We start from the raw sequence: 57,671 nt of genomic DNA, 5'->3' as shown, positions 1-57,671 counted from the left end.
GCCATCAACAGATAATAAGTTGTTTGTAAATGCTTACGGATCGATGGGAGGCAGGCTAGAATTAAATACTCATATCAATCAGAAGGTTAATGATAAATGGCATACTGGTTTGTATGTACATGGAAATTACCGAGGAAGTAAGTTTGATAGAAATAAAGACGGGTTTTTAGATAATCCGTTAGCAAAACAAATTAATGTTTTGAATCGTTGGCAATATACCAATGCAGAAAAAGGTTGGGTAAGTTTTTTAAATGTTCATTATGTGAATGATAACAAACAAGTAGGTCAGTTAGATTTTAACCCTGATATTCATAGAGGATCTAATTCAGTTTGGGGAAGTGAAATTAAAACGAACAGATTTGAGACTTCGGCAAAAGTAGGCTATGTTTTTCCTGATTTACCTTTTCAAAGCATGGGGTTTCAAGCAGCATATAGTAATCATAAGCAAGATTCATATTTCGGATTAAGAGCGTACGATATTCGTCATCAAAGTTTTTATAGTAATCTTTTATTTAATTCTATTATTGGAGATACGCGTCATAAATTCAAGACAGGAATAAACTTTACCCACGATAGTTACGATGAATTTGTAAGGACTGCAACAAGCGATAATTTTAACAGAAATGAAAATTCTATCGGTGCTTTCTTTGAATATGCATACGATAATTCTGATGATATTAGTATTACAGCAGGTTTACGAGTTGATGCACATAATTTATTAGGAACATTTGTTACTCCGCGTTTGCATTTGCGTTATAATCCATGGGATAAAGGAGTGTTTAGGGCTTCGATTGGAAGAGGAAAAAGAAGTGCAAATATTTTTGCAGAGAATCAAAAATTATTCGCTTCATCTAGAGCACATATTATAAATGGAGCAGGTGGGGATATTTATGGTTTAAATCCTGAGGTAGCTTGGAATTATGGTGTGTCTTTTTTACAAGGATTTAATTTATTTGGTAAAAAAGGGGATATCACTTTCGATTTTTATAAAACCGATTTTGAAAATCAAATTGTGGTAGATTGGGAAAATCCTCAAGAAGTTTCTTTCTATAATTTAAATGGAAAAAGTGTAGCCAATAGTTTTCAGGTTGAATTAAATCAAAATATAATTCCGTATTTCAATACTCGATTTTCGTACAAGTATTATGATGTAACTACAGACTTTGCTTCTGGAAATTTATCAAAATCATTGTTAGCTAAACATCGTTTTTTTGCAAACATTTCTTACGAAACACCTAAAACATTAAAACAATCTAATTGGAAATTTGATGTTACTTATAATTGGATAGGAGAGCAACGTTTACCAGGTTCGGTTGCTTATACAAAACCTTACGATTTGATAAACACACAAATAACCAGAGTGTTTTCTAATAAATTTGAAGTATATTTTGGAGGAGAAAATATAACAAACCATAAACAAAGTAATCCAATACTTGGAAGTGAAGATCCTTTTGGCGCAAATTTTGATACAACTATTGTATATGCTCCAATTTTTGGAAGTAACTTTTATGCTGGTTTACGATTTAAACTAGATTAACTTTTAACTTAAACAAAAAATGAAAAAAATATTTTTAATCTTAACAGTGGTGTTTTTTACTACATCAGGATTTTCACAAAAGAAGAATGCTAAAGTTACTTTTGAAGTAGACGGAGTTTGTATGATGTGTAAAAATAGAATTGAGAAAGCAGCTTTAAATACAAAAGGAGTAAAGTTTGCAAATTGGAATGTTAAAACACATCAATTAATGGTCATTATGGATGAACGTAAAACTGATTTGCAAACCGTGAAGCAGAATGTTGCGAATGTTGGTCATGATACTAAAGAAATTAAAGCAACTGATGAGGTGTATGATAATTTACACGGTTGCTGTAAATATCGTGATGAAGAAATTAAAAAAGATCATCAGAAAGAAAAGAAATAACAACAAAAAATCCGAGTTTTTAAACTCGGATTTTTTTATTACATCATTTGTAAGTTGTTAATTTCTTGTTGTGTTAATTCACGCCATCTACCGCGAGGTAAATTCTTTTTTGTTAATCCTGCAAAAATTACACGATCTAATTTGATAACGTGATAACCAAAATGCTCAAATATCTTACGAACAATACGGTTTCTACCAGAGTGAATTTCAATACCAACCTCATTTTTCTTCTCACCTTCTACATACGAAACAGCATCGATAAATACTCTTTTACCTTCAATAACCACATCTCCACGTAATTTTTCTAAATCTGATAAAGTTAATTTTTTATCTAAAGTAGCGTGGTATAATTTACGAACGTTATGTTTTGGATGGGTTAATTTTTTAGCCATTTCACCATCGTTGGTAAAAAGTAATAAACCAGTTGTGTTTCTGTCTAAACGTCCCACAGGATAAATACGTTCCTTAGTAGCATTCTCTACAATTTCCATTACAGTTTTACGACCACGATCGTCTTCCATTGTAGTAATGTAGTTCTTTGGCTTGTTTAAAAGAATGTAACGCTTCTGTTCCATTGAAATTAACGTTCCGTCAAAACGAACTTCATCGGTAGGTTGCACTTTGTAACCCATTTCAGTAACCAATTTACCGTTTACCGAAACACTTCCGTGTTCAATATAGGTGTCAGCTTCTCTACGAGAACAAATTCCTGAATTGGAAATGAATTTATTTAAACGAATACCAGTGTCTTCAGTTTTTTTCTGAACAGGTTTGCTGGTTTTAGGTTTTCTGAAATCTTTTTTGAATTGATTTTTTCCTTGAGGATTGCTGTTGCGTCCAGCTTGTCGTCCTCTCGACGAGTTTTTTGAATTCATTTTTTAATTTTTAAAAAGTGCGCAAATCTACGCTAATTATTTGAGTTTTAATCTAAAACTTCAATTACTTTATCTAAGATAAGCGATTTATCAATAAATAATAAGCTAAAAACTCCAATTAACAGTAACACTTTTAAAATGTTATGAGCTAATCTATATTGATTCTTATGAGTGGAATTCCAAGTGTAAAATCCTATAAACAGTAAAGTTATAGCCGCTAAATAGAAATAATATTTCATGTATTCAATAGCGGGGTAGGTATTTAAAATTCCAATAGGAATAAGTGTTAATAGCATTAAAAATACTATAATTTTTTTGGTGTTTAGTTCTCCGTAAATTACTGGGAAAGTGTTGTAATTGTTGGCGATTGCTCCTTTAATGTTTTCTAAATCTTTAATTAGTTCTCGTATCATAATAACCAAGAATAGAAAAATAGCATGCACAAATATTACAGTTGAAAAGTTTTTATAGTGAACAAAAACAACAAAAAAAGGCAGTATGGTAAGTACAGTTGCTGTTATTAATCCTATTAAAGCATGTTTTTTTAGCTTGTGTGAATAAAACCAAATGCCAAAGATGTAAATAGAAAAAAACAAAGCTGCACGCCAAGAAACCAACCATCCGAAGAAAAAACCGATAAAATTTAAGGTAAAATAAAGCCTAAGTTTGGTTTCTTGTTTTACATACGAATCGATCCCTGTTTTTATGGGACGATTTATTTTGTCTGCATTTTTATCGTAAAAATTGTTAATGATGTAGCCAGCAGCAACAACACAGACTGTAGCAATAACTAAGTAAAGTAAATGCCAATCAAAAACAACTGGTTTTATTGACTTTGTGTCAGAAAAAATAAAAATAGCAGCTAAATATTGAGCTGCTATTAATATTAAAATGTTGTAACCTCTTACGACCGATAAAAGGCTAAATATTTTTAACAAAAGGGTGTTGTTTTTAAATGTACTCATAGTAGCATTTTAAAAGCGATACACCAATTCTAATTTATAATCTTTTAAACTGTTTTTTGCTTTTTCAAAATCTTCTGTAAATCCTAAGATATAACCTCCACCACCAGAACCACAAAGCTTTAAGTAGTAATCGTTAGTTTGAATTCCTTTTTCCCAAACTTTATGAAAAGCGGTAGGAATCATAGGTTTAAAGTTAGCTAAAACTACTTTTGATAGTTTTTTTACATTACCAAATAACGATTTTACGTTTCCTTGTAAAAAATCTTCAATACAAGCATCGGTATGGGTAGCAAATTCTTCACTAATCATCTTACGGAACCCTTCGTTTTTCATCTTATTCATAAAGATGTTAACCATCGGTTCTGTTTCACCAACTTGTTCAGAATCTAATAAGAAAACAGCTCCCTTTCCTTCTTTTTGAGATGGAATTCCTGCTGGTTCAATATGTTCTTTTGAATTGATTAATATTGGTAAACTTAAATATGAGTTTAACGGATCTAATCCTGAACTTTTTCCGTGGAAAAAAGATTCCATCAACGAAAAAATTTGCTTTAATGTTAGCAGTTTATCTCGTGTTAAGTTTTCTAAAACGGTAATTTTATTGTTTGCGTACTTGTCGTATATAGAAGCAACTAAAGCACCAGAACTTCCAACTCCATATCCTTGAGGAATAGAAGAATCGAAATACATTCCGTTATCTATGTCTTCTTTTAAGGTAGTTAAATCAAAAGAAACTAAATCAGAATTTAAATTAGCTAAATAAGTGTAAAATCTAGTTAAACTTTGGTTTGATTTTTCTGCTTCACCAGTTAAGTTTTTAGCTGATTTTAAAGCTCCTTTGTATGAATTAAAAGGAATAGCTAGTCCTTTAGAATCTTTAATGATTCCATATTCTCCGAAGAGTAAGATTTTAGCGTAAAATAAGGGTCCTTTCATAGATGTTTAATTACTTAGGCAAACATACGAGTAAAAGTACTAGTTTACAAACTAGTATACGTTTTTGTAAAAAGTTTTCCAGATGCCAACTTTTTCGTTTTCTCTATACTTTCCTTTAGATTCTATTTTGCCGTTTTTGTAAAAGGTTTTCCAAATGCCTTCTCTTTTTCCGTCAACATATTTTCCTTCCTCTTTAAGCTCGCCTGTTTCGTAAAAAACTTTTCTTACACCATGTAACTTTCCGTTTTTGTAATTGGCCTTATGAAAAGGTTTTCCGTTAGCATGATAATAAAGCACTAAACCGTCAAACTCTTCTTCGTTAGGTTTGTTGTTAGTACTAAATCCTTCCATTTGAATTTGACCATTTTTGTAATAATCTACAATCCAAAAACCATTATCCATTTTTTTAGGAGTTGGTCTGTAAAATTCATGATTTTCTTTAGTGGTTTCCTGCCAGTTTTTGTCAAACCAAACAGTGTCTTGTGCAAAAATTGAAGTGGTTATGAATAGAGCGATAAACGATATTAGTATAACTGATTTTTTCATAATAGTAGGGAATTTAGGTTACATAGGTTTTGCGCCAAAACCCACACTATCACAAATATACTGATTTTTTTGGCAGTATGTAGCTAAAATATTCTTAATAAACACTTCAATTTCAGTCTTTTCTGATTTTGGGTAAAGCACATGTACGTTTGCGCCAGCATCTAGAGTAAAACAAATATTACTGTTGTTTTCTTCTCTATATTCCCAAATTTTATTGATGATTTCTAATGTGTTTGGTTTCATTAAAATAAAGTATGGATTGCTAGTTAGCATCATTGCATGCAAGGTTAATGCTTCGCTTTCAACTAAATTGATAAATGATTTAATATCGCCACTTTGAAGAATCTTTGACAATTTTTCAAGATTGTCATTAGCTTGAATAAATCGATTTTCAGCATAAGGGTGGTTGTGCATTAAATTATGACCAACGGTGCTAGAAACTTGTTTTTCGCCTTTATCTACTAATAAAATAGTGTCTTGATAATCTTCAAAAATTGAGTGAATTTGATACGGGAATTTTACTCCATACAAATCAGAACTATCTTCTATTTTTGGATGCTCACCCCAAACAACCAATGGTCCTTCAATACTTCTACTCGCGCTCCCAGAACCTAAACGAGCTAAAAACGAAGCTTTTTTGTTGATGTATTCTTCGGTTAAATTCGGATTTAGTTCTTTTTCTAAATTCATCAAACACATTGCAATAGCACTCATTCCGCTTGCTGAAGAAGCTATTCCACTACTGTGAGGGAAAGAATTTTCCGAAGAAATTACCATAGAATATTCTAAAATATAAGGACAGTATTCTTGAATTCTTTCAAAAAACTTGGCAATTTTTGGTTTAAAATCGTCTTTCTTTTTTCCTTCAAAGAACAATTCAAAATCTGCTTGATTATTAGTAGAAGCTCTTTTAAACTCTATTTTAGTAGTAGTGTGGCAATTGTTTAGTGTAAAACTTATTGAAGCATTTTTTGGAATTTGCGGTTCACTTTTCCCCCAATATTTAACTAAAGCAATGTTGCTTGGTGTTTGCCAAGTAACGGTTAAGTTTTCTACTTTTTTATCGTGAGATTGAAATATAAAATCTGATGTGTTCAATGTGAAAAATTTTGGGGTAAAGATAAAATTTCACTTACACTTGTGCTAATTTTTGTAAAACAGCTTCTTTATAACTTCTACTTATTGAAATTGCTTTTTTTTGAACCTCAATATATTCATTGGTGTAGGAGTCTATTTTATTGATTGCTATTATGTAAGAACGATGCACTCTTAAAAATTGCTCTTTAGGAAGTGATTCGTCTAAATTACTAATAGTTTCACGAGTAATTATGGTATCAAGATTGGTGTAAATTTTAACATAATCACTTAAACTCTCTATGTATAAAATATCATTAAAATTGATTTTTACCATTTTTCTATCAGCTCGAACAAACATAAAATCTTTAGTATTTTCAGATTCTTCAGAAGTTTTATTTGATGGTTTTGGGACTGAAATTTTTTGGACAGCTTGTAAAAAACGATCAAAAGCTATAGGTTTTAATAAGTAATCTGTTACGTGTAAATCAAAACCGTCAACTGCATAATCTCTATAAGCAGTTGTGAAAATGATTTTAGATTGTTTATTAATGATTTTAGCTAAGCTCAAACCATTAATCTCAGGCATATTTATGTCTAAAAAAAATAAATCTATTTTTTCATTTTGTGTGATTTGTAACGATTCTACTGCATTTTTACAGCTTGAAATTAATGCTAAATTTGGAGTTTTGTTAATATAAGACTCAAGAATTTCTCTAGCGATTGGTTCATCATCAACAATTACACAAGTGATTTTTTTAGCCATCTTTTAACGGGATTTTTAAGTTGACAATAAATAGATTTTCTTCAGATGAAATTGAAAGTTCAGATTGATTATTGTAAAGCATTTCTAATCTTTTTTTGATGTTCTCTAAACCAATTCCTTTAGCACTTTCTTTGTTTTTTTTAGAAGTGTTTTTAATATTAAAAAATAAATAATCTTCAGTGGTTTTTAAGTTGATGTCTATGTTTAGAATACCGTTAATTTGCGTTCCGTGTTTAAAAGCATTTTCAACAAAAGGTAATAATAACATCGGTGGAGTTTGTGTTGTGTTGTCAAAAAGTGTTTTATTGAAGTTAACTTGTAAACTTTCTTGAAATCGCATTTTTTCTAAAGAAATATAATCATCTATATGCTGAATTTCATTTTTTAATAACACTGAAGGTTTATCAACTTGGTATAAAATATAATCTAATAAATTAGAGAGTTTTAAAATCATTTCAGGAGCTTCTTCAGATTTTTTTAAAGCGAATCCATATAAAGTATTCAGGGTATTAAACAAAAAATGAGGATGAATCTGCATTTTTAAAAATTTCAATTCTTGCTCTTTTAATTGTAACTGAGTTTGTAAGAATTTGTTTTCTAGGTTCTTTTTTTCTTCAACAGACTTGTAGTTATACTTTAAAATTTTAAATCCGCTAGTCAGGGCGATTATAAAAAATACACACACCAAAATCACCGAAGAACTTTTTGTTAAAGCAGGCATAGTTTTAAATTCTAAATTAAAGAAGAAAACAAACCCAAAAACAACAGTAATGAGCACGCCAAAAAGAGTGAAGATAACAGTGTAAATAGTGTACAATAAGAATAGCCAGTACTTTTTTGTAATAAGGTAATTAGGAATTAGTTTGTAGTTAAAAACGTACGAAGCAATTATTGAAATAGCAGACAAAATAGTTGTAAACCAAAATAAAAATTGAGGATTGTTGCTTCCTGAGCTAAAAAATAAATAGAAAAATAACCAAACTACTCCCCAAAATAAAAGATGAAGTGGGGTTTTGTATAGAAATGAAGTGATTATTTTTCGCATATTGCAAAAGAAACATTTTATATTCTTTTGAAGTATAAAAGTAGACGAAATAAAGTTTTAGTTGGCTTTTCAACCAAATTTTGTTTTAAAGAACAAAATTTGTTAAAACTAAAAGAAAATTGGTTGTTCATCGAAATCTAAAAAATAACGATGATGTTGCATATACTTTTACCGAGTATAATTTTAAAAACGAAATCTATGAATTTTATTATTGAAGGAGGTTGGCAGTTTATGGTCCCTCTGGTAGCATTATTGTTGCTTGTGATTTTTTTATTTGTTAAGGGGTTGAAAGTGAATACTGAGAAAAACTCTAGTCTTATTAAATCTATCGGGTTATTTTCTTTTGTCTTTGGAGTTCTCGGTTTTGTATTAGGAATGCTAGGTGCGTTAGAGGCTATAGCAATGGCAAATGGTGTTTCACACCAAGTTTTGGCGGGCGGATTTAAAGTTGGTTTGTTAGCGCCAACCTTTGGGTTGTTTATTTTTTTAGTAGCTAGACTATTCGATATTGTTTTGTTGTGGAAAAGAGAAAGCTAATATAGATTTTTGATTAGTTAGTTGAGAATACCCATTTCTATCTTAGAAATGGGTATTTTTGTTTCATGAGAAAAATTAAACTGATTTGGGATTTTAAAGGTCCAGACGGGTTGGAAACTGCAAAACATCACTGTATTCATTTAAAAGAGTTTGCGCAGATAGATAAATTACCATATGATGAAGTAAATTTTGTATCTTTAAACGAAATGCACACAATAGCTTTTATAGTGGTTGATGAAGAGAATATGAAGATTTTTAGAGATGCATTAAAACCTCATAGAGGTGAATTAGCGTAAGTAAAACCAAAAAAATAGAACTATGTTTTTAATCAATGCCTTAGCAAAACCAAAAAAATCTTCTGAACATTACGATGAAGTTCTAGGAGCTTATGTGAGTTTGTATATCGATTATAAAGATATTGAAGGAGCTATGCGATTAGCTAAATTTTATATCAAAGAAGAAGACTGGAAAGTAGTTGAAATTGAAGATGAATATTTCACGTTAGATTCTGTTAATGACGTTGAAGATGATGAGCAAAAAGAACTATATGAAGAAGCTGTAGAATACGGATATTCCATCATTTTTAATTGTTACGAAGAAGAGGGAGAAGACGAAGACTAAACAAAAACACAAGCCATTACTTATGTAGTGGCTTTTTTAGTGTTCTGCAATTGCTTTTGCACAAATAAAACCACCTGTCCACGCATTTTGGAAATTAAATCCACCAGTAACAGCGTCAATATTTAATACTTCACCAACAAAAAATAAACTTTGATGTTTTTTACTTTCAAAACGCTTAAAGTTAATTTCTTTTAAATCAATACCGCCAGCGGTAACAAATTCCTCTTTAAAAGTGGTACGACCGTTGGCATTAAACAATCCTTTTGTTAATTGATTGGCTAAATTTTGAAGTTGATTATTACTCAAATCTGCCCAATTTTGATTGTTTTTTATTTCTGAAGCAGTAACCAATCGTTCCCATAATCTGCGAGGGATATCAGTGAAAGGAGATTTTAAACTTACTTGCTTTTTCGCTTGCGATTTTTTTAACTGTTGCAATTCTGAAAAAACCGATTTTGTATCTTGTCCTAACCAGTTAACAAGTACGTTATACTGATAGTTTTTATCGGCTAAAATTCGAGCACCAAAAGCGGATAATTTTAAAATAGCGGGTCCGCTTAATCCCCAGTGAGTTATTAATAAAGGTCCTGAACTTTCTAAATTTGTTCCAACGAGAGTTACTTCTGCATTTGGGACAGATATTCCGCCTAAATCGATAATTCTTTTATCTTTAATGTTAAAGGTAAATAGTGAAGGGACAGGTTCAATAATAGTATGATTAAGAGTTTGGCATAATTCCCAAATCTTTTTACTGCTTCCAGCGGCAATTACAACATAGTCGGCTTCAAAATCTTGATTTTTAGTGTTGATAATCCATTTTTCATTTTGTTGATAAACAGAATTTACTCCGTGGTTTTTTAACACTTTAATTCCGAGGTTATCAACAGCGTTTTCAAAACAATCAATAATAGCTTGCGAGGTGTTAGCTTCTGGAAATACTCGATTATCTTCTTCAATTTTTAAAGGAACTCCACGGTTTTCAAACCATTCAAAAGTATCACCCGTCATAAATTGATGAAAAGGTCCCAATAATTCTTTTTCTCCTCTTGGATAAAATTTGGTAAGTTCTTTAGGTTCAAAACAAGCATGGGTAACATTACAGCGTCCTCCACCAGAAATTTTTACTTTTTGTAAAACTTCTTTTCCTTTTTCAAGAATAGTAATGTCCAATTCAGGATTGAACTCTTTGGCATTAATTGCTGTAAAAAAACCAGCAGCTCCACCGCCTATAATAACAACCTTTTTCATTATAAAATCATTTCTTTGTACGGAAGGATAGTGTTGTATCCTTTTTGTTGAAAATAACGTTTGCTATCTTCATTTCCGGTTGCTAAAACAAAATCACCACCCCAAGCACCGAGGCTTTTTACTTCTCCAAAATAATCAGAAAATGTAGTTTCTTTTATTGGTTTTAATTTTATAATTGAACTGATGATTTTTTCATGTTCAACAATAATTTTATTCAAATCTTTTGAAGTTTCTGTATGTAAAAACTCCTGAGTTAATTCGTTAATTTCAGGAATTAAAGCTAAAGCTTTTTTTTTGTGTTTTTTATAATGTGCAATTCCTTCTCTACTATTTTGCTTTTGGTTTAAATGCACAAAAAATAATTCTTCAGCAAAAGTAGGATTGAAATTTACTTCTTCAATAAAAGGTTGTTTTTCTTTTAATTGATATAGGATAGGGGAGTTGTATTTAGCACAAGCAATATCGTAACCACTTCCAGAAAATGCATTCCATAGTAACGTAAACGGATTTACATTTGCCCAAGTAGCAATGTTGTTAATTAAAGTTGAAGAACTTCCTAATCCCCAGTTTTGTGGAAAGGTTAGGTTTGTTTTAACAATGTAACCATGCTCAGAAGTCAAAAAATCAGGATTTAGTTTTTGCGCTTCTTGTAAAATATCGTGTAAAGTTTCAGCAATAAACTCTGCACTTCCATCTTTGTCGGAATTAAAAGTAGCTGAGGTTAATCGTAGTTTTGGTAAATCAAAAACAGCTTCAAACCAACATTCACCAGTATGTGTAAAACTACCCCAAATAAGTTGAGATTCTTTGATAGGTTCAACAGTTAAATCTTGCCCGAATTTTGTTGGTACAGCTAATGCTTTTGCGCTATCTAAAACAACATATTCTCCTGTGAGTAATAATTTTCCGTTAGAATAATACTGCATTATACCAATCCGAATTGTTTAAAGTGATGTGTAAAATGTTTTACTTGGAATTTTTTCCAGTATTCATAATCTAACTCTCCGAAAAATGGATGTACTACTTTTCTATTAGGGTTTTCAGTGAAAATATGTTCAAATAATCGAACTTGTTCAATTAAATCATCAACAGCTTTTTCTAATGAGTTAAATTTAAGTGGAGTTGGATCTTCTGATAAAAACGGAGCTTTAAAACCAACTTGTAACTCACTATCGGTGTTTAAAAAAGGTTTTCTACGTGCGGTTTTTTCATCAGAAACAAAAACATCTACATTCCAATTTCCGTTGGCTATTTGTGTTACAGCACTTAGATGTTCTACCATTTGTTGCCCGTTCATTTTTCCGAACAAGGGTTTTGAATTGGTAGATAAGTTGTTTAATTTACCTCGTACTTCTTCTTCATTTAAAAAATCAATCCATTGTACTTTGGGTTTGCGTAGCTCGTTTAGTTTTTCAACCACAGCACTGTGTGAAGCAGTTCTGTCTTCAAAATAAGCAGCAATAACTTCTTTTTCTTCGTTGGTAGCTTTGTGCTGATTTAAAATGTTCATCAAGTGCATTTTCATATGCCCATGTTGAATACCTTTTGTTGTTAAAGCACGAAGTGCAGCAAAATTTTGAGCTAAACCAGCTGCCGCCATTATTTGCATTAAAGTTCTTGCTGAAGGACGCCCCATCATGTCTAACGATAATTTTGCCATAGGGTGTAAAGCTGTTAATCCGCCTACAGTTCCTAGAGCTAAAGGTATTTCAATCCAAAATCTAAAAACACCATCTTTTACTTCGCAATGTGTTAAGCTACTATAGTGTCCGTTTTTTGAAGCGTATGCGTGCGCTCCAGCTTCAATCGCTCTAAAATCATTACCAGTAGCTAGTACAACAGCATCTATTCCGTTCATAATTCCTTTGTTATGAGTAACAGCGCGGTACGGTTCTATTTCAGCAATTTTAACTGCTTGCTCAAATTTTCTAGCAAACTTTTCCGGATTTTCACTTCCTAATTCTTCTACTTTACAGCTTACTTCTGCTCTAACTAAACACTCTGGAACATAGTTAGAAAGTATGCTCATTACGATTTCAATATCATCTTTTCTGAATGCCTTAGCTATGGCTTCTAAACAAGAATTGATAAAATTAGCGCCCATACTATCTTTAGTTTCAAAAGTAACATGAAGTTGGTAGTAGTTTGCTAGTTTATCGGTTTTGTCAACTAGTTGAATGTCTAAAATTCCACCACCGCGTTTTTCCATGTTTTTAGTAATGGATGCCGTAGCAGCATATAATTCTGTTTTATTTTGATTGAAGTACGTTTCTAGCTCTTTTTTATCACCAGCGTACATAAAATGTACTTGACCAATTTTAGTGGTAGAAATTACTTCTGTTTTAAATCCGCCTCTGTTACTCCAGTATTTAGCTACCTTAGAGGCAGCAGCAACTACTGAGCTTTCTTCAACCACCATAGGTATGGCATAACTACGCCCGTTGATTACAAAATTAGGCGCTACACCATAAGGCATGTAAAAGTTAGAAATAGTATTTTCAATAAAATCATCGTGCAATTGTTGTAATTCTTTATCTACGTTCCAGTATTGCTTGATGGTTTGTGTAATTTCTGGTTGATTATTGAAATAAGTTTTTGCCAACCAGTCTATTTTTTCCTCTTTGGTAAGTTTAGAAAAACCAGAGATCGTTTTAGACATTCTCAATTATTTTTTGGTGGTTCAAAGATACGTGAATCCTGTTAAAATAGGATTCATATTTGGTTTTTATGACTTTTTTGAGGTGATTTTTGACGATTTTTCCGTAAACTTGGCAAACTTTTTAGATAAACAACAACATAATATGAAGAAATTATTATTATTTTTTATTGGAATGTCTTCGCTTGTTCAAGCACAAAAAAAAGATATTTCTTTAGAAGATATATGGCGAAATGGCACATTTAGAGTCGATTATATGAATTCTCTAAATTCTATGAATGGAGATTTTTATTCGCTATTAAACTATGAAAACGGAAGTACTTCAGTTGATAAATATAGCTACGAGACTTTAGAGAAAGTTGCCACTATTGTAGATAGCAAAGATTTAGCGGGATTGAAAACATTTCAATCATACAGTTTTAACAATGACGAAACCAAATTGATTTTAGGAACTAACTTTAAACCAATTTTTCGTCATTCTTTTTTAGGTACATTTTACGTGTACGACATCGCTACAAAATCGTTAGACTTAATTGGTACAGATATTCAAGAGCCAACTTTTTCGCCAGATAGTAAGAAAGTAGCTTATGCTAAAGCGAATAATTTATTTATCAAAGATTTTTCTAATAATACAGTTATTCAAATAACGAGTAATGGTAAGAAGAACGAAATAATTAACGGTATTACAGATTGGGTTTACGAAGAAGAATTCGCTTTTGTAAAGGCGTTTGAATGGAATGCTGATGGTACTAACTTAGCATTTTTACGTTTTGATGAAAGCAAGGTAAAAACTTTTTCAATGGATGTTTACGGAAAAGGAAAATATCCATCTCAACATGTTTTCAAGTATCCAAAAGCAGGTGAAGAAAACGCAAAAGTTTCGTTACATATTTTCTCATTAAACTCTGGGAAAACTGCTGAAATTAGAGTAGGAGATTACGAGTATATTCCGAGAATTAACTGGACAAAAGAAGCTAATTTATTAGCTGTTCGTACATTAAATCGTCATCAAAGCGATTTAAAAATGTACTTTGTGGATGCTAACTCATACAGAAGTCATTTAGTATTGAATGAAACAGACGCTGCTTATGTAGATGTTAATGATGATTTAACGTTTTTAGATGATAATAGTTTTATCTGGACAAGTGAAAAAGACGGATTCAATCATATTTATCACTACAATAAAGATGGAGAGTTACTAAACCAAGTTACAAAAGGAAATTGGGAGGTTACTTCATACTACGGATATGATAAAGACAAGAAAACAGTTTTTTACCAATCGGTAGAAAACGGATCTATCAACCGTGGTGTTTATAGTATTTCTTTAGATGGTAAGAATAAGAAATTGTTGAGTGAAACTTCTGGGACTAACAGAGCTTCTTTCAGTAAAAATATGCACTATTTTATCAATACATTCTCCGATGCAAATACACCACCTGTGTATACTTTAAGAAATGATGAAGGAAAAGTATTAAAAACGATAAAAGACAATGCAGCTTTAAAAGAAGTTGTTGCTGAATACAATTTGAGTAAAAAAGAATTTTCAATGATTAACATCAATGGAAATAACTTGAATATGTACACGATAAAACCTGCAAATTTTGATGCTGCTAAAAAATACCCAGTGTTAATGTATCAATATTCAGGTCCAGGTTCTCAAAGCGTAAAAAACAGTTGGAATAGCTCTAATGATTATTGGCATCAAATGCTAGCGCAAGAAGGGTATATTATTGTATGTGTTGATGGAAGAGGAACAGGTTATAAAGGACGCGACTTTAAAAAAGTTACGTATATGAACTTGGTAAAGTACGAAACAGAAGATCAAATTGCAGTTGCTAAAGAATTAGCAAATTTACCATATGTAGATGCGAACAGAATTGGTATTTGGGGATGGTCTTTTGGAGGTCATATGAGTACTAACTGTTTATTAAAAGGAAACGATGTATTTGCATCTGCTATTGCAGTAGCACCAGTAACTACGTGGCGTTTTTACGATACTATTTATACTGAACGTTATATGCGTACACCAGAAGAAAACCCTTCAGGATACGATGATAACTCTCCATTAAACTATCCAGAATTATTAAAAGGAAAGTATTTGTTAATTCACGGAACAGGTGATGATAATGTACATGTACAGAACGCATATCGAATGGCTGAAGCTTTAATTCAAGCAAATAAGCAATTTGAGTGGGGCATGTATCCTGATAAGAATCACGGTATTTATGGAGGTAACACTCGTTTACACTTATTTACTAAGATGACTAATTTTATTAAAAACAACTTATAAGCATATGGCAAATTCAATTCCAATTAAACAAAAAGAGATGTTTGGGCATCCTAAAGGATTATTTTATCTGTTCTTTGCTGAATTATGGGAGCGCTTTAGTTTCTATGGGATGAGAGCCTTACTTACCTTGTACATGGTGCAGGAAATTTTTAAGGCAATTTCAGAGCGTGATGCTGCAACTGCAGTTGTTTATGCTTCTTATGGATCATTAGTATACGCTTCAACAGTTATAGGCGGTCAAATTTCTGATAAAATTTTAGGAATGCGTAGTTCTATATTTTTAGGAGGAATTCTAATGGCTATAGGACACTTTGTATTGGCTATTGAAAATGACATAGCCTTTTTTTTAGCGCTCGCTTTTATTGTTGTCGGAAATGGATTCTTTAAACCAAATATTTCAACTTTTGTTGGTTCATTATATGAAGATGGTGATGTGAGAAAAGACTCAGGATTTACCATTTTTTATATGGGGATTAATATTGGAGGGTTTGTTGCTCCACTTTTATGTGGTTGGTTAGCAGCTGAATATGGTTGGCATTATGGTTTCGGTTTAGCAGGAATAGGAATGTTAACAGGATTAATTTTCTTTTGGAGCGGAATTAAAAAGAATGTTTTTGGAGATAGGGGATTACCACCTAATGCAGAAGTTTATGAAAAGAAAATCATAGGAGTTCCTCAAAAAACACTAATTCCAATAATATCTTTTTTATGTGCTCCAGTTATAGCATATTTACTTTCAGCTTGGAAAGAAAATTATGTAAGTGGTATTTTTAAAGTAATTGGATTTGCAGTATTAGGATATATTGGATATATAATGTATAAGTCTACTTTAGAACAACGCAAAAAGCTTTTTATGGCGGTTCTTATTACATTTTTTATGACTCTGTTTTGGGGTTTTCATGAATTATCAGGAAGTGTTATTACTTTATTTGCATCTAGAAATGTAGCTTTAGATGGAATTATGAATGCAAGCCAAACAAATGCATTAAACTCTATGTTTATCATTATTTTGGCAATTCCAATTTCTTTACTTTGGGGATATTTAGCAAAAAAAAATTTAAACCCAAGAACACCTTATAAATTTGGATTAGGGTTATTATTTGCAGGTTTAAGTTTTTATATCCTATCTTTAAGTGGAGCGAGTGCAGATGAAAACGGAATGGTTCCTTTTACTTATTTATTCGTTATGTATTTCATTATATCTGTTGGAGAGTTGTTTATGTCTCCTGTAGGATTATCAAAAATTACAGATTTATCTCCAAAAAACATTGTTGCTTTTATGATGGGAGTTTGGTTCTTGTCATCGGCTTATGCTTTTCAAATAGTAGGATTTATTTCTGAACAATTAGCAGTAGAAAGTACTGATACTAATGTAGGAGGAATGCAAACATTAACTATATACACAGATGGTTTTGGGTTAATTGCGCAGTATGCTTTAGGAGCAGGAATAATTGTATTGTTGTTTTCTCCACTTATGAAGAAACTAATGGGTAACGTACACTAAAAATTAAAGAAAAATTAATTTAATTATATATGAATACAGATATAGAAAATCTATTTAAAGACAAAGTTTTAGGGCATCCAGCAGGATTATTTGTGTTGTTCTTTACTGAAATGTGGGAGCGTTTTTCGTACTACGGAATGCGTGCATTATTAGTTTTATTTTTAATTAGCTCGATTACTGATGGAGGTTTTGGTTGGGAGAAAGCTGAAGCTCTTTCTTTATACGGTACTTACACCATGGGAGTATATTTGACTCCTGTTATAGGTGGTCTTATTGCTGATAAGTTACTAGGGTACAGATGGGCGGTTATTTTAGGAGCACTTATTATGACTTTAGGTCATGCTGCTATGGCATTTGAAACGCCTTTAATGTTGTATGTTGGATTAGGATGTTTAATGGTAGGTAATGGGCTTTTTAAACCAAACATGACATCAATAATCTCTAATATGTATAAAGATCATGAAGAGAAAAAAGATGGTGCTTACTCTATTTTTTATATGGGAGTTAATGCAGGTGCATTTTTAGGAATTATGCTTTGTGGTTATATTGGTGAAAATTATTCATGGTCTTTAGGTTTTGGGTTAGCTGGTATTTTTATGTTTTTAGGAATGTTACAATTTTATTTTACACAAAATATTTTTGGAAGTATTGGATTATCTCCTAAGAAAAAATTAGCTTTAGATTCAGAAACTATAGGTAAAGATGGAGATCAAGACTTTGTAGAGGTAAATGAAGAGGAAGCTTCTAGTAAAGTAGTTTTTGATAGATTAATAGCAGTAGGTGTTTTTTGTGTTTTTACTGTTTTCTTCTGGGCAGCTTTTGAGCAAGCGGGAGGATCTATGACAATTTTTGCTGAAGAATATACTCAAAGAAATTTAGTTGGAGGATATGGTACTTTGTTTAAGTACGTAGATGCTTTATTAACAATTATACCTTTAGGGATAATCACATATGTTTTATATATTTTATTTAAGAAGACATTTGCTAAATACGCTGTAGGAAATATAATTTTGGCAGTTAGTTTTTTAGTTATTTGGGGTATTGTTGGTTGGAAAATTAATAGAGATTTTTCTAACGATCAAGTAGAAGTTCCAGCAACTTGGTTTGGTATTTTAAATTCATTGTTTATTATTACTTTAGCTCCATTGTTTTCTAAGTGGTGGGAAAGTAAATACAATATGTCTGGACCTTTAAAGTTTGGTTTTGGTCTACTATTATTGGGGTTAGGTTTTGGGTTCTTATCTATGGGATCTCAAAGTATTGTTGCAGGTGAGCCTATTATGAAGGTTAGTATGTTTTGGTTAATAGCTGCTTATTTATTCCACACTATGGGTGAATTATGTATATCGCCAGTAAGTTTGTCTTATATTAGTAAATTAGTTCCTGCGAAATGGATTGGATTTATGTTTGGTGTTTATTACTTATTTATTGCTATGGGTAATAAACTAGCAGGTACAGTAGGAAGTTATATTGAAGAGATAGAAAAGGCTTATTCAATTTCAGGTTTTTTCTTAATTTTTACTGTAATACCAATAGTTGCAGGGTTATTAATTGCTGGTTTAAACCCGTTAATGAAAAAATTAATGCATGGGGTTAAATAACCCTAAATAAACGTTAAAACAACTTTTAACAACCTGTCAATATTAAAAATTGACAGGTTTTTTTGTAATTTTGGAATACTTATTGAGACTTTAGGGGTATGAGAAAAATAATATTAGTAGCAGTTTTAGCCGTTGTTTCATTTGGAATACAAGCGCAAGAAAATAAAATAAATTGGTTGTCTTTTGAAAAGGCTATGGAAATGAATGAGAAAAATCCGAAGCCAATTTTAGTAGATATTTATACTGATTGGTGTGGTTGGTGTAAAAAAATGGATAAGACGACTTATAAAAATCAAGTAATTGTAGATTATATCAACGAGCATTATTATCCTGTAAAGTTAAACGGAGAAGCAAAAGAAGATATTTCTTTTCAAGGTAGAACTTTTAAATATCAAGCCCAAGGAAGAAGAGGGTATCATGAATTAGCTGCTGCTATTATGAGGGGAAAAATGAGTTATCCTTCAACAGCTTTTTTTAATACAGAAAGGCAATTGCTACAGAATGTTCCAGGATATTTAACTGAAGAAAGATTTGAAAAAATATTAGCTTATTTTAACCAAGACAATTATAAAAATACACCTTGGCCAGAGTTTGAGAAAAACTTTAAAAGCGCTATGTAAAACTAATCATTTAATGATGAAAACACCATTTTGACCTGTATACCAAAATGGTGTTTTTTGTTTATACGAGGTTTCTTGCCACTTGTTAATGTACGATTTGTAATTGCTACCATCAGCAATAATTTGTTGAGGTTGTATGGTAGCAATTAAACGGTTTAGATTTATTTTAGGATTGTGCTGTAAGATAATTATTGAATTTTGCAGTTTGTTGAGTTGATAAATTCCTAAGCTATCAATGATTAATAGTTGCTTGTTTTTAAATGTTGTGTAATTAAAAGTTGAATCGATTACGACTGTATTTACATTTTCCCCTATACGATAGGATTGAAATAGTTTTTCGTTTATTATAGTATCTTTTGAATTGTAAATTTGTAACTCTTTTCCTTTACGTATTCCGATTATTGAATTTCTACTTTTATGAAAAACTAGGAATTCTTTTTTGTTTTCTCTTTCAAACTTCTCAAATAAATAGACTCCTTGAAGTAAAACAACTGTACCTAAAAAATAAAAGATTCTTTTAGTGGATTTGTGTATCCATACTTGAAAAAACAATACGATAACTACATACCAAAAGAACATTGCAAGTAAGGACATAGAAATTTCTTGAAGTAAAAAGCTTTCTTGGTGAGAAATCCAACCAACAAAGCTATTCATTAAAGAAATAATGAATTGGTAACCATCAGCTAGAAATTGAGGAAGAATGTTAAGCAACGCTAAAAAGATGATAATAATTCCGAAGAGTAAAATTCCGCCCAAAAAAGGAATGATAACTAGATTGGAAAGAATAAATAAACTGGGAAATTGATGAAAATAATACAAGCTGATAGGTAATATTCCTGCTTGAGCAGCTACCGAAACGGTTAATAACCTCCACAATTTGTCTAGTAAGAAGTTTTTAGTGTTCCAAAGGTTATAAAGTAAAGGTTGTGTCCAAACAATTCCGAAAACTGCTAAATAACTTAATTGAAAGCCAACATCAAATAGAAATAAAGGGTTTATCAATAGTAAAAAGAATAGAGAGCTGACTAAAGAAAACTCAATCACTTTTTTTCGTTTAAATGATTGTCCGATAGCAATAAAAGTAAACATGGTTACTGCACGCACGACTGATGCTGATAAACCTGCGATAAAAGCAAAAGACCAGAGTAATAGTATAATACTTAAGGTTTTTATTAATATACCTTTTGGAAGTTTTTCTAAAGGTTTTAACAAATAAGATAGTAGCAAAAGTATGATCCCAATATGCAATCCTGAAATTGCTAAAATATGTATAGCGCCTGCATTGGTATAATCATCTAATAACTCTTTCGATATTTCTTGTCTTTGTCCTAATAACAAAGCATTAATAACTGCATATTCGTCTTTAGAAAAGTTGTGTTTTTGTAAAGACTGTTGAATGTTGTTTCTCACTGAAGCTGACAAACCGATTAAAGAAAAAGAAGCATTATCTACTTGTTTTAATTCTGAGTTGTTTAAAAATAGTTGATGGTAAATATGTTGTTTAGCTAAGTACTCCTTGTAATTAAATTGATGTGGATTTAATGGCGGAATCAACTCTTTAAACTCAGGTTTTAGTATAAATTGTTGATTGACTTTTAAAGGAAAACTACCACTGTCTTTTTTAATGTTTACTAAAACATTCCCTGTAGTTTTTATGTTGTTTACTTGAGTAACCTTTGCAATGTATTTAGTGTAATAATTACCAGGTTTTAAAATTTGATGAATGGTAATTACTATAGTTTCGTTTGGTTGATAGTTTTTAAAGTAATAATTGCTGTAATTTTTAGGGTTTTGGATGAATACAGCTGCTATTCCAATTAAAATAAAAACGAAAGCAACAATGATTGAAAACCAAACTTTTAAACTTTTAAGTTTTAAAATGAAAAGGACAAAAATGGTTACTACTAGAATAAGAAAGAATATAGGAAAACTATACTTCCAAATACTCTGGTAAAATTGAAGCATAATTCCTAAGATTAGAAATACTAAAAATAAAATAGGAGTATAGCTAACTAGTTTTTTCATAACTAGTTAAAGTTACAAAAAAATGAATTGATTTTTGTTAAGCTATATTATTTTATAATCTTTATTGCTCTCTAAATATTGGATGTTAGAGAGTGTTTTGTATGCATTATCAAGTTTGTCTAAATTGTCAATGTTAATTATTACTATAGTGCTTTTAGAATTATAGTCTTTAAAAGTTTTTATGGTGTTTAATGCTGGTTGAGTTTTTAATTGAGAAAAAATTTCTTGAAGCTTTTTAATCGTTTTTTGACGGTTTGAATCTACAATAATTAATTTTGTAGTTTCTTTTTTTAACAAAGCTTCATCAGATTGTGATGAGATAATTGAGGAGGAAAAATTCATCAATCTAATATTGAAATAATTATGAATTGTGTTTGTTATCTGGTTTGCTTCAGACTCTTTTTCTGTGTTTGCGAATAAGTGAAGTCTATTCATCAAAATAGCAGTTTCATCTATAGCTTTAGGAAATTTTTGTTTAAATAATTCTATAGATGTATGTATAAAATTTTCATCTATACTTTTCCCTTTTGCTAGATAATCTTCTGCTAAAGGAAATAACGCATGAGCAAAACCATCTATGTATTTATTGTTATACCAATTACCAGGGTCTATTTTATTGTGTATTTGGTTATGTGCCCAACCATTTCCTAAGGCAGTGGCTAACCCTTCATTTATAAAAGAATAAGCTAGGAAAGAGTATGGAGAGTCAGAGTTTTCAAACCAATTATTTATTTTTTGTTGAAAATAACTACTTTGACTTTTATATAATATATGACACATCTCATGAATTATAATTCCAACTCTAGATAAATAATCATTCTCTCTATGTGAAAGAAAACTACATATCAAAGCATTCCCTTTTGGAATAGCTGTTGTGTGTCCATTTTTTAGAGGAATAGGGTAGAGAATTATTTTGAAAGGGATTTTTTCACTCCATTCTGTATTGTAAAATTTGCTTATTGTAAAATATAGTTCTTCAATTTTAGGAGTATAAATGGTTAATTGATTTTTAATTCTTTCTATGTTTTTTTGCTCGTTATTCCAGATAAGTTCGTCGTAATAAACTTCTACTTCTTCTAAAAGGTTAATTAATTCTGTGTGAGTTTGATGAGGTAGAAAGCCAATAATTCGCTCACTAAAACCATTTATATTGTCAGAATTTGAAGCGGCAATCCACAATAAATCTTTAGTTGTAGTATTTGATGATCTTTTATCAGGAAACTCTTGTCTTTTAATTGAATAGTCTAAATTAAGGGAAGAATAAGAGTTAACTATTTTAACAAACTTTTCGTCGCTTTTATAAGAGTCTATAATATACTTTCTAAAAGAACTTGATGTTCCTGTTTGTCCAGAACTGGTTTCTAAAAAATTGAATAAACCAATAGTTTTGTTTACTTCAATTTGAATAAAATTATTTTGACTAAATAGTTGAAGGCTTATTACAAATGATAGAATTGAAAGTATAGTTTTCATAGTTTGTTTTTATTGAAAGACGAAATGAAAATCTAGTTGTTGCATTTTTAATAGATTAAATTTCATAAAAAAAGCAACCTCATTAGAGATTGCTTTTCAACTTAAATATTTTGTGTGGTTTTATAAAACTTCTACAAATAAGCCATCATCATTTTTTTCAACTTTGGCTAATTTGTTTTTAGTTAAACCTTTAATGGTTTTATCCCATTTTTTGTTAGATAAACCACTTTGAGTTTTTAACTCGTTTAACTCTATTTTTTCCGCTTTTTCAATCAAAGTTAACAATGCTTTTTCATCGTCGTTTAACTCAACTGTAGGAGCTTTCTTCTCTGGTTTCATCTGAGGGAAGAATAATACTTCTTGAATTGACGGATTATTTGTTAAATACATGATTAAACGATCCATTCCAATTCCTAAACCAGAGGTTGGAGGCATACCATATTCTAAGGCACGTAAGAAATCTTGATCGATAAACTCACCCGCTTCATCATCACCTCTTTCTGCTAACTTTAATTGTGCTTCAAAACGCTCACGTTGGTCGATAGGGTCGTTTAATTCAGAATAGGCATTGGCAATTTCTTTACCACAAACCATTAATTCAAAACGCTCAGTTAATTCAGGATTATCTCTATGTTCTTTACACAAAGGAGACATTTCCTTCGGATAATCAGTAATAAACGTAGGTTGAATGTAGTTTCCTTCACATTTTTCACCGAAAATCTCGTCGATTAATTTTCCTTTACCCATGGTGTTGTCAACTTCAATACCCATGTCTTGAGCAGCTTTACGAATTTCATCTTCTGTTTTACCAGTAATATCAAATCCTGTAAAATGTTTAATAGAGTCTGCCATGGTAACACGTGCATACGGAGCTTTAAAATCTACTTCATATTCACCAAAAGTAGCTTTAGTAGTTCCGTTAACAGCAATAGCACAATGTTCTAATAACTTTTCAGTAAAGTCCATCATCCAATTGTAGTCTTTGTATGCTACGTAAATTTCCATAGCTGTAAATTCTGGATTGTGAGTTCTGTCCATTCCTTCGTTACGGAAGTTTTTTGAAAACTCATATACACCGTCAAAACCACCAACAATTAAACGTTTTAAGTATAATTCATTCGCAATACGCATGTATAACGGAATGTCTAACGCGTTGTGATGTGTAATAAAAGGTCTTGCTGCAGCACCACCAGGAATAGGTTGCAAAATAGGTGTTTCAACTTCAAAATATCCTGCATCGTTAAAAAATGATCGCATTGCGTTGAATAACTTTGTACGCTTTACAAATACATCTTTTACGTGCGGATTTACAACCAAATCAGCATAACGTTGACGGTAACGCATTTCAGGATCGGTAAATCCGTCAAAGGTGTTTCCTTCAGCATCTACTTTTGGTAATGGTAATGGCTTTAAGGATTTACTTAATAATTTAAAATCTTTTACCATTACAGTGATTTCTCCAACCTGAGTTTTGAATAACTCTCCTTCAATACCTACAAAATCACCAATATCTAATAGTTTTTTATAAACTTCATTGTATAATGAGCTGTCTTCTCCAGTACAAATTTCATCGCGGTTAAAATAAACCTGAATACGACCTTCGCTATCTTGTAATTCAGCAAAAGAAGCTTTTCCTTGTATACGACGCGACATTAATCTACCTGCAATTACCACCTTTTTACCCTCTTCAAAGCTCTGTTTAATCTCTTTTGAGTTTGAATTTAATGGAAATAAATCAGCTGGATAGGGATTGATGCCTAATTCTCTTAGTTTCCCTAACTTTTCTCTACGTACAACTTCTTGTTCTGATAATTGCATGGATTAATTTTTATAAATTTTTAATGAAGCTGCAAAGATACAATCAATTGCAGAATTTACCAACGCTTAACAGATTCACTTTTTTTGTAAAAAAAACAAAAAAGTTTTGTGGTTTTAAAAAAGGTTGTATATTTGCAGGCTGTCTTTTTTAAAAGGCAGCATTTAGTTGTGTTGTTAGGTACTTTAAATAGTACCATGGTTTTGTTAACCAATGGAAAGCTTCCCTGAGATGGGTTGCTTTTTTTTTGCGATAAATTTAACTGAAAAATACGTCTTTATAGTGCCAAAAGTCAATTATAAAAAAGATCAGGTAAGTCGATGCAACTAAAAATTTAATAGTTGTAGATGTGATAAATCCTAAGAATGCGCCAAAAGATGCTTTAATAGCTCTAGAAGTATCTTTACTGTCGTATAATAATTCACCTATAAATGCACCAAATAACGCTCCGATAAACATTCCGAAAGGAATAGGAGAGAATAGCCCTATTAATAATCCAATTGTGGTACCGTAAGCACCATATTTAGTTCCTCCCAAACGTTTTGCACCTAAAGCAGGAATAAAGTAATCAATTATAAAAATAAAAATAGCAACAGCTAATGTTATGCTTAAGAAAGTCCAGTTTTGTGGGACTGCTTTTGTAAGGTGTAATAATAATAACCCTATCCAACTTGTTAATGGTCCTGGTAAAATAGGTAAGAAAGAACCTATAATTCCTAAACAAACAAAAACAAATCCTAGTAATAACAATAGTATATCCATCAAACTTTTTTATCAATATGACGAAGTTACAGCACCTTTGTTACATTTTAATAACTAAAAAATTAGTTTAAACTAATTTTTTAGTTATATTTGTTGTGTCAGATAAAAAATAAAAGATTATGAGAAAAGGAATTTTAGCTTGTGTTTTGGTTGTGTTGTTTTCGTGTAGTAAAGAAAATAAAGAGTTAATAGTAGTTAACTCACAGGGTGAAAAATATTCTAAAATAGAAAAATTAAAGCTTGATGAAAAATATAATAATTTATTAAGCCCTCAATTTTCAACAGAAGAAGAGTATAAAGAAGTAAGGAAATCTTGGTTTTCATTTCATACACAAATAGGAGAGATAGTTAAAGAGAATAATTTCAAATGGGAAGTTCAAGATAGTGCTATTATGGTGTTAAATAAGATTTATTTTAATAAGAATGGAGAGGTAGATTATTATGTTTTCAGGGTTCTTAATGAAAGTGTCCCCAATGAGAAAAAAGAATTATATGAAAAAATATTAACAGACAATGTGTCGAAAATTGAGATAAACTTAAAAAGAAATAAGCAGTTTTCACAATGTGGTAAGGTAAAGTATTCAAATTATTAATTATGAGTAAACAACTAACGAAAGCAGAAGAACAGATAATGCAAGTGTTATGGGAGTTAAAATTGGCTTCAGTAAAAGAAGTCATTGAAGAGTTACCAGAGCCAAAGCCTGCATATAATACGGTTTCTACTATTATAAGAATTTTAGAAACTAAAGAATTTGTTGGGCATAAGCCGAAAGGAAGAGGATATGAATACTATCCGTTAATAGAAAAATCTGACTATAGTAATGAGAGTTTACACAAGTTAATGGATGGGTACTTTGGAGGTTCATTTAAAAGTATGGTGTCCTTTTTTATGAAGGAAAATAAAATGGATATTCAGGAGCTAGAAAGTATTTTAAAAGAGGTAAATAAAAACAAGAAATCATGATAAATTATATCATTCAAGTAATACTGTTTCAGGTTCTTTTTGTAGCAGTATATGATTTCTTTTTAAGTAAAGAAACCTTTTTTACCAAGAATAGATGGTATTTGTTAAGCACAGCATTGCTATCATTTTTACTGCCTTTTTTTAAGATTCCAACAGTTCAAAAAGCAGTACCACAAGAATATTATATTTTATTACCAGAGGTTGTTTTATCACCTCAAAAGGTAATTGAAAAGACCGCTTGGTATCAATCTGTAAATTATTTAGATGTGTTATTTTGGAGTGGATGCCTACTTTTCTTACTTGTTTTTATAGTAAAGTTAGAGCGTGTCATCCGATTGATTGTAAAACACGGAATTATAAAAGAAGCGAATTACAAGTTGGTTTTTTTGCCAAAGAATTCTAAAGCCTTTTCATTTTTCAATTATATTTTTTTAGGAAAGGAAATTCCAGCGGAAAAACAAGAAAAAATTATCCAACATGAGTTAGTGCATAGTCAACAAAAGCACACCTTAGATCTGTTATTTTTTGAGTTTTTAAAAATAGTGATGTGGTTTAATCCTATGGTGTATGTGTATCAAAATCGTATTTCGTTAGTTCATGAATATATTTCTGATGAGGTGGTAAGTAAAACCACTCAAAAAGAAAGTTATATAAACAATTTACTCGCTGATATTTTTCAGGTCGAGCATATTTCATTCATTAATCAATTTTATAAACATTCATTAATCAAAAAACGAATTATTATGATGACAAAAACACAATCAAAAAAAGTAAAACAACTAAAGTATTTATTGTTAATTCCACTATTGGGAAGTATGGTTTTATATACGGCATGTAGCGATAACAATGAAAAGAATGTAGTGTTAGCTAAAAAAGAACAAGTTACCGTGTATATGCAAATGGGTAAAGATTATAAAAAGGAAGTTAAAGGTAAAAAGGAAACATATTTAGATTATTATCAAGGAACAGAAACACCTGAATGGAAAGAAATATCGTATAAAGATTTATTACCTGAAGAAAAATCAGAATATGACGAAGATCGTAGTAAAATGAAAGAAAAAGATAATTTATATTCTAAAACACTTGAATCTAAACTTTATATTAAACCAAATGGAAGAAAAGTATTAGCCAACATTATAGATTTTTCTAAAATAAAAGATACAAAAAAACAAAAGCTAAATGGAGAAGTAGTTCCTTTTGCGATATTAGATAAAGTTCCTACGTATCCAGGATGTGAAGAAGGTGATAAAGATTGTCTTAATAAAAGTATCCAGCGTTTTGTTTTAGGTAATTTTGATGCATCGATAAGTAAAGAATTAGGATTGTCTAAAGGGAAAAAGAGAATTTATGTTCAGTTTAAAATAGACAAACAAGGAAATGTGACAGATATTAAAGCAAGAGCACCGCATTCTGCTTTAAAACAACATGCAGAAGAAGTTGTAAGTAAACTGCCTCAAATGTTACCAGGAGAGTATGAAGGTAAAATAGTAAAAGTAGGCTATACATTACCAATTACTTTTAATATTGAGTAGATGAAATATTGTATTCTATTTTTATTACTAACAGCATCTGGTATGGCACAACAAGTACCAGATACGCTATTTTCACCTAAAGTAAACAAAAGAGCTGATAACTTTACAATTTATATAGATGAAGCTCATAATAACTTTCACACAAAAGATAATCGTTATAAGCCATTTGCAAACTTACTTGTTAAAGTGGGTTGTCAAGTAGAAGGTTTTACAAATAAATTTTCTGAAGAAAGTTTAAAAAGCACAAAGGTTTTGGTAATAGCAAATGCTTTAGTAGAAGGGGCTAGAGGTCCGTTTGTTATTCCAACCCCTAGTGCTTTTACTAAAGAAGAAATTAAAGAAGTGAAAGCATGGGTTAAAAAAGGAGGTTCTTTGTTTTTAATTGCCGACCATATGCCTTTTGCTGGCGCAAGTGAAAAATTAGCAAAATCTTTCGGATTTACTTTTTACGACAGCTTTTTGTTTGATACAAATCAACAAGGAATTTTAGATTTTTCTAAAGAAAATAATATGTTATCCGATCATCAATTAACTGAAGATATAAGTTCAATAAAAACCTTTACAGGACAAGCATTTAAAATTCCTAAGAAAGCTGAATCTATTCTAAAAGCAAATGAAAAATTGGTAGTTCATTTACCAGATACAATGTGGCGTTTTTCGTCAAAAACCAAACGTTTTTCTGCGAAAGGATTATCGCAAGGGGCAATTATGAATTACGGAAAAGGGAAAATTGCTGTTTTTGGTGAAGCTGCTATGTTTACAGCTCAATTGGCTGGTAGAAATCAGTTTAAAGTAGGAATGAATTCAGAAGGAGCAGAAGAAAATTATAAATTATTAGTAAATATTGTTACTTGGTTAACAGAAGAGTAAAAAACTATGAAAAAGAAAATTTTAAGTATTGTATTTGTAATTACATTTTTTAAAGTCGAGGCGCAAGTCTCGCCTTTTAAAACCATTGATAGTTTGGTAGGTATAGGACGTTATCAAAAAGCATTATCAGTTTTACAAAAGACAGAATCAACATTTGAGTCAAACACGAAAATGGCTGCTATTTATGCTTCTATTGATAATCATAAACAAGCATCAAAATTTTACGAAGAAGCTTTGACTTTTAAAGATGATTACTCAGTAAAAATTAAACTGGCAAATTCTCTTCAAAAAGAGCAAAAGCTAAAAAAAGCAATTACAATTTTTGAAGATCTTGTAAAAGTAGATTCAGAAAACCTGCTTGTACAGTATAAATTAGGGCAGTTATATGTTAAAACAAAGCAACCAGCTAAGGCAATTAAAACATTTAAAAACTTACTGAAACAAGACAGTACAAATGCGAATTATCATTATCAATTAGGAATTTCTTACGCAATGTTACAAAAGAGAAATTTAAAAATTGATAGTTTTTTAGATGCATATAAAAATGACGAAGAGCACATAAAAGCAATTCAGCAATTGGCATTGGCGTATACTTTCTTACGAGATAAAGATTCCGCAAATTTATTTATTAATAGGGGTTTAAAAGTTAGTCCAAATCATATTGATTTGAATAAATTAAAGATTAATAATTTATATAGAGAAAAGCAGTTTACAGAAGCTATAAAACTGCTTCAAAAAATTGATACGCTTGAACCAAACGAACATTACACACAAAAAATGTTAGGGCGTAGTTTTTTTAATTTAAAAGAATACGATAAAGCAAGAGAGCATTTTAAAAATGCAAAAGAGATAGATAAATCAGACTTTAAAGCTTATACCTATTTAGGAGATATCGATTTTGAAGAAAAAAAATTTCATAAAGCTCAGTTAAACTATATGCTAGCAACTTTTGTAGGAAAAGAACCAAGAGATGTAGAGTACTATCAACTGGCTAGAGTTTATGAAGAACTCGGAAATCCAAAACAAGAACTAAATTCTTATGTAAAAGCAGTTGAAGAGAATCGAAACAATTACAAAGCATTGTATCAATTAGCTAAAAAGAGTGAAGATTTTTATAAAGATAAAAAGATAGCATTTAAGCATTATAAAAACTATGTAAATCGTTTTGAGAGTAAAGATTCCTTATTAACTAATTATGCAAAATCACGATTAAAGGAAATTAAGAAGTATTATTTCTTAAAAGGAGAGGTTTTAGAATAACTGTAAAATTTGTATATTCATCTTAAAATCAGAAAGATGAATATTCGCTATGTTGTTTTTTTAACTTTCACATTCCTTTTCGTAGGATGTGAGTTTTTTTCAAGCGAAAAAAAGGATAGCGATAAAAATTTTAATACGGTTGTAGATTTTACTCAAGTTGATGTATCTCCAGTTTTTGACAATTGTAAAGAACTTTCTGATAGTGAAAAAGCCACTTGTTTTAGAGAAGAAATTCATACAAGAATAACGTCTAGTTTACAAGAATATCAATTTGTAAGTGAAGAAAATATAAATGAACTTGTGGTTATTGATTTGCTGATTGATATAAATGGAAATTGTATTTTAAAAAAGATAAATACTAATGATGAAATTATCAATCAGTTTCCTCAGTTAAAAGACGCAATAACATTTGCTATTGAAAGTTTACCAAAAGTGATTCCAGCAAAAAAACAGGATATTTCGGTAGCTACACAATATACATTACCCATAAAAATAACAGTAAAATAATTGGTAAACACACAATTATAAGGCTAATACTACAATAAATAGCAAATATTAGCTTGTTATAGGGTGCTGGTTTTTCTTTTTTAATTATTTGTTTTAACTGTAGAGCAGATAAGTTTAAAAGTTTTTCTTTAGGAATTGATAGGTTTATAATTCCGTTGACTTTCAATCCTTCTTTATATCCTTTGATAACTTCTGATGGATAGTTTAATAAAGAAAATCCCATTGCCCATAAACTCATAAAACCAATTGGAAGTTGTTTCCATAAACCAGTAGCTATTTCCCAACCAGCAATAAAAGCTTCTCCTTTCCAAGTGGTGTCACAATTATATAAAACATGTTGAATATCGTGAATGTGAATTACTTTTTTTCTAAATTCAGAATTAGGAATTTTTATTGAAAATAATTTAAAATGTAGGTGAAACCAATTATTGTTAACGCCTCCTTCTGGTTCTAAATTGTTTTGGATGTGAAAATTTGCTAGAGCTTCTTTTAAAATCATGTTTAGTTGTTTATACTAACAAATGTAAAAGCTCTAAAAATGAATATTCTTGATATTTATCAAGAATTTACTTTCCTCTAATTCTACTTAAAGTTTCTGGTGTAATACTTAAAAAGGAAGCAATATGTTTAGAAGATACTCTTTGAAAAAGATAAGGTTTTTTAGTTAATAACGTTTCATAACGTTCTTGGGCAGTGTGTAGTTGTAAATCATCAATTCGCTCAACTAATTCAATATAAATTTGCTGCATAAAAAGACGACCATATCGTTCGTATTTTGGATTTGTTTCAAAAAGTTGTTCTAAATCATGTATATGAACTGCATACACTTCTAAATCTTCTAATGCTTCGATATTGTATTTGCTCTTTTTTCGTTGAATTAAACTGTCTATGGTAGTAATACTTTCTTGTTCAGCAGAAAAATGAACAGTAATGTCTTTATCTTCTTTAAAGTAGAATACACGAGCAATCCCTGAAATTATAATGTAGAAATGATTGCATATAGTTCCTGCTTCATGTAATATATGGTGTTTTGGATATTTTTGATACACCATAATGTTTTGAAGTGCTAAAGCAAATTCAGGGTTTTCAAGTAGGAGAGAAGCGTTGCTATTAGAAGATTCCAACATAATTATAAATTTAACAGTTCTTCTAAAAAGCAACGAGTATTAGAAAGTCTTGGCACCTTGTGTTGTCCACCTAATTTTCCTTTTTCTTTTAACCAATCGTAAAATAAACCTTCACGAGCTTGATGTACTTTAGGCATAGAAAGCGTCATGTTATTATAACGCTTCGCTTCGTAGTCTGAGTTACAGTTTTTTAAGGAATTGTCGAGCATTTCAGTGAAAAAATCTAAATTTTCAGGTGCTTTTTTAAACTCGATAATCCATTCGTGAGCACCGTTTTTCTTTCCATTCATAAAAACAGGACCAACAGTATATTCTTTAACTTCACTATTGGTTTTATCACTCGCAGCTTTTAAAGCTTCTTCTGCATTTTCAATAATTAATTCTTCGCCAAAAACATTAATGTGATGTTTGGTACGTCCTGTAATTTTAATACGATAAGGATTGGTTGAGGTAAATTTAACAGTATCACCAATTAAATAACGCCACAAACCGCCATTTGTGGTAATAACGATAGCGTAATTAACATCTTTCTTAACTTCGGAAAGAGGAATTGCAATCGAATTTTCTCCGTTATATTCACTCATCGGAATAAACTCATAAAAAATTCCGTAGTCTAACATCAATAATAATTCATCAGAATTGTTTTGATCTTGAATAGCAAAGAATCCTTCAGAAGCATTGTAAGTTTCGTAATATTTGAATTCTTTCTTTGGAATTAACTTTTTGTATTGTTCACGATACGGATTAAAATTTACACCTCCGTGAAAATATACTTCCAAATTAGGCCAAACTTCAAGAATATTATCTTTTCCAGTTTTTTCTAGCACTCGGTTTAATAAAACTAACATCCAAGAAGGTACACCTGCTAAACTCGTAATGTTTTCGTTGATGGTTTCATCAATAATCGCTTCCATTTTGGTTTCCCATTCGCCCATTAAAGCAACTTCTTGTTTTGGTGCTGAGCTAAAATCTGCCCAAAAAGGCATGTTTTCAATAATAATTGCAGACAAGTCTCCAAAATAAGAATCGTTGTCTTCATAAATAGCCGAACTACCTCCTAATCGTAAGCTCTTACCTGTAAAAAGCTGGGCTTCTTCGTTGTTATTTATATACATGCAAAGCATGTCTTTTCCAGCTTTAAAATGGCAATATTCAATGGCTTCGTCACTTACAGGAATAAATTTACTTTTTGCATTGGTAGTTCCGCTACTTTTTGCAAACCATTTAATTTTTGTTGGCCAGAACAAGTTTTGTTCCCCTTTTCTACAACGTTCAATAAGAGGTTCTATACTTTCATATTGTTGAATGGGAACAGTGTTTGAAAAATCTTTGTAATTTTTAATTGAAGAAAAGTTGTGTTCAATTCCAAACTCGGTATTTTTAGCTGTGGATACAAGCTTATGCAAGAGTTCGTTTTGTACATCAATAGGATATTTTAAAAATAATTCTACTTGATGTTTACGCTTTTTTAAAAACCAAGAAACGATTGAATTTATAAATGGAAACGTCATAGATTAACTCTTAATTCAATTTTTTTACTGTAAGTTTGTTGAAAGCTAAAAGTAATAAAATTTAGAGAATGCAATACCAAGGAGTTTTAAAAAAAATGCCTACCGAGAATTTAACTACGGTTCAGTATTATTTAGATATGGCATCTGATTTTTTACACATGAATCAGTTGTTAAACAAAGAAATATCGTTGAGTTTTGTTACGTATGAGTGTTTAAATTGTCATTTAGAAAAGCAAATTTACCGTCAAGGTTTTTGTAAAAGCTGCTTTTTTGAAACGCCTAATGCGGGTGATTGGATTATGCGACCAGAATTAAGTAAGGCGCATTTAGGGGAAGAAGATAGAGATTTAGCGTACGAACAAAAAGTGCAGTTGCAACCACATATTGTGTATTTAGCAAACTCTAGCAATGTAAAAGTTGGGGTTACAAGAAAACAACAAGTTCCTACAAGATGGATTGATCAAGGAGCTCATGAAGCGATTGAAATTGTTGAAGTTCCAAATCGTTACTTAGCAGGAATTACAGAGGTTGCTTTAAAAGAACATGTAGCTGATAAGACTAATTGGAGAACGATGTTAAAAAACGATATTAAAGATGAAAATTTAGTAGAGTGGAGAGAGAAGTTGCAAGAGTTTATTCCAGATGAGGTACAAGAATATTATATAGCTAATAATACAGAAACAAATATTCAGTTTCCTGTTGATAAATATCCGAAGAAACCTAAAAGTTTAAATTTAGAAAAAGAACAAACATATAGAGGGAAATTAGTGGGAATTAAAGGACAATATTTAATTTTTGAAGATGAAACTGTTTTTAATGTTCGAGCCAATGAAGGATTGGTAGTGAAGATAGAATTATTATAAACAAAAAAGGCGGATTTTTTAAAATCCGCCTTTTTATTTTAATGCTTTACAGCAATATGGTTGTTGTTCAATTGCAGTTCGCTCAGAACATTTAGCGCTTCGTTTACATAAATGTCTTTTTGTAGGTTTTTATGCCACGCAAGACGTTTTTCTTCTAAAACTGAATCTTTCTTAAATAAATCTAACTCATATTTAGGAGAGTTGAATGTTAAGTTAGAATCAAACTTAAAAATGTCTTTAAATTGTTCTCCTTCTTTACTTTTTGCTTCGTTTTCTTTTTTAAAGGTGTTATAATTTAAAGAATAAATTCGTTCATCTTGGTTTTTCTTTAACCACTTAGCATAATCGTTTATTTTAACAAACTTTTCATCGTTCATAACGCGTTGTTTACTGTTATAAACTACATCAGCAAAGTTACTATAGGTATTGGTTGTTTTATAGTTGGCTTGTTGCACCTTGTCCCAAGGTAAAGCTCCTTCTAAATCACGTTCACCAAAATCCATATAACTATAACGAGTTGGTAGTGAAACATCAGAATACACTCCTTCAATTTGAGTAGAACCACCATTAATTCTATAAAACTTCTGAATGGTCATTTTTAAAGCTCCTAAATCACTTGGATATTGTTCGTAAAAACGATTGATAGGTAACACATTTTGTACTGTTCCTTTACCGTACGTTTGTTTACCTCCGATAATAACTCCACGTTTATAATCTTGCATTGCAGCAGCAAAAATTTCTGATGCTGAAGCAGAAAATTCGTTTACCATTACTACTAAAGGACCTTCCCATTGTGTTTCAGGATCAACATCTGATTTAACCTGAGGCTCTTCTCCTCGATACTTTACTTGAACAATTGGACCTTTATTGATAAATAATCCACCAATTTCAATCGCAGTTTTTAAAGATCCGCCACCATTATCACGTAAATCAACAATTAAACCTTGAACATTTTCTTTCTTTAAACGTTCAATTTCTTTTTCCATGTCCTTAGCAGCGTCTCTACGACTTAAATCATTAAAATCGATATAGAATCTTGGCAAGTTTATAATACCGTATTTTTTTCCGTCTTTTTCAACAATACTCGATTTAACAAATGTTTCTTCAAGTTCAACAACATCTCTAATAATCGGAATTACTTTAATAGATCCGTCGATTTTTTTCTTAACAGTTAAACGTACTTCTGTTCCTTTTTTTCCTTTGATGAATTTAATAGCATCGTCTAAACGCATCCCAACAATATCCAAAGGTTCTTCATCACCCTGCGCTACTTTTAAAATAATATCATCAGCTTCTAACTCACCTTGTTTCCATGCAGGACCTCCTGAGCTTAACTCAACAATATGAGTGTAAATTCCTTTTTTCTGTAAGCGAGCGCCAATTCCTTCTAACTTACCAGACATTTCTTGGTCGAAACGAGATTTGATGCGAGGTGACATGTAAGTAGTATGCGGATCGAAACCAGTAACCACACTATTTAAAAAAGTTGAATACCAATCAGCATTTTCAAGTTCACCAATACGCATGTATAGGTCATCCATGTTTTTTAACACTTTGTTTCTAGCTTCTACTTCTAATTCGTTAAAAGATTTCTTTTTAAAGGTGTTGTCCTTTTTAAACTTTTCGTCTTGCTGAGCTTCAGCATCTTCAATATTACTTAAAACCGATAATTTTAATTGTTTTCTCCAATGATTTAATAATTCAGTTTCGTTTTTTGCAAACGGAACTTTATCGTAATCAATATCAATTACTTCGTTTTTCTTGTAGTTAAAAGGTTGCTTTAATAACGAACGGTAGTTGGTTTTAGCAGCTTCCATTTTCTCTAAAAAACGATTGTAAACTAACTTGTAAAAATCAATTTTAGACTCTTTTAATTGATTGTCTATTTGATATTTATATTGAGAAAATTCTTTTAAATCTTTTTGAGTAAAATAGCGTTTGCTTGGGTCTAAACCATCAATAAAGCTATTGTAAACGTGTTCAGAAAAATCATCATTTAAATCTTTTTGAACATAATGATATCTACTTAAAATGTTTTTTAAAACATAAATAATTACTCTGTCTTTTTCAGGATCGTTATTTGGAAGTGTATTCGAACTAACTGAGTTCGAAAATAAAAGTGTAATTGCTAAAAAAGGAACAATAAATTTCGTCTTCATAAAATCTTCTATCTTTTAATTTGTGTTGAGTGGTTGTACTGCTAAGCTACTAAAATAATGCCAATATTTTTAGTTTTGGTGCTTTTTATAAACACCTCTAAAAACTTCTTTAATTTTTTTTCGGTTTTCGTCTAAATAATTCCATACTTGAGTTACAGAAGCATCTTCGTTTTTTGTCCAAGTAATTTCGTTGTAGTAGTTTCCTTTATCGCTTTGTATAAGGTCGCTACTTAAGGTCATCGTTCTGTTACTGAAAGTACCTTTTAAAACGAGAGAAAATCCGGTATTGTCAATCCAAAGTTGATTCCAAGTATTGTCACTTTTATTAAAGTAGTTATAACTTGTACCTTTACTTTTTGAAGTTGTTGAGGTCCAATTTTCTTGAATAGCACAAGCATTTGGCATTTTTACAATTGTATTATGACCAATTAGTTTTCCTTGAGTATTATAAACATCCCAATCTCCAACCCAAAAATCAAATTGGGTGTAGGTAGCATCACTACAAGGTACGCTAGTACTGTTTTGTGCAGAAACGATTGAAAAAAAAGAAGAAATAATAAAAACGGTTACATAAACAATAATTCGTACCATAACGTTTGCGTTTGATTACTACAATTTTACGATTAAAATAAACCAAACTGTCTTTACAAAATGTTAAAAAAAGTATCCTTTTTTTATGTTACATTTGTTGTAAAACTTACTTAGTATGCATGATAGACCTTTGATTTTAGTTACCAATGATGATGGAATTACCGCACCAGGTATTCGTATGTTGATTGAAATTATGAATAAAATAGGAGATGTAGTTGTCGTTGCTCCTGATAGTCCACAAAGCGGAATGGGGCATGCAATTACAGTTGATAATGTATTGCATTGTAATCCTATTACGATTGATGAAGGTCCGCAAATTGAGTATAGTTGTTCGGGTACACCAGCCGATTGTGTTAAAATGGCAAAAAATGAAATTTTAAATCGCACACCCGATTTATGTGTTTCAGGAATTAATCACGGATCAAATTCGTCAATCAATGTAATTTATTCTGGTACCATGAGCGCAGCTGTCGAGGCAGGAATTGAAGGAATACCTGCGATTGGTTTTTCATTATTAGATTTTGATTGGCATGCCGATTTTAGAGCAGCACGTAAGTTTATCGAAAAGATAGTACTGAATGTGCTTTTAAACGGATTACCAGATGGAGTTGTACTGAACGTAAATATTCCGAAGTTAAAAGAAAATGAAATTAAAGGAATTCGTATTTGCCGTCAAGCAAATGGTTATTGGAAAGAGAATTTCGACAAGCGTAAAAGTCCGTTTGGTAAAGAATACTATTGGTTGTCAGGTGAATTTATAAACAGAGATAAAGGACAAGATACCGATATTTGGGCGTTAGAGAACGGATATATTTCAGTGGTACCTGTTCAGTTTGATATGACAGCACATCACGCAATTCAAAAATTACATACATGGGACATATAAAAAAGGAAATATTAATAGGAATACTAGTTTCATTAGCTGCAACTGCCTGTGGTTTCTTCATTTATTTAGAATATATTTCTGATTTAGGTATGAGCGAAACCATTAGTAAAATAAAGCAAGGTGGAGTTTTAGGTTCGGTAATTGCTTTAGCAGCGATTCCTAATTTATTTGTGTTTTGGGTGTTTTTAAAGAAGAAACAAGATTACCGAGCACGTGGTGTTTTAATTGCAACTATTGCAATAGCATTATTCACAGCAATACTAAAGTTTTTCTAATTTAAATAGATGAAATATTACATTCTTGTTGGGGAAGCTTCGGGAGATTTACACGGAGCCAATTTGATGAAAGCGTTATTAAAAGAAGATCCGAAAGCTGATATTCGTTTTTGGGGTGGAGATTTAATGAAAGAAGTTGGCGGTACACTTGTAAAGCATTATAAAGAACGTGCTTTTATGGGCTTTATTGAGGTGTTGATGAATTTGAGAAAGATTTTAGGAATGATTTCTTTCTGTAAAAAAGACATTGCTCAATTCAATCCTGACGTGCTTATTTTTATTGATAATTCCGGCTTCAATCTTCGCATTGCAAAATGGGCAAAACAACAAGGGTTTAGAACCAATTATTATATTTCACCACAAGTTTGGGCAAGTAGAGCAGGTAGGGTAAAAGATATTAAACGCGATGTTGATGAAATGTTTGTGATACTCCCGTTTGAAAAAGAGTTTTATAAAAAGTATGATTATAATGTTCATTTTGTTGGACACCCATTAATTGATGGAATTGCAGGTAGAAAGCAAGTGTCGATTGAAAAATTCAGAAACGAACACAATTTAGGACATAAAGAAATCATAGCGTTATTACCAGGAAGTAGAAAGCAAGAGATAACTAAAATGTTATCAATTATGTTGTCTTTAGTTGATGATTTTCCTAACTATCAGTTTGTGGTAGCAGGAGCACCAAGTCAGTCGTACGAGTTTTATCAAGAAATTATTGGTGATGCGAACATCAAATTCATCAACAATAAAACTTACGATTTGTTAAGCGTTTCTCATTCAGCTTTGGTAGCATCAGGAACAGCAACTTTAGAAGCAGCCTTGTTTAAAGTGCCACAAGTGGTGTGTTATAAAGGCAGTAATATTTCCTACCAAATAGCAAAACGAATTATTACGTTACGTTATATATCGTTGGTTAATTTGATAATGGATAGAGAAGTGGTAAAAGAATTGATTCAAAGTGATTTTACCAAAGAAAATTTAAAACACGAATTAGAACGTATTTTACAACCAGAACATCGTGAGCAATTGTTTTTATCGTATTTTGATTTAGAACAAAAGTTAGGAGGAAAAGGCGCTTCCGCAAAAACAGCGAAATTGATTGTTTCTGGAGTAAAAAAATAATGTCATTACGAATGAAATGAAACAATCTTTTAATGGTTATAAAGATTACTTGGGTTTAAAAACAATCTCGTAGTGACGAATTTTAAATAATATAGATTAATGATTAAAAAACTCCTCATACTTTCGATATTTTCTTTTTTAATGATTTCTTGCGGATCGTCTAAAAACGTACGTAATTATTCAACTTCAAAAACTGTACATACACAAGAAAAAGCTGAGAACAAGACAAAAGAGGAGGTAACCGTAGCTGATAAAATTGTATGGACTGCGGTTAGTTATAAAGGAATTCCGTATCGTTTTGGAGGAACTACCGAACAAGGAATGGATTGTTCAGGTTTGATTTATACGTCTTTTCAGCAACGAGAAGTACCCATTGCTAGAACTTCTCGTGAAATGTATGCGCAAGGTACAAGCATTCCGTTAAGAAAGGTGCAAAGAGGCGATTTGTTGTTTTTTAAAACCGCTAGAAAAAGAGGGAAAGTTAACCATGTAGGTTTGGTTACTTCGGTTAGTAATGGAGATATCCGTTTTATTCATTCAACATCATCTAAAGGAGTTATCGTTACTTCGTTACACGAAGATTATTGGAAACGTGCTTTTATTGAAGCCAAACGAGTGTTATAGTCATGAAAAAGCAATTGTTTTTATTGGTTATTTTACTTTTTTTTGTAGTTTTTAGATATATAAAACAAGGTGAATCAGACACCATAAAAACAGATATTAAAAAACCGAATGTTACCAAAGTAATTGATATTGCCAATTCTTATTTAGGAGTTTCTTACAGAGCAGGAGGTGCCACTCGTAAAGGAATGGATTGTTCTGGTTTGGTAAACACATCTTTTAAACAAATAGGAATACAATTACCACGTTCATCAAGTGCAATGAGTACCCAAGGAACTAAAGTAAGTTTAGATTTGGTACAGCCGGGTGACTTGTTGTTTTTTGATATTTCTAGTTTAGACGGAGGGATAAATCATGTAGGGTTGGTAACCATGATTAAAGATGATGAGGTGTTTTTTATCCACTCTACCACCTCACAAGGTGTTATTGTTTCTTCAATGAACGAAATTTATTGGAAAGGAGAGTTTGTTGTAGCTAAGCGATTTTTTTATTAAATTTATTTCCTTAATAATGAGAAATGTCCTGTTATTATTTCACCCTTTAGAGTTATTGCTTTAAACCAATAATCATTTGTTGGCATAGTTTTACCTTGTTGATTTCCATCCCATCCAACATCAAATTGGGTAAGAGTTTTTATTTTTTTTCCAAATCTATCATAAATAGTTATAGATTTTATATTTAATTTATTATTAATATTGTTTGGCCAATTATCATTTTTGCTATCATTATTAGGAGTGAAAAAGCTTGGAAAATAAATTATGTTTTCTTCGGGTACTGGGTCTGGATCAGGATTTACACAAACAATTGTTATTAATTTAAATGAAGTAAAATTGAAACAGTTAGGGTTGTTTTTATGACTAACTTTTACAGTTATTATTTCTTCATTAGGTATTGTGTTTTTATAAGAAGATAATTCTGATGAATCAATTAAATTATTACTACCATTTAAAAATTCAACGACTAAGTCATTGTTAGATGATAAAATTTCTGTATTAATTTTTGATAAATCAAATGTAGCGTATCCATCATTATTAAAATCACATGTATCAATATCTTCAAGACTATCTATTTCTGGAGGACTTGAAACGATAACATTAATTGTTTTAATTTGGGTACATAAAGAACTGTCAGAAAAGGTAAGATGGTAAAGTCCAGAATTTACATCGGAGACATTTGAGATAATAGGGTTTTGTTCACTGCTACTAAAACCGTTTGGTCCAGTCCATTTATACGATAAACCAGAAGCCGCATTAAGATTAAGTTGTTCACCAACACAAATATTTATTTCGGAAAAATTAATTTGGGTGTTGTTATTTGAAGATTTCATTTCAAATTTAAGTAACCAGTAATCCCATGAACCATTGGTGTTTTCAGTTTTATCTCCAGAAATGTTTGATGTAGACCATCCTCCGATAACATAACTACCATCATTAGCCTGAATTATTGTTCTTAATTGATCAGTGTTTGAACCTCCAATAGTTTTATCCCATTCAAAGTTTCCATTTTTATTAAGCTTAACTATCCAATAATCATTATCTCCTACAGGAGATTCAGTTTTATATGCAGAAATATCGGAAAAAGTGGCTGCACCAATAATTATTCCTTCATCTTTAGTTTCTCTAATATTAGCTAGCGAATCAGTACTATCACCACCAATTGTTTTATCCCAAATTACATCTCCGTTTCATTTATCTTAACAAGCCAAATATCTGTTGAGATGCATACTGAATTTTCTGTTTTTTCACTTGAAATATTTGAGGATGCTTCACCACCAATTAAATAATTTCCATCAGAAGTTGGTATTATGGATTGCGCATAATCTCCATTATCTCCTCCAATTGTCTTGTCCCAAATAATATTTCCAGAGCTATCAATTTTTATAATCCAATAATCTCCTCCAAAACCTCGAGAATTTTCCGATTTTTCTCCAGAAATGTTTGACGTAGATGATGCAGCTAATATATATCCTCCATCATTAGATTTAATAATAGAACTTAAAGTTTCACTACCATTACCACCATAAGTTTTTTGCCACTCAATGTTTCCTGTAGAGTCTATTTTTATTATCCATACGTCGTTGTTGTTTCCTCTTGAATTTTCAGTTTTATCTCCAGAAATATTCGAATCAGATTGACCTCCCATTAAAAAACCACCATCATCAGTTTCTATAATAGACCAAAGTCTATCAACACCATTTCCTCCATAAGTTCTATCCCAAAGTATATTTCGATTAGAATCTAATCTTATAACCCAATAGTCGTCGTTCCCTCTTGAATTCTCAGATTTTTCACCAGATATATTTGAATTACTATATCCACCAATAATGTATCCACCATCTTTTGTTTGTTTTGTACTTGAAGCTGTGTCTCTATTGTTACCTCCTATGGTTTTTTGCCATATAATTTCACCTGAAGAATCGTCTATTTCTACTATCCAACAATCAGATAATCCTCTAGAGTTTTCAGTTTTATCTCCAGAAATATTAGATTGGGAAAACCCACCAAAAATATAATTTCCATTTTTTGTTAATTCAACAGAAAAAGGATGTTCATCTCTATTACCCCCAACAGTATTTTGCCATTTTATGTTTTGGGAAAAGACAGCAGTAAGATTATAAAATGTTATTATGAATAATAAGCAATTTTTAATTAGTTTTTCTTTCATTGTTTTTTCATATAATGTGTGCAAATATAAGTAAACAATTAAAAGAATTTTTCTTAAAAAAATAGTCTAAGATGTGAAGATTATGAGGGGGTAATTACTTTTTATTTTTTGTTAGATATAAGTAGAGTTGAAATAAAAGGTTTTTTTGTTAAGTGATAATTTTAAACTGTTTCACAGTGTTTCTTTATTTTAGTAATGACAATGTGTAGTCAAACTAAAAAAGCAACCTCGTTAGAGATTGCTTTTAATTTTTTCATGTAATAGCTGTTAATTTAACATGCTCCATAATTTATCTTTCAATTCCATAAGCCCTAGTTGAGCAACAGATGAAATAAATAAAGTGTCAATACCTTTAGGTAAATCTTGTTTAATTTCTTCTTTTAATTCGTCGTCTAACATATCCGATTTAGAAATGGCTAATAAGCGTTGCTTGTCTAACAATTCAGGGTTGTGTTTGCGTAATTCATTCAATAAAATTTCATATTCTTTTTGAATGTCATCACTATCGGCAGGAATTAAAAAGAGTAGGGTAGAGTTACGCTCAATATGACGCAAAAAGTGATGCCCTAATCCTTTTCCTTCAGCAGCTCCCTTAATAATTCCAGGGATATCAGCCATTACAAAACTTTGATGATTACGGTATTCAACAATTCCTAAATTAGGTTTTAGAGTTGTAAAGGCATAATCAGCAATTTTAGGTTTTGCTGCGGTAATAACCGATAGTAAAGTTGATTTCCCAGCATTAGGAAAACCTACCAAACCGACATCAGCTAAAATTTTTAACTCGATACGATACCATCCTTCTTGTCCGTCAATACCTGGTTGTGCATAACGAGGTGTTTGGTTGGTAGAAGATTTAAAGTGCCAGTTACCACGACCACCTTTACCACCTTCTAATAAGATAATATCTTGTCCGTCTTCAACAACTTCAAATAAAACTTGATCAGTATCAGCATCACGAATTATGGTTCCCAAGGGAACAGGAATGATAACATCCGACCCATCATGACCTGTACTGCGACTCGCACTACCATCTCCACCGTGTTCTGCTCTAAAATGACGTTTGAATTTTAAATGGAAAAGTGTCCACATATTCTTATCACCACGAATAATTACGTGACCACCACGACCACCATCACCACCATCAGGTCCACCTTTCGCGATGTATTTTTCGCGATGTAAGTGTGCTGATCCACGACCACCTTTACCCGATGATGCGTAGATTTTAATATAGTCGACAAAATTTCCTTCAGTCATTCTTTCTAAATTGTTTGTTCTTTGTTCTTAATTGAACAAGAGTAAATTCAATTAACGTCATTACGAGAAATTATATTTTCGAAGTAATCTGTTTGATAGATTCCTTAATTTCACTCGAAATGACGTTAGTTTTATAATGTATCAAATACTTCTGATAAACGTTGTGTAATATCTTCAATAGAACCTACACCGTTTACTCCGTAATAATTACCTTGAGCTTCGTAAAAATCTTTTAAAACAGCTGTTTTGGTATTGTATTCGTTAAAACGATTACGGATTTTACTTTCATCCGTATCGTCTGTACGTCCGCTTGTTTTTCCTCTTTCTAATAAACGCTCAACTAATAAATCTTCTGGTACTTCTAAAGCAACCATACCGTTAATGCGCTCTCCTTTTTCAGCTAAAAAAGCATCTAAAGCTTCTGCTTGCGATTGGGTACGAGGAAAACCGTCGAAAATAAAACCAGCAGCATCAGCATTTTTGTTCACCTCTTCTTTTAGCATGTTAATAGTAACTTCATCAGGAACTAAATCACCAGCATCCATATATGTTTTTGCTAATAAACCTAATTCAGTTTCATTTTTAATATTAAAACGGAATACTTCTCCTGTAGAAATGTGTACTAAATTGTATTTTTCTTTTAAAACTTCTGCTTGAGTACCTTTTCCTGCACCTGGAGGACCGAATAATACGATGTTTTTCATTTTGGGTTGTGTTGTTAATTGGTAAATAGCGGGTAAATTTCTACCGTAACCTTTGTAATCTAATCCGTAACCAACAATAAATTTATCTTCTATACTTTTTCCGACATAGTTTATTGGTAATTCTTTACGATATACATCTGGTTTGTAAAAAAGCGTTGCTATTTTTAATTCTTTGATGTTTTTTGTTTTAAAGATTTCGTAAATCTCTTGAAGGGTGGTACCAGTATCAATAATATCTTCTAAAATAACTACGGTACGATCTGTTAAATCTTCATTAAGACCTATTAAATTTTTTACTTTTTCTGTTGATGTTGTGCCTTCGTAAGAAGCTAATTTTACAAAGCTCATTTCACAATCTCCTTTATACTGACGTAAAAAATCGGCAGTAAATACGAAACATCCATTTAAAATTCCGATAAAAAACGGAACTTCTTTTTTAGGTAAGTCGTTTTGTACTTGTTCAGCCAATGAAGCAACAATTGTTGAAATTTCTTCAGCAGAAATAAATTCTTTAAAGTATAAATCGTGAAGTTTTACTAGTTTCAAAAGCTTTGTTTTGTTTAGTCACAAGAGGTAAAAGTTAATAACAACTTACGTGTTTGCTTTAGCTCTGTGAGGTTTTTATCTTAAAATTAGAAAATGCAAAGATAGGTGCTTGATATTAAATGAAAAAACCGTTTTGAATAAACTTCAAAACGGTTTTATGTATGTTTATTTTTGGGTTACTTCTTGTCTTCTTTTTTTGAAGCATCAAACATAATTGGAGTTGCTACAAATAATGAAGAGTAAGTACCTACTGCTACACCAATGATTAATGCGAACATAAATCCTTTAATACTATCTCCTCCAAAGAAGAAGATTGCTAACATTACTAATAATGTTGTTAAAGAGGTGTTGATGGTTCTACCTAATGTGCTATTTAAAGCTTTGTTAACTAGGTTAGCAGTAATCGAGCTTTTACCTTCTGTAAATTCTCTAATTCTATCAAAAATTACCACGGTATCGTTTAACGAGTAACCTACTACTGTTAAGATAGCTGCGATGAATGATTGACCGATTTCCATATCGAATGGCATTACTTTGTATAGTAAAGAGAAAACTCCTAATACAACTAATACATCATGGAATACAGCCACTACTGCACCAATAGAGTAAGACATTCTTCTAAAACGTAATAAGATATATAAGAAAACTACAATTAACGATCCTAATACAGCCCATAAAGCAGCTTGTTTAATATCATCGGCAATTGTTGGCTCTACTTTCATATAACTCATAATTCCGTTTCCTGCTTTTTCAAAACCAGGTTTAAAATCCTCGTAAGAAGTTGTTCCTAAATAAGGTTTTAATCCGTTGTATAAAGCAGTTTGTACTTCGTTGTCAACTTCTTTGTTTTCTTCGTCAATTTTAAAGGCAGTAGTAATTTTTAATTGGTTGTCTGAACCAAAAGTTTTTACTTCAGGAGCATTTTCTCCTAAGAAAGATTTTAAACTAGCTGCTACTTCGTTAGCTTTCATTGGTTGATCGAAACGTACAACGTAAGAACGACCTCCTTTAAAGTCAACTCCTTGCTTTAATCCTAAAGTAATCATAGATACTAAACCAACAGCGATAAAGAATCCTGAAACGATATACGCTAACTTACGTTTTTGTAAGAACTCAATATTGATGTTCTTAAACCAGTTTTTAGAGAAACCAGTGTTAAATGGTAAAGCTGTTCCTTTTTCTACAGCTCCGTCAATAAATAAACGTGTAATAAATACTGCAGTAAATAATGACGTTGCAATACCAATCATTAATGTTAATGCGAAACCTTTAATAGGTCCTGTACCGAATACATATAAGATAATACCTGTTAATAAGGTTGTAATATTTGCATCGATAATTGCAGATAAAGCTCCTTTAATACTAAATCCTTCATCAACTGAATCAGCTAAGTTTTTTCCTCCGTTTAACGCTTCTTTAATTCTTTCGAAAATAATTACGTTCGCATCTACCGACATACCAATAGTTAAGATAATACCTGCGATACCTGGTAATGTTAATACTGAATTAAATGAAGCTAAAATTCCGAAGATAAATAAGATATTAACTACTAAAGCTACGTTTGCATATAAACCAGCTCTACCGTAGTATAAGAACATCCATCCTAATACTAATAAGATTGCTAATGCGAATGACCACATACTAGCATCGATAGATTCTTGACCTAATGATGGACCAACAATTTCTGATTGAATAATACGAGCAGGAGCAGGTAATTTACCAGCTTTTAATACTGTAGCAATATCTTGTGCCTCTGTAACAGTCATTGATCCACCTGAAATAGAAGAATTACTACCTAATTGTTGATTAATAACTGGCGCAGTATATACGTAGTCATCTAATACAATGGCAACAAATTTTCCTATGTTTTCTCCTGTTAATTTAGACCATTTCTTAGTTCCTTCACTATTCATCATCATAGAAACTATAGGCTTACTAACTTCGTCGTAATCTTGTTTTGCGTCTGCAATTACATCACCTTGAATAGGTGCTTGATCATTTCTGTTAGATTTTACAGCATATAAGCTAATCATCTCAAATAACTCTGCATCTTCGCTTTGAGCGTTTCTTTGAGGCGTAAATGGCTTATAGTCCCATAAGAATTTTGCATAACGTAAATTAGCTGGTAATAAAGCTCTAACTTCTTTATTTCTTAATAAGCTATTTACTTTTGCAGTATCTGAAACTTTTGCGTAACCAACAACCGAACTTACTTGCGATAAATTTGGTTGTAAGTAAGTAAATAACATTTTTTGATCAGCAACTTTAGTAGAATCAGCAGATTCACCTAATAAATCATCGATACTATCTGTTTTTGTAGAATCTTTTACAGTTTCAGTAGTTGAATTATCTTTTAATAATTCGATAGATTTTAAGTTTGCTTGTTCAAAGTAAGGAACTACATCTGCATTGGTGTAAACTTCCCAAAATTGTAATTCAGCAGTACTTTGTAATAATTTTTCAACACGCTCAATATCTTTAGCTCCTGGTAATTCAACTTGAATTCTACCAGAAGTTCCAATACGTTGGATACTTGGTTGTACAACTCCAAACTTATCGATACGACTACGTAATACTTCAAAAGCAGTGTTGATAGAAGTGTTTATTTCTTCTTGTAAAGTCGATTTAACCTGCTCGTTTGTTTTGTTGAAGTCTATTTTGTCGCGTAAAGCTTTGGTTCCAAAAATGCTTGGGTCACTTAATTTAGTGCTTCCGTTGCTTAATTTTTCAAACTCACTATAGAATAAATCTAAGTAATTCTCTTGACTGTCTTTTTGAGCTTCGTCAGCATTTGCTAAAGCTTGTCTAAAAGTTGTGTTTTGAGAATCGTTAGATAATCCGATTAAGATATCTTTTACCGATACCTGTAAAATTGCATTAATACCCCCTTTTAAATCAAGACCAAGGTTCATTTCTTTATCCTTGATGTCGTTGTAAGAGTACTTTGCAAATCCTAAATTTACTACCTCTTTGTTAGCTACGCTATCTAAGTATTTTCTTTCAAATCTTGCTAAAGCTCTACCATTGTTATCACTAACATTTGCTTTCGCATACTCTTTCGCACTGTCTTCTACCTTGTTGGCAAAGAACGTGAACGATAATTGATAAATACTTACTAAACCAAAAAGTATAGCAAATAATTTAATTAATCCTTTGTTTTGCATTGTAAATAATTTAAATCGACTTTATTTTAAAAACGTGCAAATATAGCGTTTCGTTAAAAAAAAAGCCAATTCTTTTATCATATTTACGTCTTAAAGAAATATTTAGGTAAAATTTGCTAATAAATGTCAGTTTTTATAGGGATTTTATTGTGTATCTTTACTTACTTTTTTACAAAAACAAATAACTTAAACTTAATTCGCGATGGCGCATTTAACAGATATTGAAATTGCTCAAGCAAAAGAATTACAACACATAAAAAACATAGCCAACAAACTACACGTAAAAGAAGATGATTTAGAAATGTATGGTAAGTACAAAGCTAAATTGCCACTGAGTTTAATTGATGATGAAAAAATAAAAAATAACAATCTTGTATTAGTTACTGCGTTAACACCAACACCAGCTGGTGAGGGAAAAACTACGGTTTCAATCGGGTTAACTGAAGGATTGAATAAAGTAGGAAAACAAGCAACAGTAGTATTGCGTGAACCATCATTAGGTCCAGTATTCGGAATTAAAGGAGGAGCTGCAGGAGGTGGATATTCGCAAGTGGTGCCTATGGAAGATATCAATCTGCATTTTACGGGTGATTTTAACGCAATTGAAAAAGCGAATAATTTATTATCTGCTTTAATTGACAACAATTTACAAAGTACTGTAAATAATTTAAATATCGATCCTCGTACTATTTTATGGAAACGCGTAATTGATATGAACGATCGTGCTTTACGTCAAATAACAATCGGTCTTGGAGGAACTGCTAACGGAATTCCACGAGAAGACGGATTTAATATTACTCCAGCATCTGAAGTAATGGCGATTTTGTGTATGGCTACCTCTTTTGACGACTTAAAAGAGCGTTTAGGAAATATATTTATCGGTTTTACTTTTGATAAAAAGCCTGTTTTTGCACGCGATTTAAAAGCTGAAGATGCGATGGCTATTTTATTAAAAGATGCAATTAAACCTAATTTGGTACAGACATTAGAAGAAAATCCAGCAATTATTCATGGTGGACCTTTTGCTAATATAGCTCAAGGAACCAACACGATTATTGCAACTAAAATGGGATTGTCTTTGTCTAATTATGTGGTTACCGAAGCTGGTTTTGGTGCCGATTTAGGAGCAGAAAAATTCTTAAATATCAAATCACAATATGCAGGTTTAAATCCAAAATGTGTTGTTTTAGTTGCTACTGTAAGAGCGTTACGTCATCACGGTGGTTCGCCTAAAGAAGAATACAACACGCCAAGCCTAGAGCGTGTTAAAAACGGATTTAAAAATTTAGAGAAACATATTGAAAACATTCGTAAGTTTAATATTGAACCTGTAGTGGCAATCAATTCGTTTATTTCTGATTCTGATGAAGAAGTAGCATATGTAATAGATGCTTGTGCAAGTTTAGGGGTACAAGCTGTAGTTTCAGAAGGATGGGATAAAGGAGGCGAAGGAACTAAAAACTTAGCAAAAGCTGTGGTTGATGTTGTAGAAAATAAAGCCACACAGTACAAACCATTATACGATTGGAAAAGTCCTGTAGTTGAAAAGATAGAAACTATTGCTAAAGAAATTTACGGTGCAGCTAAAGTAGAGTTTGATAACAAAGCAAAATTAAACCTACGTAGAATTGATCGATTAGGGTTTAACGAGTTTGCAGTTTGTATGGCAAAAACACAAAAATCGTTTTCTGATAATGAAAGTTTAATTGGAAGACCAGAAAATTTTACGGTAACCGTTCGTGAAATAGAAATTGCCGCAGGAGCACAATTTATCATTCCGATCTTAGGGAAAATGATGCGTATGCCTGGGTTGCCTGCAAAACCAGCATCAGAAAATATGTCGATTGATAATAACGGAGTGATCTCAGGATTGTCTTAATAGATAACATAGTAAATAAAAATCCCGAGTTAGTAGCTCGGGATCTTTTATGTTGTATTAGTAAGGTGTCGCAATCGGTTTTGGCTATGGTTTAGTTGTGGTGAATCAGTTATGATTTTTCCGCTGTAACTGAAAGATAGTAAATTGTTGTAGCCAGTTGTTTTCAGAAACTAAATGTTCGTTTTTGTCTTTTCATTCTCATATCTAATATGATTCCAATTCCAATTATTAATAAAGCAACTAAAATCACTCCTGTTTTAATGCTGTAATCGATGTTTTTTTGAACACCAAAAGCTACAGCAAATGAAAGTCCAAAACTTGCAGTCCAAGTCATGTAATAATTTTTTGGCACAAAACGTAATTTATTTTTTAAGTACTTTCTAAACTTTGTCAGTTTATGTTTGAATATTTCATTACTAAAAGATGGGATTTTTTCAAGTTCTAAATATTGTAGATAATTTTCGATTCCTTCTCTCTGTTCAGTACTTAAATCCTTTTCTTTTAGTTTCTGTAAAATTCCTATAAATTTTTCAAATGTTTTTATTTCTGATTTTTCATTTGTTTTAGAAAGTTGTTTTTTTAGAAAAATAATAGTTGCTTTTAAATCGCTCGTTTCCTTCATAGAATTTGAACCAATTAATTCGGTCAATTCTACATCTAACGCAATTGCTATTCTTTTAATCGTTTCACCTGTTGGTTCCGATTCATTGTTCTCAATTCTTTGGATTGTTCTCAAACTTACACGTGATTCATCAGCTAAATATTCTTGAGACATTCCACGAGTTGTTCTTAGTTCTTTTAAGTTTTTTGCTAAATCTTTTGTTTCCATTTTAAATGTTATTTATTATTTCAGCAAATCTATATCAGAAACATATTTACTTGTTACGTCAAGTTAACGTCATCTTTACGTCAATTAGTTACTGCGATTAAGATGTTAGTCGTTTTTAATGATTGATACCGTCCGATAGCGAAGTTATCGTTTTAAAAGTTAAGAATCAAACAAAAAAAGCAACTCCTAGTTGGGGTTGCTTTTTTGTTATTATAATAGATAGCGTTTGTTAATTCACACCACGCTGTTTGTTAATTTCGTCTTGTAGCTGTCTTCTTAGCTTTTGTTCTTTTTCAATAGAGTTTCTTTTGTATTGCTCAAACTCTTCCTCAGTTTCTGTTAACAAGCTTTTTGTTTCTTTGGTAACAACATTACTATTGTTAAATCGATAAATAAAAAATGCTAAGCCAGCAAGAAGTGCAAAAATAATTCCCCAAACAATAGTGTTATACGTTGATTTGTTAAGCGGAATTCCAACAAAAGATATAGCATCTTCTTTACCGATAGAAGTCGTTAAATCAGTGTTAAGTGTATCAATTTTTGCTTGTAACTCATCAATGCTCTTTTGCTGTTCGTTTATTTTTAACTGTTTAGTTTGTGCGTCTTTTTTTAGTACAGTAACACTATCTAATACATTTTTTTGAAATGATAAAAATGTAGTTCTTTTTATCATTTTATATTCTTGCCAGTTATTAGAAAGTCTGTATGTTTTTAAAAATTGATTTTCGATAGTATTAGGCAACGCCTCTACTTCAGTTTTAGATAATTGTGTTTGTGCTACTACGTTTTGTGTGAAAATGAAGATGAATACTATTTTTAAAAATTTCATAGGATAAATATTTTCGTTCAAATATTGAATTTAATATGGGTTTAAAAAAACCCAAACGTAAAGGTTTGGGTTTTTAGTATAAGCAAGGTTATGAAACTTATTTTACTTTTTCTACAATGGCCTTAAAAGCTTCTGGGTTGTTCATAGCTAAATCAGCTAAAACCTTACGGTTTAATTCGATGTTGTTAGCTTTAACTTTACCCATAAACTGTGAGTAAGACATTCCGAACTGACGAGCTCCAGCGTTAATACGTTGAATCCATAAGCTACGGAAGTTTCTCTTATTGTTTTTACGGTCACGGTATGCATAAAGCATTCCTTTTTCAACCGCGTTCTTTGCTACTGTGTAAACGTTTTTACGACGTCCAAAGTAACCTTTTGCTTGCTTCAAGATTTTCTTTCTTCTATTTCTTGAAGCTACTGAATTTACTGATCTTGGCATAATTCAAATGTGTTTTTGTAGTAGGCGACTTATTTAAAAGTTCTTAATGGGCCCAACTCCATGGTTAATAATTAATTTACTACCTAGCTAACAATTATTTTAATACTAATTGTTGCTTAATGTTAGCTTCATCAGACTTGTGTACTAATGTAGCGTGTGTTAATGCAAGCTTACGTTTTTTAGACTTCTTTGTTAAGATGTGGCTTTTAAACGCGTGCTTTCTTTTAATCTTACCAGTACCAGTTAACTTAAAACGTTTCTTAGCACTAGATTTAGTTTTGATTTTAGGCATCTTTGTTCTTTAGTTTTATCTTGCTTATATTATTGTTAATGTATGTTTATTTTACCTTTTTAGGCGCTATAAACATAATCATACGTTTTCCTTCTAGTTTAGGCATTTGCTCAACTTTACCGTACTCTTCAAGTTCTTGAGCTAATTTTAATAATAAAATCTGCCCTTGTTCTTTAAATACAATCGAACGTCCTTTAAAGAAAACAAATGCTTTTAATTTAGCTCCGTCTTGTAAAAATTTAATAGCATGTTTCTTTTTGAATTCGTAATCATGTTCATCAGTTTGAGGTCCGAAACGAATTTCTTTAACGGTAACTTTAGTAGCTTTTGCTTTTAAAGCTTTTTCACGTTTCTTTTGCTCGTATAAAAACTTTTTGTAATCAATAACTTTACAAACAGGAGGAACAGCTTTAGGTGAAATTTCAACTAAATCTAATTCTAACTCTCGTGCAATCTCTTTTGCTTTTGCTAAAGGATACACACCTACTTCTACGTTATCGCCTACCAGACGAACTTCATCAACATATTTAATCTTATCATTAATTCTATGTTGATCTTCTTTAATTACTCTTGCGGGTCTTCTGCCGCCTTTTCTTCTAATTGCTATGACTTATAAATTTTAAATTACTATCTATTATTTAACTTCCAAAAGGAACTAATGTTTTACTAACTTCTTTCTGTATTAGAGAAATGAACTCTTCTATAGTAAACGTTCCTAAGTCCCCTTTGCCATGTTTTCTTACAGATACTGTGCCATCTTTTTCTTCTTGTTCACCAACAATTACCATAAATGGTATCTTGTTAACTTCGGCATCACGAATCTTTCTTCCTGTCTTCTCGTTACGGTTATCAACGAGGGCGCGAATTTCGGAATTTTCTAACAAAGTTAAAACTTTTTCGGTATATTTTTGATATTTCTCACTGATTGGCAGTATAATAACTTGCTCAGGAGTTAACCAAAGTGGGAAATTACCACCAGTGTGCTCTAGTAAAACAGCTATAAAACGTTCCATAGATCCGAATGGTGCACGGTGAATCATTACAGGGCGGTGTAATTGGTTGTCGGCTCCTTTATAATGTAAATCGAAACGTTCAGGTAAGTTGTAATCTACCTGAATGGTTCCTAACTGCCAACTTCTACCTAAAGCATCCTTTACCATAAAGTCTAACTTCGGCCCATAAAAAGCAGCTTCACCTTCTTCAACAACATAATCTAAACCTTTGTCTTTAGCAGCATTGATGATGGCTTGTTCAGCTTTTTCCCAATTTTCAACTGAACCAATGTATTTGTCGAGGTTTTCCATGTCCCTTACAGAAACCTGAGCTTTAAAATTTTCAAACCCTAAAGACCCGAATACATACAGTACAAGGTCGATTACATTTTTAAATTCTTCATCAAGTTGTTCTGGTGTACAGAAAATATGAGCATCATCTTGCGTAAATCCGCGAACACGAGTTAATCCGTGTAGTTCTCCACTTTGTTCATACCTGTAAACAGTACCAAATTCAGCAAAACGTTTTGGTAATTCTTTGTAAGAATAAGGTTTGTGGTTATATACCTCACAGTGGTGCGGACAGTTCATTGGTTTTAATAAGAACTCCTCATCTTCTTTTGGAGTTGTTATTGGTTGAAAACTATCTTCACCATATTTAGCATAATGTCCAGAAGTAACATATAATTCTTTCTGACCAATATGAGGTGTCATTACCATTTCATATCCAGCTTTCTTTTGTGCAGCTTTTAAGAAATCTTCTAAACGACCACGCAAAGCAGCTCCTTTAGGTAACCATAAAGGTAAACCTTGACCAACTTTTTGTGAGAAAGTAAATAACTCTAATTCCTTTCCAAGTTTTCTGTGGTCACGCTTTTTAGCTTCTTCTAGTAATTCTAAATACTCAGTTAATTCTTTTTGCTTCGGAAAAGAAATTCCGTACACACGAGTTAATTGATTGTTCTTTTCGTCACCACGCCAATACGCACCAGCAACATTCATGATTTTTACAGCTTTTATGATTCCTGTGTTCGGAATATGACCTCCGCGACATAAATCGGTAAAATCACTATGGTCACAAAAAGTAATATCACCATCCTCTAAACCTTCAATAAGTTCTACTTTATATTGATTGTTTTGTGCTTGGTAGTATGCTAAAGCGTCAGCTTTAGAAATAGAGCGCATTTTAAATTCCGCTTTTTCACGAGCGCGCTCTAAAAACTGCTTTTCTATTTTGTCGAAATCTTTTTCAGAAATAGTGTCCTCACCGAAATCAACATCATAATAAAATCCGTTTTCAATAGCTGGACCAATAGTTAATTTTGCGTTAGGATAAAAATCTTGAATAGCTTGTGCTAATACGTGAGCAGAAGAGTGCCAAAAAGCTTTTTTTCCTTCTACATTATTAAAGGTATATAAAACTAACGAGCCGTCTGTGGTAAGTGGGGTAGAGGTTTCAACGGTCTTTCCTTCAAAACTTGCAGAAATAACATTTCTAGCTAGCCCTTCACTAATACTTTTAGCAACATCCATTGGAGTGCTGTTCTTTTCAAATTCTTTGACGCTCCCGTCAGGTAATGTAATTTTAATCATTATATATATGTGTTATGTGTAATTTCCTTACAAGTGGAAATTTTGAACCGCAAAGATATTGCAAAAGCATTTTTCATACAATATATATATAAGGTATTTCAAATGCATGTGTTTTTTAGGGCGTTTCAGTTTGTTGTTTGTTGTTGCTGCTCTCTAATGCAACAAACTGTCGGGCTTTTCGCTATATCTTTTGCTTGGTTATTTGTAAATATTGTAGGGAGTGAATCGACTTTTATATATTGAATCTTACAAAATCGAATGTAACCAAACATAGCAAAAGGATGTCGCTGCAATCCCTAACGCGGGTTTTGTTACTTAATGTATATGTTTTTAATGTGTGTTAATGTAATACGTGAGTTAGTGAGAGTTCGGTTTTAAAAGAGAATTCGACTTATTGTAACTGAAAAAATGAGATGTAAACTAATGTGATCAAAAACTTTTGTGTGTAAGTTTTTAGTTATTAAGAGGTTAAAAAAAGGTTTTAAAAAAAGGCAAAAAAAGTCATTGTCAGATTAAAAAAGGTATCTATATTTGCACCCGCAAACGGAGAGGCGGTAAGCTGAGAAGTTTGAGAGAGATCATTAAAATAGGGTTAAGATACGGTAAGAGAAAGTTTAAAAAATAGTTTAAATTTTTCTTGTTTGATAAGAGATAAACTATGTATCTTTGCAGTCCGATTTTTAAGGGAAGTAGTTCATTAAAATAGTGTAAAACAAACTAAAAAAAACTTCAAAAAAGTTTTTGTCAGATTAAAAAGAGTTTGTATGTTTGCACCCGCTTAAATAAAGCGACACGATCAAAGAAATTTTGGAAAGCAACAAGCTGCTAGTTCGAGTCTAGTGTTTCTACAAGAGGTTGAGTTAAAGAGATGAGTTTAAAACTTGTTATTGGCGACTCACCAAGTTCATTGAAAATATTGAAATTGACAGCGTAATTAAAGAGTAGAATTACCACAGATAATCTTATAAAGATTACCTAAAAATTCTTTTGGAACTTAACATTTAAAATAATTAAAGATTTTACAATGAAGAGTTTGATCCTGGCTCAGGATGAACGCTAGCGGCAGGCTTAACACATGCAAGTCGAGGGGTAACAGGGAAAAGCTTGCTTTTTTGCTGACGACCGGCGAACGGGTGCGTAACGCGTATAGAATCTGCCTTGTACAGGAGGATAGCCTTTAGAAATGAAGATTAATACTCCATAATACTGAGATGTGGCATCACAATTTAGTTAAAGATTTATCGGTACAAGATGACTATGCGTCCTATTAGCTAGATGGTAAGGTAACGGCTTACCATGGCAACGATAGGTAGGGGGTCTGAGAGGATTATCCCCCACACTGGTACTGAGACACGGACCAGACTCCTACGGGAGGCAGCAGTGAGGAATATTGGACAATGGGCGCAAGCCTGATCCAGCCATGCCGCGTGCAGGAAGACTGCCCTATGGGTTGTAAACTGCTTTTATACAGGAAGAAACCTACTTACGTGTAAGTAGCTGACGGTACTGTAAGAATAAGCACCGGCTAACTCCGTGCCAGCAGCCGCGGTAATACGGAGGGTGCAAGCGTTATCCGGAATCATTGGGTTTAAAGGGTCCGCAGGCGGTCAATTAAGTCAGAGGTGAAATCCCATAGCTTAACTATGGAACTGCCTTTGATACTGGTTGACTTGAGTCATATGGAAGTAGATAGAATAAGTAGTGTAGCGGTGAAATGCATAGATATTACTTAGAATACCGATTGCGAAGGCAGTCTACTACGTATGTACTGACGCTCATGGACGAAAGCGTGGGGAGCGAACAGGATTAGATACCCTGGTAGTCCACGCCGTAAACGATGGACACTAGTTGTTGGGTTTTGGCTCAGTGACTAAGCGAAAGTGATAAGTGTCCCACCTGGGGAGTACGATCGCAAGATTGAAACTCAAAGGAATTGACGGGGGCCCGCACAAGCGGTGGAGCATGTGGTTTAATTCGATGATACGCGAGGAACCTTACCAGGGCTTAAATGTAGAGTGACAGGGCTAGAGATAGCTTTTTCTTCGGACACTTTACAAGGTGCTGCATGGTTGTCGTCAGCTCGTGCCGTGAGGTGTCAGGTTAAGTCCTATAACGAGCGCAACCCCTATCGTTAGTTGCTAGCAGGTAAAGCTGAGGACTCTAGCGAGACTGCCGGTGCAAACCGTGAGGAAGGTGGGGATGACGTCAAATCATCACGGCCCTTACGTCCTGGGCTACACACGTGCTACAATGGTATGGACAATGAGCAGCCACAACGCGAGTTGGAGCGAATCTATAAACCATATCACAGTTCGGATCGGAGTCTGCAACTCGACTCCGTGAAGCTGGAATCGCTAGTAATCGGATATCAGCCATGATCCGGTGAATACGTTCCCGGGCCTTGTACACACCGCCCGTCAAGCCATGGAAGCTGGGGGTGCCTGAAGTCGGTTACCGCAAGGGACTGCCTAGGGTAAAACTGGTAACTAGGGCTAAGTCGTAACAAGGTAGCCGTACCGGAAGGTGCGGCTGGAACACCTCCTTTCTAGAGAAAGATGGTGAGTTACTAAAGAGGTTGATTTTACTCTTTGCTGTTAATTTTAAAAATTTAGACTAAGATCTTAAAAGAGAGATAGTTGGGTGTTGAAGTATTCAATCTGTCAAAGACAGTCTCGTAGCTCAGCTGGTTAGAGCGCTACACTGATAATGTAGAGGTCGGCAGTTCGAGTCTGCCCGAGACTACTATTTAAGATTTAGTAAAAGGAAATTCTAGAGGTTGAGTGAGTGATTAGATGCTTCACTCATATACTAAAAACTCATCACTAGAAGTATGGGGGATTAGCTCAGCTGGCTAGAGCGCTTGCCTTGCACGCAAGAGGTCATCGGTTCGACTCCGATATTCTCCACCAG

The 57,671-nt window shown here is 31.9% G+C and carries 52 protein-coding genes, 2 tRNA genes and 1 rRNA gene (1 of these 55 running past the window's edge); 25 read left to right on the top strand and 30 right to left on the bottom strand.

Going from position 1 to position 57,671, the window contains the following annotated elements:
* Together ACKTST_RS10500 and ACKTST_RS10495 are read left to right on the top strand one after the other, a co-directional pair.
* A protein-coding gene (locus tag ACKTST_RS10500) for a TonB-dependent receptor (RefSeq protein ID WP_408047704.1) crosses the window boundary here: on the top strand, positions 1-1,537 show its 3' portion. Its footprint begins 686 nt before the window's first position; 1,537 of the gene's 2,223 nt are visible here — the last part of the coding sequence; its start codon lies beyond the left edge, outside the window; it ends in the stop codon at positions 1,535-1,537.
* A gap of 19 nt (positions 1,538-1,556) precedes the next feature.
* Positions 1,557-1,922, top strand: a complete 366-nt coding sequence (locus ACKTST_RS10495; RefSeq protein WP_408047703.1) for a heavy-metal-associated domain-containing protein — start codon at positions 1,557-1,559, stop codon at positions 1,920-1,922.
* 38 nt (positions 1,923-1,960) lie between these two features.
* Here the strand turns inward: ACKTST_RS10495 and ACKTST_RS10490 are convergent, their stop codons facing one another.
* The 7 genes from ACKTST_RS10490 to ACKTST_RS10460 are packed head-to-tail and all read right to left on the bottom strand — an operon-like array spanning position 1,961 to position 8,129.
* Positions 1,961-2,797: a pseudouridine synthase gene (locus ACKTST_RS10490; protein ID WP_408047702.1), complete on the bottom strand. Its 837-nt coding sequence runs from the start codon at positions 2,795-2,797 to the stop codon at positions 1,961-1,963.
* A 47-nt stretch (positions 2,798-2,844) separates the two neighbouring features.
* Entirely contained in the window at positions 2,845-3,762 is a 918-nt protein-coding gene (locus ACKTST_RS10485) for a geranylgeranylglycerol-phosphate geranylgeranyltransferase (protein ID WP_408047701.1), read from the bottom strand.
* 9 nt (positions 3,763-3,771) lie between these two features.
* Positions 3,772-4,698 carry a mevalonate kinase family protein gene (locus ACKTST_RS10480; RefSeq protein WP_408047700.1) on the bottom strand — a complete coding sequence of 309 codons (927 nt, stop codon included), beginning with the start codon at positions 4,696-4,698 and terminating at the stop codon, positions 3,772-3,774.
* A gap of 51 nt (positions 4,699-4,749) precedes the next feature.
* Positions 4,750-5,244: a toxin-antitoxin system YwqK family antitoxin gene (locus ACKTST_RS10475; RefSeq protein WP_408047699.1), complete on the bottom strand. Its 495-nt coding sequence runs from the start codon at positions 5,242-5,244 to the stop codon at positions 4,750-4,752.
* Between the two features lie 18 nt (positions 5,245-5,262).
* Positions 5,263-6,342, bottom strand: coding sequence for a diphosphomevalonate/mevalonate 3,5-bisphosphate decarboxylase family protein (locus ACKTST_RS10470; RefSeq protein ID WP_408047698.1), 1,080 nt, complete (start codon positions 6,340-6,342; stop codon positions 5,263-5,265).
* Between the two features lie 34 nt (positions 6,343-6,376).
* On the bottom strand, positions 6,377-7,084 hold the full coding sequence (locus ACKTST_RS10465) for a LytR/AlgR family response regulator transcription factor (protein ID WP_408047697.1): 708 nt from the start codon (positions 7,082-7,084) through the stop codon (positions 6,377-6,379).
* Entirely contained in the window at positions 7,077-8,129 is a 1,053-nt protein-coding gene (locus ACKTST_RS10460; protein WP_408047696.1) for a sensor histidine kinase, read from the bottom strand. The genes ACKTST_RS10465 and ACKTST_RS10460 overlap by 8 nt, the downstream gene beginning before the upstream one ends.
* A gap of 198 nt (positions 8,130-8,327) precedes the next feature.
* On the opposite strand from ACKTST_RS10460, the gene ACKTST_RS10455 reads away from it, so the two are divergent.
* From ACKTST_RS10455 to ACKTST_RS10445, 3 genes are all read left to right on the top strand, one after another.
* A complete protein-coding gene (locus tag ACKTST_RS10455) occupies positions 8,328-8,666 on the top strand; it encodes a MotA/TolQ/ExbB proton channel family protein (protein WP_408047695.1) in 339 nt (112 codons plus the stop codon).
* A 65-nt stretch (positions 8,667-8,731) separates the two neighbouring features.
* On the top strand, positions 8,732-8,962 hold the full coding sequence (locus ACKTST_RS10450; RefSeq protein ID WP_408047694.1) for a hypothetical protein: 231 nt from the start codon (positions 8,732-8,734) through the stop codon (positions 8,960-8,962).
* Between the two features lie 22 nt (positions 8,963-8,984).
* Positions 8,985-9,287: a hypothetical protein gene (locus ACKTST_RS10445; RefSeq protein ID WP_408047693.1), complete on the top strand. Its 303-nt coding sequence runs from the start codon at positions 8,985-8,987 to the stop codon at positions 9,285-9,287.
* Between the two features lie 36 nt (positions 9,288-9,323).
* Here the strand turns inward: ACKTST_RS10445 and ACKTST_RS10440 are convergent, their stop codons facing one another.
* Genes ACKTST_RS10440 through ACKTST_RS10430 form a run of 3 tightly spaced genes read right to left on the bottom strand, consistent with a single transcriptional unit; the run spans position 9,324 to position 13,194 of the window.
* Positions 9,324-10,535 (bottom strand): BaiN/RdsA family NAD(P)/FAD-dependent oxidoreductase, encoded by a 1,212-nt coding sequence (locus tag ACKTST_RS10440; RefSeq protein ID WP_408047692.1) that lies wholly within the window; start codon positions 10,533-10,535, stop codon positions 9,324-9,326.
* The gene (locus tag ACKTST_RS10435) at positions 10,535-11,461 is read right to left on the bottom strand and encodes a GYDIA family GHMP kinase (protein ID WP_408047691.1); all 927 of its coding nucleotides are present in this window, start codon (positions 11,459-11,461) and stop codon (positions 10,535-10,537) included. Before ACKTST_RS10435 ends, ACKTST_RS10440 begins: the two co-directional genes overlap by 1 nt.
* A complete protein-coding gene (locus ACKTST_RS10430; RefSeq protein ID WP_408047690.1) occupies positions 11,461-13,194 on the bottom strand; it encodes a hydroxymethylglutaryl-CoA reductase, degradative in 1,734 nt (577 codons plus the stop codon). The genes ACKTST_RS10435 and ACKTST_RS10430 overlap by 1 nt, the downstream gene beginning before the upstream one ends.
* Positions 13,195-13,336: 142 nt before the next feature.
* On the opposite strand from ACKTST_RS10430, the gene ACKTST_RS10425 reads away from it, so the two are divergent.
* From ACKTST_RS10425 to ACKTST_RS10410, 4 genes are all read left to right on the top strand, one after another.
* Complete coding sequence (locus tag ACKTST_RS10425; RefSeq protein ID WP_408047689.1) at positions 13,337-15,481, top strand: S9 family peptidase; 2,145 nt, start codon at positions 13,337-13,339, stop codon at positions 15,479-15,481.
* 4 nt (positions 15,482-15,485) lie between these two features.
* Complete coding sequence (locus ACKTST_RS10420) at positions 15,486-16,985, top strand: peptide MFS transporter (protein WP_408047688.1); 1,500 nt, start codon at positions 15,486-15,488, stop codon at positions 16,983-16,985.
* Between the two features lie 29 nt (positions 16,986-17,014).
* Positions 17,015-18,586: a peptide MFS transporter gene (locus ACKTST_RS10415; RefSeq protein ID WP_408047687.1), complete on the top strand. Its 1,572-nt coding sequence runs from the start codon at positions 17,015-17,017 to the stop codon at positions 18,584-18,586.
* A gap of 98 nt (positions 18,587-18,684) precedes the next feature.
* Positions 18,685-19,206: a thioredoxin family protein gene (locus tag ACKTST_RS10410; protein WP_408047686.1), complete on the top strand. Its 522-nt coding sequence runs from the start codon at positions 18,685-18,687 to the stop codon at positions 19,204-19,206.
* A 6-nt stretch (positions 19,207-19,212) separates the two neighbouring features.
* Here the strand turns inward: ACKTST_RS10410 and ACKTST_RS10405 are convergent, their stop codons facing one another.
* The 4 genes from ACKTST_RS10405 to ACKTST_RS10390 all read right to left on the bottom strand — a co-directional run bounded on the left by ACKTST_RS10405 (position 19,213) and on the right by ACKTST_RS10390 (position 25,282).
* Positions 19,213-21,231, bottom strand: a complete 2,019-nt coding sequence (locus ACKTST_RS10405; RefSeq protein WP_408047685.1) for a ComEC/Rec2 family competence protein — start codon at positions 21,229-21,231, stop codon at positions 19,213-19,215.
* A gap of 42 nt (positions 21,232-21,273) precedes the next feature.
* Positions 21,274-22,704 carry a hypothetical protein gene (locus tag ACKTST_RS10400; RefSeq protein WP_408047684.1) on the bottom strand — a complete coding sequence of 477 codons (1,431 nt, stop codon included), beginning with the start codon at positions 22,702-22,704 and terminating at the stop codon, positions 21,274-21,276.
* A 120-nt stretch (positions 22,705-22,824) separates the two neighbouring features.
* Positions 22,825-24,522: a lysine--tRNA ligase gene (gene lysS / locus ACKTST_RS10395; RefSeq protein ID WP_408047683.1), complete on the bottom strand. Its 1,698-nt coding sequence runs from the start codon at positions 24,520-24,522 to the stop codon at positions 22,825-22,827.
* A 256-nt stretch (positions 24,523-24,778) separates the two neighbouring features.
* Positions 24,779-25,282 carry a DUF456 domain-containing protein gene (locus ACKTST_RS10390; RefSeq protein WP_408047682.1) on the bottom strand — a complete coding sequence of 168 codons (504 nt, stop codon included), beginning with the start codon at positions 25,280-25,282 and terminating at the stop codon, positions 24,779-24,781.
* Positions 25,283-25,401: 119 nt separating this feature from the next.
* Between ACKTST_RS10390 and ACKTST_RS10385 the strand changes: the two genes are divergently transcribed.
* Genes ACKTST_RS10385 through ACKTST_RS10360 form a run of 6 tightly spaced genes read left to right on the top strand, consistent with a single transcriptional unit; the run spans position 25,402 to position 30,415 of the window.
* Positions 25,402-25,875 carry a hypothetical protein gene (locus ACKTST_RS10385; protein WP_408047681.1) on the top strand — a complete coding sequence of 158 codons (474 nt, stop codon included), beginning with the start codon at positions 25,402-25,404 and terminating at the stop codon, positions 25,873-25,875.
* Positions 25,876-25,877: 2 nt separating this feature from the next.
* Complete coding sequence (locus ACKTST_RS10380; RefSeq protein WP_408047680.1) at positions 25,878-26,246, top strand: BlaI/MecI/CopY family transcriptional regulator; 369 nt, start codon at positions 25,878-25,880, stop codon at positions 26,244-26,246.
* Entirely contained in the window at positions 26,243-27,778 is a 1,536-nt protein-coding gene (locus tag ACKTST_RS10375) for a M56 family metallopeptidase (RefSeq protein WP_408047679.1), read from the top strand. Before ACKTST_RS10380 ends, ACKTST_RS10375 begins: the two co-directional genes overlap by 4 nt.
* Positions 27,779-28,648 (top strand): hypothetical protein, encoded by an 870-nt coding sequence (locus ACKTST_RS10370; RefSeq protein ID WP_408047678.1) that lies wholly within the window; start codon positions 27,779-27,781, stop codon positions 28,646-28,648.
* A 6-nt stretch (positions 28,649-28,654) separates the two neighbouring features.
* Entirely contained in the window at positions 28,655-29,908 is a 1,254-nt protein-coding gene (locus tag ACKTST_RS10365; protein ID WP_408047677.1) for a tetratricopeptide repeat protein, read from the top strand.
* 36 nt (positions 29,909-29,944) lie between these two features.
* Positions 29,945-30,415 (top strand): hypothetical protein, encoded by a 471-nt coding sequence (locus ACKTST_RS10360; RefSeq protein ID WP_408047676.1) that lies wholly within the window; start codon positions 29,945-29,947, stop codon positions 30,413-30,415.
* On the opposite strand, the gene ACKTST_RS10355 is transcribed toward ACKTST_RS10360, so the two are convergent.
* The 3 genes from ACKTST_RS10355 to ACKTST_RS10345 all read right to left on the bottom strand — a co-directional run bounded on the left by ACKTST_RS10355 (position 30,375) and on the right by ACKTST_RS10345 (position 33,053).
* A complete protein-coding gene (locus ACKTST_RS10355) occupies positions 30,375-30,914 on the bottom strand; it encodes a hypothetical protein (RefSeq protein ID WP_408047675.1) in 540 nt (179 codons plus the stop codon). The two genes, ACKTST_RS10360 and ACKTST_RS10355, sit on opposite strands and share 41 nt — an antisense overlap.
* 67 nt (positions 30,915-30,981) lie before the next feature.
* Positions 30,982-31,542 carry a Crp/Fnr family transcriptional regulator gene (locus ACKTST_RS10350; protein WP_408047674.1) on the bottom strand — a complete coding sequence of 187 codons (561 nt, stop codon included), beginning with the start codon at positions 31,540-31,542 and terminating at the stop codon, positions 30,982-30,984.
* 2 nt (positions 31,543-31,544) lie between these two features.
* A complete protein-coding gene (locus ACKTST_RS10345; RefSeq protein ID WP_408047673.1) occupies positions 31,545-33,053 on the bottom strand; it encodes a GH3 auxin-responsive promoter family protein in 1,509 nt (502 codons plus the stop codon).
* Positions 33,054-33,121: 68 nt separating this feature from the next.
* On the opposite strand from ACKTST_RS10345, the gene ACKTST_RS10340 reads away from it, so the two are divergent.
* A complete protein-coding gene (locus ACKTST_RS10340; protein WP_408047672.1) occupies positions 33,122-33,916 on the top strand; it encodes a DUF2797 domain-containing protein in 795 nt (264 codons plus the stop codon).
* A gap of 38 nt (positions 33,917-33,954) precedes the next feature.
* Here the strand turns inward: ACKTST_RS10340 and ACKTST_RS10335 are convergent, their stop codons facing one another.
* Both ACKTST_RS10335 and ACKTST_RS10330 read right to left on the bottom strand, forming a co-directional pair.
* Positions 33,955-36,075, bottom strand: coding sequence for a carboxy terminal-processing peptidase (locus tag ACKTST_RS10335; protein WP_408047671.1), 2,121 nt, complete (start codon positions 36,073-36,075; stop codon positions 33,955-33,957).
* A 69-nt stretch (positions 36,076-36,144) separates the two neighbouring features.
* Positions 36,145-36,666: a hypothetical protein gene (locus ACKTST_RS10330; RefSeq protein ID WP_408047670.1), complete on the bottom strand. Its 522-nt coding sequence runs from the start codon at positions 36,664-36,666 to the stop codon at positions 36,145-36,147.
* A 115-nt stretch (positions 36,667-36,781) separates the two neighbouring features.
* On the opposite strand from ACKTST_RS10330, the gene surE reads away from it, so the two are divergent.
* The 5 genes from surE (at position 36,782) to ACKTST_RS10305 (ending at position 40,064) form a co-directional block, all read left to right on the top strand.
* On the top strand, positions 36,782-37,552 hold the full coding sequence (gene surE / locus ACKTST_RS10325; protein WP_408047669.1) for a 5'/3'-nucleotidase SurE: 771 nt from the start codon (positions 36,782-36,784) through the stop codon (positions 37,550-37,552).
* Entirely contained in the window at positions 37,540-37,827 is a 288-nt protein-coding gene (locus ACKTST_RS10320) for a hypothetical protein (protein WP_408047668.1), read from the top strand. The genes surE and ACKTST_RS10320 overlap by 13 nt, the downstream gene beginning before the upstream one ends.
* Before the next feature lie 9 nt (positions 37,828-37,836).
* Positions 37,837-38,949: a lipid-A-disaccharide synthase gene (lpxB, locus tag ACKTST_RS10315; RefSeq protein ID WP_408047667.1), complete on the top strand. Its 1,113-nt coding sequence runs from the start codon at positions 37,837-37,839 to the stop codon at positions 38,947-38,949.
* A gap of 99 nt (positions 38,950-39,048) precedes the next feature.
* On the top strand, positions 39,049-39,573 hold the full coding sequence (locus ACKTST_RS10310; RefSeq protein ID WP_408047666.1) for a C40 family peptidase: 525 nt from the start codon (positions 39,049-39,051) through the stop codon (positions 39,571-39,573).
* A 2-nt stretch (positions 39,574-39,575) separates the two neighbouring features.
* A complete protein-coding gene (locus tag ACKTST_RS10305; RefSeq protein ID WP_408047665.1) occupies positions 39,576-40,064 on the top strand; it encodes a C40 family peptidase in 489 nt (162 codons plus the stop codon).
* A 2-nt stretch (positions 40,065-40,066) separates the two neighbouring features.
* On the opposite strand, the gene ACKTST_RS10300 is transcribed toward ACKTST_RS10305, so the two are convergent.
* From ACKTST_RS10300 to secDF, 5 genes are all read right to left on the bottom strand, one after another.
* A complete protein-coding gene (locus tag ACKTST_RS10300; protein WP_408047664.1) occupies positions 40,067-40,897 on the bottom strand; it encodes a T9SS type B sorting domain-containing protein in 831 nt (276 codons plus the stop codon).
* A gap of 344 nt (positions 40,898-41,241) precedes the next feature.
* Positions 41,242-42,234 (bottom strand): hypothetical protein, encoded by a 993-nt coding sequence (locus tag ACKTST_RS10295; RefSeq protein WP_408047663.1) that lies wholly within the window; start codon positions 42,232-42,234, stop codon positions 41,242-41,244.
* A gap of 267 nt (positions 42,235-42,501) precedes the next feature.
* A complete protein-coding gene (gene obgE / locus ACKTST_RS10290; protein ID WP_408047662.1) occupies positions 42,502-43,491 on the bottom strand; it encodes a GTPase ObgE in 990 nt (329 codons plus the stop codon).
* Positions 43,492-43,622: 131 nt separating this feature from the next.
* On the bottom strand, positions 43,623-44,741 hold the full coding sequence (locus tag ACKTST_RS10285) for an adenylate kinase (protein ID WP_408047661.1): 1,119 nt from the start codon (positions 44,739-44,741) through the stop codon (positions 43,623-43,625).
* Between the two features lie 176 nt (positions 44,742-44,917).
* On the bottom strand, positions 44,918-47,905 hold the full coding sequence (gene secDF / locus ACKTST_RS10280) for a protein translocase subunit SecDF (RefSeq protein WP_408047660.1): 2,988 nt from the start codon (positions 47,903-47,905) through the stop codon (positions 44,918-44,920).
* Between the two features lie 202 nt (positions 47,906-48,107).
* On the opposite strand from secDF, the gene ACKTST_RS10275 reads away from it, so the two are divergent.
* A complete protein-coding gene (locus tag ACKTST_RS10275; protein WP_408047659.1) occupies positions 48,108-49,784 on the top strand; it encodes a formate--tetrahydrofolate ligase in 1,677 nt (558 codons plus the stop codon).
* A 163-nt stretch (positions 49,785-49,947) separates the two neighbouring features.
* Here the strand turns inward: ACKTST_RS10275 and ACKTST_RS10270 are convergent, their stop codons facing one another.
* From ACKTST_RS10270 to thrS, 6 genes are all read right to left on the bottom strand, one after another.
* Positions 49,948-50,613 carry a helix-turn-helix domain-containing protein gene (locus tag ACKTST_RS10270; RefSeq protein WP_408047658.1) on the bottom strand — a complete coding sequence of 222 codons (666 nt, stop codon included), beginning with the start codon at positions 50,611-50,613 and terminating at the stop codon, positions 49,948-49,950.
* 229 nt (positions 50,614-50,842) lie between these two features.
* Positions 50,843-51,442, bottom strand: a complete 600-nt coding sequence (locus ACKTST_RS10265; RefSeq protein WP_408047657.1) for a tRNA (guanine-N1)-methyltransferase — start codon at positions 51,440-51,442, stop codon at positions 50,843-50,845.
* A 97-nt stretch (positions 51,443-51,539) separates the two neighbouring features.
* Positions 51,540-51,884 carry a 50S ribosomal protein L20 gene (gene rplT, locus ACKTST_RS10260; protein ID WP_028891166.1) on the bottom strand — a complete coding sequence of 115 codons (345 nt, stop codon included), beginning with the start codon at positions 51,882-51,884 and terminating at the stop codon, positions 51,540-51,542.
* Between the two features lie 94 nt (positions 51,885-51,978).
* The gene (gene rpmI / locus ACKTST_RS10255) at positions 51,979-52,176 is read right to left on the bottom strand and encodes a 50S ribosomal protein L35 (RefSeq protein WP_047790515.1); all 198 of its coding nucleotides are present in this window, start codon (positions 52,174-52,176) and stop codon (positions 51,979-51,981) included.
* Positions 52,177-52,222: 46 nt separating this feature from the next.
* Positions 52,223-52,741, bottom strand: a complete 519-nt coding sequence (gene infC / locus ACKTST_RS10250; protein WP_408048087.1) for a translation initiation factor IF-3 — start codon at positions 52,739-52,741, stop codon at positions 52,223-52,225.
* 73 nt (positions 52,742-52,814) lie between these two features.
* Positions 52,815-54,761, bottom strand: coding sequence for a threonine--tRNA ligase (gene thrS / locus ACKTST_RS10245; protein ID WP_408047656.1), 1,947 nt, complete (start codon positions 54,759-54,761; stop codon positions 52,815-52,817).
* A 1,021-nt stretch (positions 54,762-55,782) separates the two neighbouring features.
* Between thrS and ACKTST_RS10240 the strand changes: the two genes are divergently transcribed.
* From ACKTST_RS10240 to ACKTST_RS10230, 3 genes are all read left to right on the top strand, one after another.
* Positions 55,783-57,306: ribosomal RNA gene (locus ACKTST_RS10240) — 16S ribosomal RNA — on the top strand.
* 123 nt (positions 57,307-57,429) lie between these two features.
* Positions 57,430-57,503, top strand: a tRNA-Ile gene (locus ACKTST_RS10235).
* A 90-nt stretch (positions 57,504-57,593) separates the two neighbouring features.
* A tRNA-Ala gene (locus tag ACKTST_RS10230) sits at positions 57,594-57,670 on the top strand.
* Position 57,671: the final 1 nt, after the last annotated feature.

The sequence above is a fragment of the Tenacibaculum crassostreae genome (assembly GCF_964512405.1).
Lineage (GTDB): Bacteria > Bacteroidota > Bacteroidia > Flavobacteriales > Flavobacteriaceae > Polaribacter > Polaribacter crassostreae.
The sequence above is the reverse complement of the archived record's forward strand: the minus strand, read 5'-3'. Positions and strand labels throughout refer to the sequence as shown.

Excerpts from the sequence above, each read along its gene's own strand:
- ACKTST_RS10495 (WP_408047703.1), top strand. The coding sequence starts at position 1,557 with ATGAAAAAAATATTTTTAATCTTAACAGTGGTGTTTTTTACTACATCA.
- ACKTST_RS10490 (WP_408047702.1), bottom strand. The coding sequence starts at position 2,797 with ATGAATTCAAAAAACTCGTCGAGAGGACGACAAGCTGGACGCAACAGC.
- ACKTST_RS10485 (WP_408047701.1), bottom strand. The coding sequence starts at position 3,762 with ATGAGTACATTTAAAAACAACACCCTTTTGTTAAAAATATTTAGCCTT.
- ACKTST_RS10480 (WP_408047700.1), bottom strand. The coding sequence starts at position 4,698 with ATGAAAGGACCCTTATTTTACGCTAAAATCTTACTCTTCGGAGAATAT.
- ACKTST_RS10475 (WP_408047699.1), bottom strand. The coding sequence starts at position 5,244 with ATGAAAAAATCAGTTATACTAATATCGTTTATCGCTCTATTCATAACC.
- ACKTST_RS10465 (WP_408047697.1), bottom strand. The coding sequence starts at position 7,084 with ATGGCTAAAAAAATCACTTGTGTAATTGTTGATGATGAACCAATCGCT.
- ACKTST_RS10460 (WP_408047696.1), bottom strand. The coding sequence starts at position 8,129 with ATGCGAAAAATAATCACTTCATTTCTATACAAAACCCCACTTCATCTT.
- ACKTST_RS10455 (WP_408047695.1), top strand. The coding sequence starts at position 8,328 with ATGAATTTTATTATTGAAGGAGGTTGGCAGTTTATGGTCCCTCTGGTA.
- ACKTST_RS10450 (WP_408047694.1), top strand. The coding sequence starts at position 8,732 with ATGAGAAAAATTAAACTGATTTGGGATTTTAAAGGTCCAGACGGGTTG.
- ACKTST_RS10445 (WP_408047693.1), top strand. The coding sequence starts at position 8,985 with ATGTTTTTAATCAATGCCTTAGCAAAACCAAAAAAATCTTCTGAACAT.
- ACKTST_RS10440 (WP_408047692.1), bottom strand. The coding sequence starts at position 10,535 with ATGAAAAAGGTTGTTATTATAGGCGGTGGAGCTGCTGGTTTTTTTACA.
- ACKTST_RS10435 (WP_408047691.1), bottom strand. The coding sequence starts at position 11,461 with ATGCAGTATTATTCTAACGGAAAATTATTACTCACAGGAGAATATGTT.
- ACKTST_RS10430 (WP_408047690.1), bottom strand. The coding sequence starts at position 13,194 with ATGTCTAAAACGATCTCTGGTTTTTCTAAACTTACCAAAGAGGAAAAA.
- ACKTST_RS10425 (WP_408047689.1), top strand. The coding sequence starts at position 13,337 with ATGAAGAAATTATTATTATTTTTTATTGGAATGTCTTCGCTTGTTCAA.
- ACKTST_RS10420 (WP_408047688.1), top strand. The coding sequence starts at position 15,486 with ATGGCAAATTCAATTCCAATTAAACAAAAAGAGATGTTTGGGCATCCT.
- ACKTST_RS10415 (WP_408047687.1), top strand. The coding sequence starts at position 17,015 with ATGAATACAGATATAGAAAATCTATTTAAAGACAAAGTTTTAGGGCAT.
- ACKTST_RS10410 (WP_408047686.1), top strand. The coding sequence starts at position 18,685 with ATGAGAAAAATAATATTAGTAGCAGTTTTAGCCGTTGTTTCATTTGGA.
- ACKTST_RS10405 (WP_408047685.1), bottom strand. The coding sequence starts at position 21,231 with ATGAAAAAACTAGTTAGCTATACTCCTATTTTATTTTTAGTATTTCTA.
- ACKTST_RS10400 (WP_408047684.1), bottom strand. The coding sequence starts at position 22,704 with ATGAAAACTATACTTTCAATTCTATCATTTGTAATAAGCCTTCAACTA.
- lysS (WP_408047683.1), bottom strand. The coding sequence starts at position 24,522 with ATGCAATTATCAGAACAAGAAGTTGTACGTAGAGAAAAGTTAGGGAAA.
- ACKTST_RS10390 (WP_408047682.1), bottom strand. The coding sequence starts at position 25,282 with ATGGATATACTATTGTTATTACTAGGATTTGTTTTTGTTTGTTTAGGA.
- ACKTST_RS10385 (WP_408047681.1), top strand. The coding sequence starts at position 25,402 with ATGAGAAAAGGAATTTTAGCTTGTGTTTTGGTTGTGTTGTTTTCGTGT.
- ACKTST_RS10380 (WP_408047680.1), top strand. The coding sequence starts at position 25,878 with ATGAGTAAACAACTAACGAAAGCAGAAGAACAGATAATGCAAGTGTTA.
- ACKTST_RS10375 (WP_408047679.1), top strand. The coding sequence starts at position 26,243 with ATGATAAATTATATCATTCAAGTAATACTGTTTCAGGTTCTTTTTGTA.
- ACKTST_RS10370 (WP_408047678.1), top strand. The coding sequence starts at position 27,779 with ATGAAATATTGTATTCTATTTTTATTACTAACAGCATCTGGTATGGCA.
- ACKTST_RS10365 (WP_408047677.1), top strand. The coding sequence starts at position 28,655 with ATGAAAAAGAAAATTTTAAGTATTGTATTTGTAATTACATTTTTTAAA.
- ACKTST_RS10360 (WP_408047676.1), top strand. The coding sequence starts at position 29,945 with ATGAATATTCGCTATGTTGTTTTTTTAACTTTCACATTCCTTTTCGTA.
- ACKTST_RS10355 (WP_408047675.1), bottom strand. The coding sequence starts at position 30,914 with ATGATTTTAAAAGAAGCTCTAGCAAATTTTCACATCCAAAACAATTTA.
- ACKTST_RS10350 (WP_408047674.1), bottom strand. The coding sequence starts at position 31,542 with ATGTTGGAATCTTCTAATAGCAACGCTTCTCTCCTACTTGAAAACCCT.
- ACKTST_RS10345 (WP_408047673.1), bottom strand. The coding sequence starts at position 33,053 with ATGACGTTTCCATTTATAAATTCAATCGTTTCTTGGTTTTTAAAAAAG.
- ACKTST_RS10340 (WP_408047672.1), top strand. The coding sequence starts at position 33,122 with ATGCAATACCAAGGAGTTTTAAAAAAAATGCCTACCGAGAATTTAACT.
- ACKTST_RS10335 (WP_408047671.1), bottom strand. The coding sequence starts at position 36,075 with ATGAAGACGAAATTTATTGTTCCTTTTTTAGCAATTACACTTTTATTT.
- ACKTST_RS10330 (WP_408047670.1), bottom strand. The coding sequence starts at position 36,666 with ATGGTACGAATTATTGTTTATGTAACCGTTTTTATTATTTCTTCTTTT.
- surE (WP_408047669.1), top strand. The coding sequence starts at position 36,782 with ATGCATGATAGACCTTTGATTTTAGTTACCAATGATGATGGAATTACC.
- ACKTST_RS10320 (WP_408047668.1), top strand. The coding sequence starts at position 37,540 with ATGGGACATATAAAAAAGGAAATATTAATAGGAATACTAGTTTCATTA.
- lpxB (WP_408047667.1), top strand. The coding sequence starts at position 37,837 with ATGAAATATTACATTCTTGTTGGGGAAGCTTCGGGAGATTTACACGGA.
- ACKTST_RS10310 (WP_408047666.1), top strand. The coding sequence starts at position 39,049 with ATGATTAAAAAACTCCTCATACTTTCGATATTTTCTTTTTTAATGATT.
- ACKTST_RS10305 (WP_408047665.1), top strand. The coding sequence starts at position 39,576 with ATGAAAAAGCAATTGTTTTTATTGGTTATTTTACTTTTTTTTGTAGTT.
- ACKTST_RS10300 (WP_408047664.1), bottom strand. The coding sequence starts at position 40,897 with ATGAAATCTTCAAATAACAACACCCAAATTAATTTTTCCGAAATAAAT.
- ACKTST_RS10295 (WP_408047663.1), bottom strand. The coding sequence starts at position 42,234 with ATGAAAGAAAAACTAATTAAAAATTGCTTATTATTCATAATAACATTT.
- obgE (WP_408047662.1), bottom strand. The coding sequence starts at position 43,491 with ATGACTGAAGGAAATTTTGTCGACTATATTAAAATCTACGCATCATCG.
- secDF (WP_408047660.1), bottom strand. The coding sequence starts at position 47,905 with ATGCAAAACAAAGGATTAATTAAATTATTTGCTATACTTTTTGGTTTA.
- ACKTST_RS10275 (WP_408047659.1), top strand. The coding sequence starts at position 48,108 with ATGGCGCATTTAACAGATATTGAAATTGCTCAAGCAAAAGAATTACAA.
- ACKTST_RS10270 (WP_408047658.1), bottom strand. The coding sequence starts at position 50,613 with ATGGAAACAAAAGATTTAGCAAAAAACTTAAAAGAACTAAGAACAACT.
- ACKTST_RS10265 (WP_408047657.1), bottom strand. The coding sequence starts at position 51,442 with ATGAAATTTTTAAAAATAGTATTCATCTTCATTTTCACACAAAACGTA.
- rplT (WP_028891166.1), bottom strand. The coding sequence starts at position 51,884 with ATGCCAAGATCAGTAAATTCAGTAGCTTCAAGAAATAGAAGAAAGAAA.
- rpmI (WP_047790515.1), bottom strand. The coding sequence starts at position 52,176 with ATGCCTAAAATCAAAACTAAATCTAGTGCTAAGAAACGTTTTAAGTTA.
- thrS (WP_408047656.1), bottom strand. The coding sequence starts at position 54,761 with ATGATTAAAATTACATTACCTGACGGGAGCGTCAAAGAATTTGAAAAG.